At 41.6% G+C, this 57,671-nt stretch carries 44 protein-coding genes, 3 tRNA genes, 2 pseudogenes and 1 other annotated feature (1 of these 50 running past the window's edge); of the genes and pseudogenes, 44 read left to right on the forward strand and 5 right to left on the reverse strand.

Annotation, left to right across the window (positions count from 1 at the left end; genetic code table 11):
* Positions 1-151: 151 nt before the first annotated feature.
* Positions 152-222: transfer RNA gene (locus ACTNB8_RS09495), tRNA-Trp, on the forward strand.
* A gap of 172 nt (positions 223-394) precedes the next feature.
* Positions 395-1,321 (forward strand): calcium/sodium antiporter, encoded by a 927-nt coding sequence (locus tag ACTNB8_RS09500; protein WP_441054145.1) that lies wholly within the window; start codon positions 395-397, stop codon positions 1,319-1,321.
* A 6-nt stretch (positions 1,322-1,327) separates the two neighbouring features.
* On the opposite strand, the gene ACTNB8_RS09505 is transcribed toward ACTNB8_RS09500, so the two are convergent.
* Both ACTNB8_RS09505 and ACTNB8_RS09510 read right to left on the reverse strand, forming a co-directional pair.
* The gene (locus ACTNB8_RS09505; protein WP_441054147.1) at positions 1,328-2,194 is read right to left on the reverse strand and encodes a LysR family transcriptional regulator; all 867 of its coding nucleotides are present in this window, start codon (positions 2,192-2,194) and stop codon (positions 1,328-1,330) included.
* A gap of 54 nt (positions 2,195-2,248) precedes the next feature.
* Positions 2,249-2,431: a hypothetical protein gene (locus tag ACTNB8_RS09510; RefSeq protein WP_441054149.1), complete on the reverse strand. Its 183-nt coding sequence runs from the start codon at positions 2,429-2,431 to the stop codon at positions 2,249-2,251.
* 89 nt (positions 2,432-2,520) lie between these two features.
* Between ACTNB8_RS09510 and ACTNB8_RS09515 the strand changes: the two are divergent.
* The 3 genes and pseudogenes from ACTNB8_RS09515 to ACTNB8_RS09525 form a co-directional block, all read left to right on the forward strand.
* A pseudogene (locus tag ACTNB8_RS09515) lies at positions 2,521-2,853 on the forward strand (fumarate hydratase); the annotation flags it as partial.
* On the forward strand, positions 2,853-3,479 hold the full coding sequence (gene ttdB, locus ACTNB8_RS09520) for a L(+)-tartrate dehydratase subunit beta (RefSeq protein ID WP_441054151.1): 627 nt from the start codon (positions 2,853-2,855) through the stop codon (positions 3,477-3,479). The pseudogene ACTNB8_RS09515 and the gene ttdB, both read left to right, overlap by 1 nt.
* A 277-nt stretch (positions 3,480-3,756) precedes the next feature.
* A complete protein-coding gene (locus ACTNB8_RS09525) occupies positions 3,757-4,410 on the forward strand; it encodes a trimeric intracellular cation channel family protein (RefSeq protein ID WP_296158034.1) in 654 nt (217 codons plus the stop codon).
* A 93-nt stretch (positions 4,411-4,503) separates the two neighbouring features.
* Here the strand turns inward: ACTNB8_RS09525 and ACTNB8_RS09530 are convergent, their stop codons facing one another.
* A complete protein-coding gene (locus ACTNB8_RS09530) occupies positions 4,504-6,246 on the reverse strand; it encodes an ammonium transporter (protein ID WP_441054153.1) in 1,743 nt (580 codons plus the stop codon).
* Between the two features lie 237 nt (positions 6,247-6,483).
* Complete coding sequence (locus ACTNB8_RS09535; RefSeq protein WP_441054155.1) at positions 6,484-8,595, reverse strand: glutamine synthetase III family protein; 2,112 nt, start codon at positions 8,593-8,595, stop codon at positions 6,484-6,486.
* Between the two features lie 270 nt (positions 8,596-8,865).
* Here ACTNB8_RS09535 and purF point away from each other — a divergent pair, with 270 nt between their 5' ends.
* The 30 genes from purF to ACTNB8_RS09685 all read left to right on the forward strand — a co-directional run bounded on the left by purF (position 8,866) and on the right by ACTNB8_RS09685 (position 45,927).
* Entirely contained in the window at positions 8,866-10,251 is a 1,386-nt protein-coding gene (purF, locus tag ACTNB8_RS09540) for an amidophosphoribosyltransferase (RefSeq protein ID WP_441054157.1), read from the forward strand.
* A 216-nt stretch (positions 10,252-10,467) separates the two neighbouring features.
* Positions 10,468-12,105 carry a CTP synthase gene (locus ACTNB8_RS09545; protein ID WP_296158027.1) on the forward strand — a complete coding sequence of 546 codons (1,638 nt, stop codon included), beginning with the start codon at positions 10,468-10,470 and terminating at the stop codon, positions 12,103-12,105.
* Positions 12,106-12,137: 32 nt separating this feature from the next.
* Positions 12,138-16,700 carry a glutamate synthase large subunit gene (gene gltB / locus ACTNB8_RS09550; protein ID WP_441054159.1) on the forward strand — a complete coding sequence of 1,521 codons (4,563 nt, stop codon included), beginning with the start codon at positions 12,138-12,140 and terminating at the stop codon, positions 16,698-16,700.
* Between the two features lie 15 nt (positions 16,701-16,715).
* A complete protein-coding gene (locus ACTNB8_RS09555; protein WP_441054161.1) occupies positions 16,716-18,200 on the forward strand; it encodes a glutamate synthase subunit beta in 1,485 nt (494 codons plus the stop codon).
* Between the two features lie 137 nt (positions 18,201-18,337).
* Positions 18,338-19,645: a type I glutamate--ammonia ligase gene (gene glnA, locus ACTNB8_RS09560; RefSeq protein WP_441054163.1), complete on the forward strand. Its 1,308-nt coding sequence runs from the start codon at positions 18,338-18,340 to the stop codon at positions 19,643-19,645.
* A gap of 59 nt (positions 19,646-19,704) precedes the next feature.
* A complete protein-coding gene (locus ACTNB8_RS09565) occupies positions 19,705-20,253 on the forward strand; it encodes an ANTAR domain-containing response regulator (RefSeq protein WP_441054165.1) in 549 nt (182 codons plus the stop codon).
* A 58-nt stretch (positions 20,254-20,311) separates the two neighbouring features.
* Positions 20,312-21,643 carry an aspartate--tRNA(Asn) ligase gene (gene aspS, locus ACTNB8_RS09570; protein WP_441054167.1) on the forward strand — a complete coding sequence of 444 codons (1,332 nt, stop codon included), beginning with the start codon at positions 20,312-20,314 and terminating at the stop codon, positions 21,641-21,643.
* A gap of 27 nt (positions 21,644-21,670) precedes the next feature.
* On the forward strand, positions 21,671-21,964 hold the full coding sequence (gene gatC / locus ACTNB8_RS09575; protein ID WP_441054169.1) for an Asp-tRNA(Asn)/Glu-tRNA(Gln) amidotransferase subunit GatC: 294 nt from the start codon (positions 21,671-21,673) through the stop codon (positions 21,962-21,964).
* 11 nt (positions 21,965-21,975) lie between these two features.
* Positions 21,976-23,451, forward strand: coding sequence for an Asp-tRNA(Asn)/Glu-tRNA(Gln) amidotransferase subunit GatA (gene gatA, locus ACTNB8_RS09580; RefSeq protein ID WP_441054170.1), 1,476 nt, complete (start codon positions 21,976-21,978; stop codon positions 23,449-23,451).
* On the forward strand, positions 23,448-24,887 hold the full coding sequence (gene gatB / locus ACTNB8_RS09585) for an Asp-tRNA(Asn)/Glu-tRNA(Gln) amidotransferase subunit GatB (RefSeq protein WP_441054172.1): 1,440 nt from the start codon (positions 23,448-23,450) through the stop codon (positions 24,885-24,887). Before gatA ends, gatB begins: the two co-directional genes overlap by 4 nt.
* A gap of 34 nt (positions 24,888-24,921) precedes the next feature.
* Complete coding sequence (locus ACTNB8_RS09590; protein WP_441054174.1) at positions 24,922-26,136, forward strand: LL-diaminopimelate aminotransferase; 1,215 nt, start codon at positions 24,922-24,924, stop codon at positions 26,134-26,136.
* Between the two features lie 137 nt (positions 26,137-26,273).
* Entirely contained in the window at positions 26,274-27,542 is a 1,269-nt protein-coding gene (locus ACTNB8_RS09595; protein WP_441054176.1) for a M18 family aminopeptidase, read from the forward strand.
* Between the two features lie 10 nt (positions 27,543-27,552).
* The gene (locus tag ACTNB8_RS09600; RefSeq protein WP_441054178.1) at positions 27,553-28,359 is read left to right on the forward strand and encodes an HAD-IIB family hydrolase; all 807 of its coding nucleotides are present in this window, start codon (positions 27,553-27,555) and stop codon (positions 28,357-28,359) included.
* 14 nt (positions 28,360-28,373) lie between these two features.
* Entirely contained in the window at positions 28,374-29,426 is a 1,053-nt protein-coding gene (locus ACTNB8_RS09605; protein WP_441054180.1) for a tyrosine-protein phosphatase, read from the forward strand.
* Between the two features lie 140 nt (positions 29,427-29,566).
* Entirely contained in the window at positions 29,567-30,064 is a 498-nt protein-coding gene (gene ilvN / locus ACTNB8_RS09610) for an acetolactate synthase small subunit (RefSeq protein WP_296158003.1), read from the forward strand.
* Positions 30,065-30,145: 81 nt separating this feature from the next.
* Positions 30,146-31,165, forward strand: a complete 1,020-nt coding sequence (ilvC, locus tag ACTNB8_RS09615) for a ketol-acid reductoisomerase (protein ID WP_178414886.1) — start codon at positions 30,146-30,148, stop codon at positions 31,163-31,165.
* 384 nt (positions 31,166-31,549) lie between these two features.
* Positions 31,550-32,035, forward strand: coding sequence for a signal peptidase I (locus ACTNB8_RS09620; RefSeq protein WP_441054183.1), 486 nt, complete (start codon positions 31,550-31,552; stop codon positions 32,033-32,035).
* Entirely contained in the window at positions 32,032-32,673 is a 642-nt protein-coding gene (locus ACTNB8_RS09625; RefSeq protein ID WP_441054185.1) for a TasA family protein, read from the forward strand. Before ACTNB8_RS09620 ends, ACTNB8_RS09625 begins: the two co-directional genes overlap by 4 nt.
* Before the next feature lie 21 nt (positions 32,674-32,694).
* Positions 32,695-33,252, forward strand: a complete 558-nt coding sequence (locus tag ACTNB8_RS09630) for a hypothetical protein (protein WP_441054187.1) — start codon at positions 32,695-32,697, stop codon at positions 33,250-33,252.
* 15 nt (positions 33,253-33,267) lie between these two features.
* On the forward strand, positions 33,268-34,485 hold the full coding sequence (locus ACTNB8_RS09635) for a hypothetical protein (RefSeq protein ID WP_441054189.1): 1,218 nt from the start codon (positions 33,268-33,270) through the stop codon (positions 34,483-34,485).
* Positions 34,482-36,935, forward strand: a complete 2,454-nt coding sequence (locus tag ACTNB8_RS09640; protein WP_441054191.1) for a SpaA isopeptide-forming pilin-related protein — start codon at positions 34,482-34,484, stop codon at positions 36,933-36,935. The genes ACTNB8_RS09635 and ACTNB8_RS09640 overlap by 4 nt, the downstream gene beginning before the upstream one ends.
* A 39-nt stretch (positions 36,936-36,974) precedes the next feature.
* Positions 36,975-37,048, forward strand: a tRNA-Pro gene (locus ACTNB8_RS09645).
* A gap of 27 nt (positions 37,049-37,075) precedes the next feature.
* Positions 37,076-37,333: a binding site (T-box leader), on the forward strand.
* A gap of 68 nt (positions 37,334-37,401) precedes the next feature.
* Positions 37,402-39,057: a 2-isopropylmalate synthase gene (locus tag ACTNB8_RS09650; protein ID WP_441054193.1), complete on the forward strand. Its 1,656-nt coding sequence runs from the start codon at positions 37,402-37,404 to the stop codon at positions 39,055-39,057.
* Between the two features lie 264 nt (positions 39,058-39,321).
* Positions 39,322-40,140: an FAD binding domain-containing protein gene (locus tag ACTNB8_RS09655; RefSeq protein WP_441054195.1), complete on the forward strand. Its 819-nt coding sequence runs from the start codon at positions 39,322-39,324 to the stop codon at positions 40,138-40,140.
* Positions 40,130-40,597, forward strand: coding sequence for a (2Fe-2S)-binding protein (locus ACTNB8_RS09660; protein WP_441054197.1), 468 nt, complete (start codon positions 40,130-40,132; stop codon positions 40,595-40,597). Before ACTNB8_RS09655 ends, ACTNB8_RS09660 begins: the two co-directional genes overlap by 11 nt.
* Position 40,598: 1 nt before the next feature.
* Positions 40,599-42,896, forward strand: coding sequence for a xanthine dehydrogenase family protein molybdopterin-binding subunit (locus ACTNB8_RS09665; RefSeq protein WP_441054198.1), 2,298 nt, complete (start codon positions 40,599-40,601; stop codon positions 42,894-42,896).
* Between the two features lies 1 nt (position 42,897).
* Positions 42,898-43,935: a DUF6077 domain-containing protein gene (locus tag ACTNB8_RS09670; protein ID WP_441054200.1), complete on the forward strand. Its 1,038-nt coding sequence runs from the start codon at positions 42,898-42,900 to the stop codon at positions 43,933-43,935.
* Positions 43,936-43,946: 11 nt separating this feature from the next.
* Positions 43,947-44,723: a hypothetical protein gene (locus ACTNB8_RS09675; RefSeq protein WP_441054202.1), complete on the forward strand. Its 777-nt coding sequence runs from the start codon at positions 43,947-43,949 to the stop codon at positions 44,721-44,723.
* A gap of 127 nt (positions 44,724-44,850) precedes the next feature.
* Positions 44,851-44,922 (forward strand) — tRNA-Arg (locus tag ACTNB8_RS09680).
* A gap of 87 nt (positions 44,923-45,009) precedes the next feature.
* Complete coding sequence (locus ACTNB8_RS09685; RefSeq protein WP_441054204.1) at positions 45,010-45,927, forward strand: SH3 domain-containing protein; 918 nt, start codon at positions 45,010-45,012, stop codon at positions 45,925-45,927.
* Positions 45,928-45,979: 52 nt separating this feature from the next.
* Here the strand turns inward: ACTNB8_RS09685 and ACTNB8_RS09690 are convergent, their stop codons facing one another.
* Positions 45,980-47,197 (reverse strand): polysaccharide deacetylase family protein, encoded by a 1,218-nt coding sequence (locus ACTNB8_RS09690; protein WP_441054206.1) that lies wholly within the window; start codon positions 47,195-47,197, stop codon positions 45,980-45,982.
* Positions 47,198-47,362: 165 nt separating this feature from the next.
* Here ACTNB8_RS09690 and ACTNB8_RS09695 point away from each other — a divergent pair.
* The 9 genes and pseudogenes from ACTNB8_RS09695 to ACTNB8_RS09735 form a co-directional block, all read left to right on the forward strand.
* A pseudogene (locus ACTNB8_RS09695) lies at positions 47,363-48,040 on the forward strand (pseudouridine synthase); the annotation flags it as partial.
* A gap of 88 nt (positions 48,041-48,128) precedes the next feature.
* Positions 48,129-50,087 (forward strand): NAD-dependent DNA ligase LigA, encoded by a 1,959-nt coding sequence (ligA, locus tag ACTNB8_RS09700; RefSeq protein WP_441054208.1) that lies wholly within the window; start codon positions 48,129-48,131, stop codon positions 50,085-50,087.
* The gene (locus tag ACTNB8_RS09705) at positions 50,084-51,667 is read left to right on the forward strand and encodes an NAD(P)/FAD-dependent oxidoreductase (RefSeq protein ID WP_441054210.1); all 1,584 of its coding nucleotides are present in this window, start codon (positions 50,084-50,086) and stop codon (positions 51,665-51,667) included. The genes ligA and ACTNB8_RS09705 overlap by 4 nt, the downstream gene beginning before the upstream one ends.
* Positions 51,657-52,598 carry a homoserine O-acetyltransferase MetA gene (gene metA, locus ACTNB8_RS09710; protein ID WP_441054212.1) on the forward strand — a complete coding sequence of 314 codons (942 nt, stop codon included), beginning with the start codon at positions 51,657-51,659 and terminating at the stop codon, positions 52,596-52,598. The genes ACTNB8_RS09705 and metA overlap by 11 nt, the downstream gene beginning before the upstream one ends.
* A 229-nt stretch (positions 52,599-52,827) precedes the next feature.
* Positions 52,828-53,133, forward strand: coding sequence for a hypothetical protein (locus ACTNB8_RS09715; RefSeq protein ID WP_441054214.1), 306 nt, complete (start codon positions 52,828-52,830; stop codon positions 53,131-53,133).
* Positions 53,134-53,258: 125 nt separating this feature from the next.
* Positions 53,259-54,788 carry a Na+/H+ antiporter NhaC family protein gene (locus ACTNB8_RS09720; RefSeq protein WP_441054216.1) on the forward strand — a complete coding sequence of 510 codons (1,530 nt, stop codon included), beginning with the start codon at positions 53,259-53,261 and terminating at the stop codon, positions 54,786-54,788.
* Positions 54,785-55,426: a C39 family peptidase gene (locus tag ACTNB8_RS09725; RefSeq protein ID WP_441054218.1), complete on the forward strand. Its 642-nt coding sequence runs from the start codon at positions 54,785-54,787 to the stop codon at positions 55,424-55,426. The genes ACTNB8_RS09720 and ACTNB8_RS09725 overlap by 4 nt, the downstream gene beginning before the upstream one ends.
* Before the next feature lie 99 nt (positions 55,427-55,525).
* A complete protein-coding gene (locus ACTNB8_RS09730) occupies positions 55,526-56,122 on the forward strand; it encodes a zinc dependent phospholipase C family protein (RefSeq protein ID WP_441054230.1) in 597 nt (198 codons plus the stop codon).
* A 209-nt stretch (positions 56,123-56,331) separates the two neighbouring features.
* A protein-coding gene (locus tag ACTNB8_RS09735) for a C40 family peptidase (RefSeq protein WP_441054220.1) crosses the window boundary here: on the forward strand, positions 56,332-57,671 show its 5' portion. It continues 670 nt past the right edge of the window; 1,340 of the gene's 2,010 nt are visible here — the first part of the coding sequence; the start codon lies at positions 56,332-56,334; its stop codon lies off the right edge, out of view.

Consider the following 57,671-nt stretch of genomic DNA (forward strand, 5'->3'; position numbering starts at 1 on the left):
AAGCAAAGGACATCGAATGACGGAGTCATGAGATGACTGGGCTCGACGAAGCGTAAGCATGGTTTAAGATTGAGTTGTTTAGTCAACATGTATGTAGTTTTGAAGTTATGAAGAGATTAGTGACTAGAAATAGTCACATTTTCTCATATATAGGGGATTGGTCAAATGGTATGATAGGGGTCTCCAAAACCTTTGGTGGGAGTTCGATTCTCTCATCCCCTGTTTTTAATAATATATATAGCCTGAAAGGGAGTAGCTGACCATAGTGGTTTGTTTTCCGTCATTACGATTATTTTTATAATCCGGGAAATGATTAAATAGCGAGACTTTTACTGTATACTAGTTTATACGGTAAAAATCTCGTTTTTTTTAATATAAAAAGGAGGAAAAGAAAATGATTTTGAATTTGTTTTTGCTTATAGCAGGCTTCATTATCCTTGTAAAAGGAGCAGACTGGTTTGTTGAGGGAGCATCAGGGATAGCCTGTCGTCTTGGTATCCCGCAGCTGATCATAGGACTTACAATTGTAGCAATGGGAACAAGCCTCCCAGAGGCCGCCGTAAGCATTACATCAGCATTAAAGGGAAATGCGGGAATAACTGTTGGAAATATTGTTGGAAGTAATATAATGAATATATTTATTATATTGGGCCTTACTGCAGTAATTACAACTGTTACTGTTCAGAAATCAACAATATATTATGAAATTCCCTTTGTATTTCTGATCACGATTCTTTTAATGATATTTGGTTATACAGGTAACACTGTTTCTTTTTATGAAGGCGTTATATTCTGGATATTATTTATCGGATTTCTTATTTATCTTTTTCAGTCAGCGAAGAAAAATAAAGATTCTGTGGAACAGGAAGAAACTGTCCCTCCTGTATGGAAATGTATTCTTATGTTGATTGCAGGTGGAATAATGGTTGTAGTTGGAAGTGATTTCGCAGTAGATGGAGCTTCTGGAATCGCATCTGCATTTGGAATGAGTGACCGTTTGATAGGACTTACGATTGTTGCATTTGGAACAAGCCTTCCGGAACTGGTTACATCAGTAACAGCCGCACGGAAGGGAAAAGCAGATATTGCAGTCGGAAATATCGTTGGAAGTAATATTTTTAATATTTTGTTTGTTATAGGAACTACAGCATTGATCTGCAAAGTACCATTCGAAAGCAAATTTATTATTGACAGTATTTTTGCAGCGGCAGCATGCGTGATCCTTTGGCTTGGCACGATCAGGCATAAAGAGCTGCGCAGAAGCTGCGGAGTGGTTATGCTGTTGTCCTATGCCGTGTATTTCGTATATCTCTGTATGTAAGTATGATTAAAAATTTTCAATATATTTAATGACTTTTTCTGTTGTGGCATTCTGATATTTGCCTTTTTTCCATATAACACTGATCCGTTGTTCTATAGAAGGAAGAACAGGAATTCCTATAATATCCGGCTGTGCATTTACAATAGAACGATATAGAAAAGTTCCAATATGGTCCGATTTTATCATATTGATCAGAGTAGTAATCTGGCTGGTATTCAGAAGAATATGAGGATTTATGCCAACGGCTTTGAACTGACGGGTAAGAGTCATTACCTGAACCGAGTCAGTATTGAACAGAATCAGGGGTTCTTTGGCAAGCATGGTAAGCAGAATCTGCTGCTGGTTTGCCAGAGGATGCTCAGGTGAAACACAGAAAAGCAGATCTTCTGTATCAATAATACGAGAATTACATTTGTCGATGGCGGGTTGTTCAGCATTAACAATTGCGATATCAAGTTTTTCTTCAAGTACCAGTTCACAGGCCCTGATAGAACCAAATTCAAAAAGCCGGAAATCAACTTCCGGGAAATTTTCCTTTAAAGATAAATAAAGTTCAGGCAGATAGATCGTTCCTAGCATTGGCGGAAGACCAATGCGAATAGGAGTGATCTTTTTTCTTAATTCATGGAATTCTGATTCGACAGAATCTGCGTGTGCAAGAAGTTCTTCTGCACTTTTATAAAAGAGCTCACCTTCTGGGGTCAGGGTGAGTTTATTATTGTTTCGAAAAAAAAGATTTACTCCAAATTCTTCTTCCAGAGCTTTGATGGCATTGGAGATAGAAGGTTGAGTTACAAATAATTCTCTGGCGGCCTTTGTAATGTTATGATATCTTGCTGCCACACAAAAATATTCAAGCTGAGTCAGTTTCATATCATTTGCTCTCCTTTATGGATGAAAAAGCTCTGCGTGAAGCAGAGCAGAAAATTAAATAATTGGAAGATTTTTTAAACGCGGTACTGAAGTTTCCAATTTTTTAATTAAAATTTTGTGATATTTTATATCAGTCTTTACTGAAGATGATGATTCAGCAGTTTCAAGTTTGTCCAGATCTTTTTTCAACAGTCCATAAAGATAGACGATTTCTTTACCAGTTAATTCCAGAGTCACAAATATTCCCCTTTCTTTTGCATTTACATAGTCATCTGTATCTACAGAATAGGCTTGTTAACAAAAAAAGTCAATAATTATATCAATTTCTTGTAGGTGTAGGTGTTGCAACGTCTGTTGAAACAGCTGCATTACTTTCCAAAAAGGCTCTTATGAGACCACTGGGAAGTCACAATGAGAATGAAAGAGCAGCTTCCATGGAAAAACTTCTGGAAGACGGTATCAATGCAATTGGCCTTGGACCCCAGGGAATGGGCGGAAAATATTCAGTAATGGGTGTTCATATCGAAAATACAGCAAGACATCCATCTACAATCGGTGTAGCTGTAAATGTTGGATGCTGGTCACACAGACGTGGACATATTGTTTTTGATAAAGACCTTAACTACACAATCACAACACATTCGGGGGTGACTTTATAATGCTGGAAATTAAAGATGGAAAGAAAATTTTAACAACACCGATCTCAGCAGAAGATCTCAAAGATATCCATATTGGAGATATCATTTATTTAAACGGAAGTATGACAACTTGTCGTGATGTTGCACACAGACGTCTGGTAGAAGAAGGACGTGAACTTCCTGTAGATGTAAAAGATGCAGCAATTTTTCATGCAGGACCGATTATCCGTCCGCTGGAAAATGACAAATTTGAAATGGTATCTGTCGGACCAACAACAAGTATGCGTATGGAAAAATTCGAATATGAATTTGTAAAAGAAACAGGCGTTCGTGTGATCATCGGAAAAGGTGGTATGAAAGAAAATACAGAACGTGCATGTAAAGAATTTGGTGCAATCCACTGTGTATTTCCGGCCGGAAATGCAGTTGTAGCAGCAACAGAAGTTGAAGAAATCGTAGATGCTCAGTGGAGAGACCTGGGAATGCCGGAAACACTGTGGCATTGCAGAGTAAAAGAATTTGGTCCGCTGATCGTGTCTATTGATACAGAAGGACGTAATCTCTTTGAAGAAAATAAAGTAATCTTCAATGAAAGAAAAGACAAAGCAGTTGAAGAAATCTGCAAACATGTAAGTTTCATTAAGTAAAATAATTCTACACATATATTTAATTCAGTAAATAGAAATCAAAATTTTTGCCAAACATTGCCATAATAAAAAGCCATGCTGAGGAAGGTCTGCCATGCTTCCACGGTATGGCTTTTTGGCTGAAAAAAACAGTACCATTTGAAAACTGAAAAAAAGGCAAAAGAGTTGGCGGTGCAGATAGCCAAAATACTTCCCAAATAACAACATATCATTGCAAGAGAAGAAAAGAACATATATAATTAATATTCAGTATAAAGGGGAATGGAGAAGGTAGATTATGGATTATCAGCAGTTGATTACGTTTATTATGGAAATGATTGGAACGATCGCATTTGCAGCTTCAGGTGCAATGGTGGCTGTAGACCGGGCAATGGATATTTTCGGTGTGATCGTACTTGGAGTAACAACGGCAGTAGGGGGTGGAGCTGTCAGGGATGTTATTCTTGGTATTGTACCTCCGGCAATGTTTCAGCGTCCGGTATATACTGTTGTGGCAACAGTTACAGCCTGTGTTGTATTTATGATATTGTATCTGAAAAAAGAACTTTTGCAGGGACATAACAGGGAGACATATGATAAGATCATGCTTGTAATGGACTCTGTAGGTTTGGGGATTTTTACTGTTGTGGGGGTAAATACAGGAATTGCTCACGGTTATGTGGATTATACATTTCTGCTTGTTTTTCTTGGAACGATAACAGGTGTAGGAGGTGGACTGCTGAGAGATATTATGGCAGGTGTTCCACCCTACATTCTTGTAAAACATATATATGCCTGTGCATCTATTGTGGGAGCGATTGTATGTGTGATACTTTACCGTTATTATGGAGCTGTAGTTTCCATGGTTGGTGCATCAGCAGTTGTAGTGCTGATCCGTTATCTGGCAGCACATTACAGATGGAATCTTCCGAAACTGAAGAGAGAAGAATAAATAAGAGGTTACTGTTTTAGGTAACAATAAAAAAGTGGAATCCCCATAAACAGGAATTCCACTTTTTTATTATAATTTAAGAAACAGGAAACCTTAATTAAGTGGCTGTGTGTCCTGCAGAGCCTGGAATCCTTCCTCGCCTGTACGTATCTTGACAACGTTTTCGATATCATAAACGAAGACCTTGCCGTCACCATACTGACCTGTATGAAGAACTTTTTTGGCTGTGTCAATAACTTTTTTGACAGGTACAAGACTTACAACAATTTCAATCTTAATCTTAGGAAGAAGATTCATATCCATTTCGACACCACGGTAGTAGGAGCGGGCTCCCTTCTGTACGCCACAGCCCATAACGTTTGTAATAGTGATACCGGTGACACCGATCTCGTTCATGGCATGCATGAACTCTTCCAGTTTGCTCTGACGGGTGATAATGACAACCTTTGTAAGTTTGTGAATGCCTTCTTTCGGCAGTTCAGGAATTGTGTCAGCTACTTCAGCAGGAGCAACATTTGCAGAGGTATTTGCAGAAGGAATCTCTTTTGTTACACCCATAGGAGTAGGAACTGTAGTCATTGTGTCATGTACAACAAATCCATCATATGCACTTGTAAGACCATGTTCTTTGGAATCCAGACCTTCGATTTCTTCTTCAGCGGAAACACGAAGACCAACAGTATGTTTGAGTGCCTGGAATACGATTGTCATAGTAACAGCAACCCATGCGATAGTGATGATCATTCCGATAAACTGAACACCGAATCCATGGAAACCGCCACCTGTGAGAAGGCCTTTCCAGCCTGTGCCTGAGCCATCAGAGAAAAGACCGACAGCAAGAGTACCGAATGCTCCGTTCAGTCCGTGAACGCCGACAGCGCCGACAGGGTCATCAACTTTAAGGACTTTGTCAATAAATTCAATACCAAATACTACGATGAAACCGGAAAGGATACCGATAATTGCAGCAGATGTGGGAGATACTGTATCACAGCCTGCTGTAATGGCAACAAGACCAGCAAGAGATCCATTCAGTGACATGGAAACATCTGGCTTTTTGTATCTAACCCATGTGATGATAAGTACTGTTACAGTAGCAACAGCTGCTGCAAGGTTAGTTGTAACAAAGATTTTACCTGCACTTACGATCGCATCACCTTCCATACTTACAGTGGAAGCACCGTTGAATCCGAACCAGCAGAACCAGAGGATAAACACACCAAGTGCACCGATTGTAAGGTTATGTCCCGGAATAGCTTTAGATTTGCCGCTCTTGGAATATTTACCGATACGTGGTCCAAGTACAATAGCTCCGATGAAAGCTGCAACACCACCTACCATATGTACTGCACAGGAGCCAGCGAAATCATGGAAGCCCATCTGGCTGATGAATCCACCGCCCCAGATCCAGTGACCGGATACAGGATATACAATAAGACTGATGATGAAACTGTAAATACAATAGGAAGAAAACTTGGTTCTTTCAGCCATTGCACCAGATACGATAGTAGCACTTGTTGCGCAGAAGACGGTCTGGAAGATAAGAAATGCCCAGAACGGAACACCGTCAGGAAGCATTGCAGATCCATAATTGGCTTCTGTTGCGATGCCGCCGATTTTTCCAAAGAATCCGTTTCCGGCACCAAACATGATACCAAAACCGACAATCCAGAATGTAGGAGTACCTATACAGAAGTCCATAAGGTTTTTCATGATAATGTTACCGGCATTTTTGGCTCTGGTGAAACCTGTTTCAACCATTGCAAAACCGGCCTGCATAAAGAATACCAGTGCTGCGCCAAACAGCACCCAGATGGTGTTTACTGAAGAATACATATTGTTACCTCTCTTTCCCCTAAAAAAGTTTATCTGTTAACGTGTTCCGAAAATAAAAAAGCGCAGGAATGAATTTTCTATCATTCTCCGCGCCTTTACGAATCAAATATATATGTAAAACAGGGGATACCGTATCGTGTGATTAATGGATGAGGAAATCGATAATGAATTATGAAGTATCATGTTCATAAAAAAGATATCCCCTGATTTTACCATTGTGAAATTGTGACGTTATCCTCAGTCAGAGATAGAGAATAACAGTTTGCCATAGGTCGGATATGGAAGAATTGAATCCGGGATAAGTGCTTCAGCTGCATCAGCAGAAGTACGGACTTTTTCCATATCACTGAGAACAACGCTCTGATAAAGTTTGGCACTCTTGAGAAGATCTTTATCAACTTCATATTCTGCCATTGCAGTATCGGTCTTAAGAGTTTCAAGATCTTTTGTCATTGTCTCGGCAAGTTCAGTCAGTTTTGTAAGAAGAGCTGCTTCTGCGGATACAGAGATATCCGGAACAACAGATTTCTTAAGAGCTGCTGTCTGAGCAAGTTTTTCCATATATGTAGTAATACTTGGAAGAAGGTCTTTCTGAATAATTTCAACCATAGTATTTGCTTCAATATGAAGTGTCTTTACATAATTCTCAAGCTTGATCTCATAACGAGAGTGAAGCTCTGCATCTGTAAAGATGTGATGGCTTGTAAGAAGTTTTTTATTCTTTTCATCAACGAAATGTGGAAGGGCATCCGGTGTGGAAACCAGGTTGTAAAGTCCACGTTTTTCAGCTTCTTCAATCCATTCGTCTGTATAACCGTTGCCGTTAAAGATTACACGTTTGTGATCGGTAATAGTCTGTTTCAGCAATTCATGCACTGCTTTGTCCATTTCACCAGCAGGAACATCTTTCAGTTTCTCATAGAACTGACGCAGAGATTCTGCAACAGCTGTATTGAGAATGATGTTCGGGTTTGCAACAGAAGAGGAGGAGCCAAGCATACGGAATTCAAATTTGTTTCCTGTAAATGCAAACGGTGAAGTACGGTTTCTGTCAGTGTTGTCTTTTACAAAATGAGGAAGTACTTTTGCACCGATGTCCATCTGTACTGCACCATGACCGGTAAAGAATTCATCTTTTTCGATGGATTTCAGTACTTCAGTCAGTTCATCACCGAGGAAGATAGATACAACTGCCGGCGGAGCTTCGTTTGCTCCAAGACGGTGGTCATTTCCTGCACTTGCAACAGAAATACGAAGCAGATCAGCGTAATCATCAACTGCTTTGATAACTGCAACGAGGAAAACAAGGAACTGAGTATTTTCAGCAGGTGTTTTTCCTGGATCAAGAAGGTTGACACCTGTATCTGTGCTCATGGACCAGTTGTTATGTTTTCCGCTTCCGTTGATTCCCTCAAACGGTTTTTCATGAAGAAGGCATACCATGTTGTGTTTGGCTGCAACTTTTTTCATGATTTCCATTGTCAGCTGGTTGTGGTCAACTGCAACATTTGTTGTGTCAAATACAGGAGCAAGCTCATGTTGTGCAGGAGCAACTTCATTATGTTTTGTTTTTGCCGGGATACCAAGCTTCCACAGTTCTTCATCAAGATCGTGCATATAAGCGGAAACACGAGGCTTCAGTGTTCCAAAGTAATGATCTTCCATTTCCTGTCCTTTAGGAGCAGGAGCACCGATCAGGGTACGTCCGCAGAAGATAAGGTCTTTTCTCTTATTATAAAGATCCTTATCTACAAGGAAGTATTCCTGTTCCGGACCAACTGTGGTGTTGATGTGTTTTACTTCTGTATTGCCAAGGAGACGGAGAATTTTTACCGCCTCTTTATTCAGTGTGTCCATAGAACGGAGAAGAGGTGTTTTTTTATCAAGTGCCTCTCCGCTGTATGAGCAGAATGCAGTAGGAATATAAAGTGTACGGTCTTTAATAAATGCCGGTGATGTCGGATCCCATGCTGTATATCCTCTTGCTTCAAATGTTGCACGAAGACCTCCTGACGGGAAGCTGGAAGCATCCGGTTCACCCTTAACAAGTTCTTTACCGGAGAAATCCATGATCACCTGTCCGTCTGTTGTAGGAGAAATGAAGCTGTCATGTTTTTCAGCAGTGAAGTTTGTCATTGGCTGGAACCAGTGAGTGTAATGAGTAGCACCATGCTCCAGAGCCCATTCTTTCATTGCAACAGCAACAGAGTTTGCAACATCAAGTTCCAGATGTGTACCGTTTTCAATAGTTTTTTTCAGAGCCTTGTACATATCTTTCGGTAATTTTTCACGCATGATCTTGTCATTAAATACAAGGCTGCCATAAATTTCAGGAATTCGCTGTTCCATAATAAATCTCCTTTCATGTCCATTAATCTGAATAATCACTTTATAAACAAAAAAGGCGCTCTGGAATTTAATCCAAAGCGCCGTTGCTTATGTGATGTAGTATACTCAAAAAAAAACGATTGTCAATAAGTTTTTTGAAAAAAATTCAAATTTTTTGTTTGACAGAATGAATTTATTTGTATGTGTTTTTGAAGGGACAGGGGTTGACAAATCCCTTTCTTCTATTATAATTTCAGTGTAATCAGATATCGAAAATGGGAGGAAATACGGATGGCAGAATTAAAAGAAGCCTGTGGTGTCTTCGGTATGTATGATCTGGATGGCGGGAATGTTGTTCCGTCTATTTATTATGGTCTTACATCATTACAGCACCGTGGTCAGGAATCCTGTGGACTTGCAGTTTCCCGCACAGATGGCGAGAGGGGAAATGTTCAGTTTCACAAAGATCTGGGTCTGGTAAGTGAGGTACTTCGTGAAAAAACCATACGCAGTATGGAGGGAAATCTTGGAATCGGTCATGTACGTTATTCTACAACGGGAGCATCTGTGGCAGAGAATGCCCAGCCGCTTGTATTGTCTTATGTAAAAGGTACTCTTGCACTTGCACATAACGGCAATCTGATCAATACACCGGAGCTGAAATGGGAACTGATCCAGAACGGAGCAATTTTCCATACAACGACAGACTCAGAGGTTATTGCATTTCATATTGCGAGAGAACGTGTACACTCTAAATCTGTAGAAGAAGCAATCCTGAAAACAGCCAGGAAACTGAAGGGTGCATATGCACTTGTGGTAATGAGCCCCCGCAAACTGGTCGGAATCCGTGATCCTCTTGGACTGAAGCCGTTATGTCTGGGAAAAAGAGGTAATACATATGTGCTGGCCTCCGAAAGCTGTGCTCTTACATCTGTAGGAGCTGAGTTTGTCAGGGACATTGAACCGGGAGAGATGATCACAATTTCCCGTAAAGGTATCGAAACAAATAAAGAACTTGCAGGCGGAAAACATGCGCATTGTGTCTTCGAATATATTTATTTTGCAAGACTGGACAGTGTTATGGATGGTGTCAGAATTTATGATGCACGAATCCGTGGAGGTAAGTCCCTGGCCAAGTCTTATCCTGTGGAGGCAGATATGGTTACCGGTGTACCGGAGTCAGGTATTCCGGCAGCAAAGGGATATTCAGAGGCTTCCGGAATTCCTTTCGGATTTGCCTTTTATAAAAACAGCTATATAGGGAGAACGTTTATCAAACCTACACAGGAGGAACGTGAATCCAGTGTACATCTGAAACTGAGTGTTCTCGAATCAGCAGTCAAAGGCAAAAGGATTGTTCTTGTAGATGACTCTATCGTAAGAGGAACTACGATGGCCAATATTATCCGTATGCTTAAGAATGCAGGAGCTCTGGAAGTACATGTAAGAATCAGTTCACCACCGTTCCTTCATCCATGCTATTTTGGTACAGACGTTCCGTCAAATGATCAGCTGATCGCTTCCCAGCACAGCACAGATGAAATCTGCGAGATGATCGGAGCAGATTCACTTGGATATATGCAGAGTGAATTCCTGGAGGGAATGGCAGGTGGTCTTCCATTATGTAAAGCATGTTTTGACGGAAAATACCCTATGGAAATAGAAGAAAATCAGTAAATTGCATATTTACAAACGCTGAAAAATAATGTATAGTAATGCACATATTTAGAATCATAAAGAATTTTTATGTCTGACAAAGGCGTCAGAAACAGAGACCAGAGTATTGGTTAAGGCTGTTTCTGACGCCTTTTTTTGACATAAAGTGGAATGTCAGAAAAAGACTTCCTATTATATATAATAGACAAGCAGATAAAAATGGAGGAGGAAATCGTAATGGCAGTAAAATATGTTTTTGTTACAGGTGGTGTTGTATCAGGTCTTGGAAAGGGAATCACCGCAGCATCACTGGGAAGACTTCTGAAAGCAAGAGGATATCAGGTAACCATGCAGAAGTTTGACCCGTACATCAATATTGACCCGGGAACTATGAACCCTATTCAGCATGGAGAAGTTTTTGTAACAGATGACGGTACGGAAACAGACCTGGATCTCGGACATTATGAACGTTTTATTGATGAAAGCCTGGACAAAAATTCAAACGTAACTACCGGAAAAGTTTACTGGTCTGTTCTTCAGAAAGAACGTCATGGAGATTTCGGCGGAGGAACTGTTCAGGTCATTCCACATATCACAAATGAGATTAAGGGCCGTTTCTACAAAGCAAAAACACCGGAAGAAGAGAGAATTGCCATTATCGAAGTCGGAGGAACCGTAGGTGATATTGAAAGTCAGCCGTTCCTGGAAGCAATCCGTCAGTTCCAGCATGATGTAGGCCATGACAATGCAGTACTGATCCATGTAACCCTGATTCCATATCTGAAAGCTTCTGAAGAACTGAAAACAAAACCTACACAGGCAAGTGTAAAAGAACTACAGGCAATGGGAATCCAGCCGGATGTCCTTGTATGCAGAAGTGAGCATGAACTGACTGATGAAATCAAAGCAAAGATCGCACTGTTCTGTAATGTGCCGGTAAGTCACGTACTGCAGAACCTGGATGTTGAATATCTGTATGAAGCGCCTCTTGCTATGGAAAGAGAAAAACTTGCAGATGTTGTTCTTGAGACATTGAGATTGGAAAACCGTAAACCGGATCTTACAGAGTGGATCCAGATGGTAAGTGACCTCCGTAATCCTGAATGTGAAGTTAACATTGCAATGGTAGGAAAATATACACAGCTTCATGATGCATACTTAAGTGTTGTTGAGGCATTGAAACATGGCGGTATTTCCTGTAAGGCGAAAGTAGATATCACATGGGTAGATTCAGAAGAATTAAATGAGAAGAATCTGGATCAGGTTCTTTATAAAGTAGATGGAATTCTTGTTCCGGGCGGCTTCGGAAACAGAGGAACCGAAGGTATGATCCTGGCAGCACAGTATGCGAGAACACACAGGATACCGTACCTTGGAATCTGCCTTGGTATGCAGATGGCAATTGTGGAATTTGCGAGACATGTACTTGGTTATGAAGATGCAAACAGTATTGAACTTGATCCTGTAACAAAACATCCGGTAATCGCACTGATGCCCGACCAGGAGAGTGTGGAAGACCTGGGAGGAACCCTCCGTCTTGGAAGTTATCCATGCGTACTTGCCGAAAATTCAAAAGCAAAAGAACTTTTCGGACAGAAAGAGATTCAGGAACGTCACAGACATCGTTATGAAGTAAACAATGCATTCAGAGAAGAACTTGCGGAAAATGGAATGACTATTGCAGGAACTTCACCGGACGGTCATATTGTTGAGATGATTGAGATTAAAGATCACCCGTTCTTTGAGGGAACACAGGGTCATCCTGAATTCAAATCAAGACCGAATCATGCGCATCCTCTTTTCCGTGGATTTGTAGGTGCAGCAGTCGAGTATCTGAAAGAAAAAAATGCAAAGAGTGAGTTAAATAAGGAATAAACAAAATGAAGCGGATAGAGAAATAAGAGAGGATGAGGAACATGCAAGAAGTGATGAGGGAAGACCAAGGTCTTTATCGCCAGGAATTTGAACATGATAACTGTGGTATCGGAGCAGTTGTCAATATCAAAGGAAAAAAGACTCATGATACAGTTGTCAATGCACTGCGTATTGTAGAGCATCTGGAGCATCGTGCTGGAAAAGATGCAGAAGGAAAAACCGGTGATGGAGTTGGTATTCTTCTGCAGATATCCCACAGATTTTTTAAGAAAACATGTAAAAAAGAGGGATTTGATATCGGTGAAGAAAGAGAATATGGTATTGCTCAGTTCTTCTTCCCGCAGCATGAGATCAAACGTGCACAGGCAAAAAAAATGTTTGAGATCATTGTGGAAAAAGAAGGCCTTGAACTTCTGGGCTGGAGAACTGTACCTGTAATCCCGGATGTACTTGGACATAAAGCCAGGGAATGTATGCCATATATTATGCAGGCATTTATCAAAAAACCTGAAGATGTGGAAAAGGGACTTCCGTTTGACCGTATGCTTTATATAGCGCGACGTGAATTTGAACAGAGTAATGACAATACCTACGTGGTATCCATGAGCAGCCGTACGATCGTATATAAAGGTATGTTCCTGGTTGGTCAGCTGCGCACATTTTTTGCGGATCTTCAGAATCCTGACTATGATTCCGCTATTGCAATGGTACACTCAAGATTCAGTACAAACACCAACCCAAGCTGGGAGAGAGCACATCCGAACAGATTTATTGTACACAATGGTGAAATCAACACGATCCGTGGAAATGCGGACAAGATGCTTGCAAGAGAAGAAAATATGGAATCTCCATATCTGAAAGGACAGCTTCATAAAGTCCTCCCTGTTGTAAACCGTAATGGTTCTGACTCTGCAATGCTGGATAATACACTGGAATTTCTTGTAATGAGTGGTATGGAACTTCCACTGGCAGTAATGATCACAATCCCTGAGCCATGGGCATATAATGATACAATTTCTCAGGAAAAGAGAGATTTTTATCAGTATTACGCAACTATGATGGAACCATGGGATGGACCTGCCTCTATTTTGTTCTCAGATGGAGATGTAATGGGTGCTGTGCTTGACCGTAACGGTCTCAGACCTTCCAGATATTATATTACATCTGATGGTTATATGATTCTGTCTTCAGAAGTCGGTGTTATGCCTATCCCGGAAGAAAAGATAGTCCTGAAAGAACGTCTTCATCCTGGAAAAATGCTTCTTGTTGATACTGTTCAGGGCAAGGTTATTGATGATAATGAGCTGAAAGAAAAATATGCAAAAATGCAGCCTTACGGAGAATGGCTGAACAGCAATCTGGTACAGCTGAAAGATATTAAGATTCCTAATATTCGTATGGAAGAATATACAGACGAACAGCGTGCACGTCTTCAGAAAGCATTTGGATATACGTATGAGCAGTATCGTACTTCTATCCGTAATATGGCACTGAACGGAGCAGAGAGTATTGGGGCAATGGGAGTTGATACGCCACTTGCCGTATTATCAAAAGAACATCGTCCGTTATTTGATTATTTCAAACAGCTTTTTGCGCAGGTAACAAACCCGCCTATTGACGCTATCCGTGAGGAAATTGTTACTTCTACAAGTGTGTATGCCGGTAAAGACGGAAACCTTCTGGTACAGCAGCCGGAAAACTGTCATGTGCTGAAGATCGTTCATCCGATCCTTACCAATACAGATATGCTGAAAATCAAAAATATGAAACATGAGGGATTCAAAGTAGCTGTTGTTTCTACTCTTTATTATAAGAGTACGAAGCTTGAAAGAGCAATTGACCGTCTGTTTGTAGAAGTTGACAAAGCATTCCGTGATGGTGCAAACATCCTCGTACTTTCAGACCGTGGCGTGGATGAAAACCATATGCCGATCCCGTCATTACTGGCTGTATCAGCAGTGCACCAGCATCTTGTAAAGACAAAGAAGAGTACTTCACTTGCGCTTATTGTTGAATCCGGTGAACCAAGAGAAGTACATCATTTTGCAACACTTCTGGGATATGGTGCAAGTGCGATCAACCCGTATCTGGCACTTGAAACTATCCGTGAACTGATTGACAATCATATGCTGGATAAGGACTACTATGCAGCAGTAGAAGATTACAATCATGCAGTTTTAAGCGGGATTGTCAAGATTGCTTCCAAAATGGGTATTTCGACAATTCAGTCTTATCAGGGATCTCAGATTTTTGAGGCAATCGGTATTTCAAATGAAGTTATTGATAAATATTTTACAGGAACAGTAAGCCGTGTAGGCGGTATTACACTGGAAGATATTGAGGACAATGTGGACAGACTGCATTCAGAAGCTTTTGATCCGCTGGGAATGAATACAGATCTTACACTGGACAGTGCAGGTGCACATAAGATGAGAAGTCAGGGCGAAGAACATAAATATAACCCGCAGACGATTCATCTTCTGCAGACGTCAACCAGAAACGGAAGTTATAAACAGTTTAAAGAATATACAAAACTGGTAGATGAAGAAAGCCATGGATCTTTACGTGGACTTCTTGAATTTAATTATCCGGAAAATTCGATTCCGATCGATGAGGTCGAAAGCGTAGATGAGATTGTTAAGAGATTTAAAACCGGTGCCATGTCCTATGGCTCCATTTCCCAGGAGGCACATGAAACACTTGCCATTGCAATGAATCATCTCCATGGAAAATCCAATACAGGTGAAGGTGGAGAGAGCGATGAACGTATTGCTTCTGCAGGAACTGACAATGACCGTTGTTCTGCAATCAAACAGGTTGCCAGCGGACGTTTTGGTGTAACAAGCAGTTACCTTGTATCAGCAAGAGAAATCCAGATTAAAATGGCACAGGGGGCAAAACCTGGTGAAGGCGGACATCTTCCTGCAAAGAAAGTATATCCGTGGATTGCAAAGACACGTCATTCAACACCTGGTGTATCACTGATTTCTCCGCCACCGCATCATGATATTTATTCAATTGAAGACCTTGCACAGCTGATCTACGACCTGAAAAATTCTAATATTTATGCTGATATTTCCGTAAAACTTGTGTCAGAAGCAGGTGTCGGTACAGTTGCAGCAGGTGTTGCCAAGGCTGGCGCACAGACAGTTCTGATTTCAGGTTATGACGGAGGAACAGGAGCTGCTCCGAGAAGTTCTATTCATAATGCAGGACTTCCATGGGAACTTGGACTTGCGGAAACACATCAGACGCTGATCATGAACGGACTGCGTAACCGTGTTCGTATCGAGACAGACGGTAAACTGATGAGCGGCCGTGACGTAGCTGTTGCTGCTCTGCTTGGCGCTGAGGAATTTGGTTTTGCAACAGCTCCTCTTGTAACAATGGGCTGTGTTATGATGAGAGTATGTAACCTGGATACATGTCCTGTTGGTATTGCAACACAGAATCCGGAACTCCGTAAGCGCTTCCGCGGAAAACCGGAATATGTAGAAAACTTTATGAGATTTATTGCGCAGGAACTGAGAGAATATATGGCACGTCTTGGTGTTCATACAGTAGATGAGATGGTTGGACGTACAGACCTTCTGAGACAGTCAAAAGAAGCTGTTACTGCTGAACCTCATAAAGGAAAACTGGACCTCAGTGCAATTCTCAATAATCCATATGCGGGAAATGGTCAGAAAGTTACTTTTGATCCAAAGGCAGCGTATAATTTTGAACTTGAAAAGACTCTGGATGAAAAAGTTCTTCTTAAAAAATGTGAAAAAGCCATAACAAAGGGACAGCATATGGAACTTGAGGTGGAAGTTACCAATACAGACCGTACATTCGGTACGATCCTTGGTGCGGAAATTACCCGAAAAACAGGTAAGGGCCTTGATGATGATACAATCGTGGTCAACTGTAAAGGATCCGGCGGACAGAGCTTTGGCGCTTTTATACCGAAAGGACTTACACTGAATCTGACAGGTGACAGTAATGACTACTTTGGAAAAGGTCTTTCCGGTGGTAAACTGATCGTGAAAGTTCCGGAGAAAGCATCTTATAAACCAGAAGAGAACATTATTATCGGCAATGTTGCACTCTATGGTGCAACCAGTGGTTATGCATTTATCAACGGTGTTGCAGGAGAACGTTTTGCAGTACGTAATTCAGGGGCCTATGCAGTTGTTGAAGGCGTTGGCGAACATGGCTGTGAATATATGACAGGCGGTCGTGTTGTAGTACTCGGAAGAACAGGTAAAAACTTTGCGGCTGGTATGAGCGGTGGTATTGCCTATGTACTGGACGTTGAGAACAAACTGTACAAAAACATCAACAAAGCAATGATTTCTATTGAAAAAGTAGAAAACAAATATGATAAGAAAGAACTTCGAGATCTGATCGAAGCCCATGTTGCTGCAACCGGTTCAGAACTGGGAGCAAAGGTGCTGGCTGATTTTGATGCATATCTGCCACACTTCAAGAAACTGATTCCGAATGAATATAAGAGAATGATCACACTCAGTGCAAAACTGGAAGAAAAGGGACTTACCAGTCAGCAGGCGCAGATGGAAGCATTCTATGAAAGCATCGGAGCAAAGCATTAAGGAGGATGAGGAAACATGGGAAAGCCAACAGGATTTTTAGAATATAAGAGAGAGACAGCCAAAGTGCTGCCTCCAAAGGTCCGGATAGCAAATTTCAATGAGTTCCGGATTCCGCTCAGCAAAGAAAAACAGAAATTACAGGGAGCACGCTGCATGGCCTGCGGTGTTCCGTTCTGTCAGTCAGGAATGATGCTCGGGGGTATGGCCTCCGGCTGTCCTCTTCACAATCTGGTTCCTGAGACAAATGACCTTGTATATACAGGAAACTGGAAACAGGCATATTTAAGATTATCAAAAACGCACAGTTTTCCGGAATTTACTTCCAGAGTATGCCCGGCACTCTGTGAGGCTGCATGTACCTGCAATCTTGACGGAGAGCCAGTTGCAACAAAAGAAAATGAGAGAGCAATCATAGAGACTGCATATAAAGAAGGCTGGGTACAGCCACAGAAACCGGCAGTTCGTACAGGAAAGACGGTGGCTGTTATCGGAAGCGGTCCTTCCGGTCTGGCAGCAGCTCAGCAGCTGAACAGAAGAGGCCATGAGGTTACTGTATATGAAAGAAGTGACAGAGCTGGTGGACTTCTTCGGTATGGAATTCCGAATATGAAACTTGAAAAATGGGTGATCGACAGAAGAATCAGTCTTATGGAAGAAGAGGGAGTAAAATTTGTTCTTAATACAAATGTAGGAACAGATATCACAGCAGAAGAACTTCTCAAGAAATATGACAGAGTGATCCTTGCCTGTGGTGCTTCCAATCCGAGAGATATTAAGGTTCCGGGAAGAGAATCAAAGGGAATTTATTTTGCAGTTGATTTTCTTGGAAAAGTGACAAAGACCCTTCTTGATTCTGATTTTGAAAAAGTTCCGTATGAACTTGCAAAAGGTAAAAATGTACTGGTTATTGGTGGTGGTGATACAGGAAATGACTGCGTTGGAACAAGCGTTCGTCTTGGCGCAAAATCCGTAACACAGCTGGAAATGATGCCGAAACCTCCGGTTGAACGTGCGGCAAACAATCCATGGCCACAGTGGCCGAGAGTCCTCAAGACAGATTATGGCCAGGAAGAAGCAATCGCCGTATTTGGCCATGATCCGCGTGTATATCAGACAACTGTTACAGAATTCATTCCTGATAAAAAAGGTAATGTCTGCAAGGCAAAGATTGTTAAACTTAAATCACAGAAAGATGAAAAGACAGGCAGAATGATGATGGTTCCGGTAGAAGGAACAGAGGAAGTGATTTCGGCTGATCTTGTACTTATTGCAGCTGGTTTCCTCGGAAGTCAGAAATATGTGACAGATGCATTTCATGTTGCTGTAAACGGCCGTACAAATGTTGAAACAAAACAGGAAGAATATGAAACATCTGTTAAGCGTGTATTTACTGCAGGCGACATGCACAGAGGACAGTCACTGGTAGTATGGGCGATTCGTGAGGGCAGAGAGGCTGCAAAGGCAGTCGATGAATCCCTTATGGGATATACAAATCTGTAAAAAAGAGAGTTGACAAAGAAAATGCCGGTTGCTATAATACCTGCATGGACAAAGGCGTTCTTTTGGAGGGTAGATCCTTTCAGAAGTGCGCCCTTTTTTTATGTAATATATTTTTTCATTGATAAGGAGAGAATGTGATGGGGAATTATTCCAGAGAGGAAATATTACAAATGGTGGAGGAAGAAGACGTAGAATTTATCCGTCTTCAGTTTACCGATATGTATGGGGCAATCAAAAATATTGCCGTGACCGCTCGGGAACTCCCCCGGGCACTGGATAATCAATGTATTGTAAACGGAGAGCAGATATCAGGTATGGCAGGAGACAAGGGAACAGATTTGTATTTGAGTCCTGTACGTGATACATTTTCAATTCTGCCGTGGCGTCCGCAGCAGGGAAAGGTTGCACGTTTGATTTGTGATCTTTACTGTCCGGATGGAACACCATATCAGAACAGCCCAAGATATATTCTCGAAAAAACAGCTGCAAAGGCAGAAGCAGAAGGCTATACCTGTTTTATTGATCCTGAATGTGAGTTTTTTCTGTTTCACACAGATGACAATGGAAAGCCGACTACAGTAACTCATGAGCAGGCAGGATACCTGGATATCAGTCCGCTTGATCTTGGCGAAAATGCCAGAAGAGATATGGTGCTTACACTTGAAGATATGGGAGTGGAAGTGGAATCTTCCCATCATGAGGCAGCACCTGCACAACATGAGATCGATTTTCATTATGGAGAGATCCGCAAGATAGCCGACTGTCTGATGACATTTAAGATGGCAGTGCGTATTGTTGCAAAACGTCACGGACTTCATGCTACTTTTATGCCGAAACCGAGATCAGAAGTGAATGGTTCAGGAATGCATATTCAGTTTTCACTTTTCAAAGATGGAAGAAATGTTTTTGAAAATCAGAATAATCCTGAAAAACTCAGTGAAGAGGCATATTATTTTATTGGAGGTCTTCTTGCACACAGCAAGGAAATGGCTCTGATCACAAATCCACTGGTGAATTCCTACAAACGTCTTGTTCCGGGGTACGATGCACCGACAGAACTTACATGGACGGAAAATAACCAGAATTCTCTTGTCAGAATTCCGGTTACCAGAAGGGATGGAATCAGAGTGGAACTGAGAAGTCCTGATGCATCTGCAAATCCATATCTGGTGCTGGCAGTATGCCTGGCGGCAGGCCTGGATGGAGTAAAAAATAAAATATATCCTACAAAATCATCTAATATTGCAACACAGGATGGAAATACAGAGCATCTTCCGGAGACACTGAAAGATGCAATCGAGCTGTTTGAACAGAGCAGCTGGATAAAGAATGTACTTGGAGAGGACTTTTGTCAGGAGTATATAAAAGAAAAGAAAAATGAATGGCTGCGTTATGTAAGACAGGTTACAGACTGGGAAGTAGAAGAATATCTGTACCGTTTGTAACAGAAATCTGAATAAAAGCAGCAAAAGCGTGTTACAAAGGGAAGAGGAGAGACACATGGATGAGCAGCATTGTGATAGTCTTACCAAAAATTGAAGATGCTAAGAAAATCCGGTCTGTTCTGGAACGACATGGGCTTTCGGTGGCTTCAGTATGTAATACGGCATCCAGCGCACTTGCAAGTGCATCAGAATTGGGCAGTGGTGTAATGATCAGTGGTTATCGCCTGCCTGATATGAATTATTATGATCTTGCGGAATGTCTGCCGAAAGACTTTGAACTTCTTCTTCTGGCTTCAGCCAGAGTGATCTGTGAAGTTCCTTCTTTTATTCTTTCAGTAGAGATGCCGATGAAGGCAGGAGATCTTGTCAATACGGTAAATATGATTCTGACGCAGCAGGAGCGGCGAAGGAGAAAAGAAAAGAATAAACCCAAAACAAGGTCTTGGAAAGAACAGAATTATATTTCTAATGCAAAGATGATGCTGATGCAGAGAAATCATCTGAGTGAAGAGGATGCGTACAGATATATTCAGAAATCCAGTATGGATTCGGGTACAAATATGGTTGAAACAGCACAGATGCTGTTGATGCTGTTTTATGAAGAATGATCGGTGGCGTGAATGAGATATTCATGGCAGTAGATAATAGATAATGGAGGATGAGGAAATGGAGTTTTTGGATGGTACATGTAAAAAAGAAGTATGCCAGTGGGAAGATCTGTTAGGTAATTCTCTTTTAAATCAGGAAGTCGTTCTGGAGGGAGCTGTTCACAGTATCCGTAATATGGGAGATGTGGCATTTGTGATAATCAGAAGACGGGAAGGACTTTTTCAGACTGTATTTGAAGAAGAAAAAGCAAACCTTTCCATTCATGATCTAAAAGAAGCCATGACACTCAGAATCAGAGGAGTACTTAACGAAGAAGAAAGAGCACCTCATGGAAGAGAAATCCGTATTCGTGAGATTACAGTTCTTTCACGGCCGGCAGAACCAATGCCGCTTGCTATTGACAAATGGAAATTAAATACATCACTGGAAGCAAAACTGAACTTACGTCCAATTGCTCTTCGTAATATTCAGGAACGCTCTAAATTCAAAATTCAGGAAGCACTCACAAGAGCTTTCCGTGATTTCCTTTATGGACAGGGATTTACAGAAATCCATACACCAAAGATAGGCGCAAGAGGTGCTGAAGGTGGAGCCAACCTGTTTAAATTCAGCTATTTCCATAAACCTGCTGTTCTTGCACAGAGCCCTCAGTTTTATAAACAGATGATGGTAGGTGTATTCGATCGTGTATTTGAGACAGGTCCTGTTTTCAGGGCGGAAAAACATAACACAAAGCGTCATCTGAATGAATATACGAGTCTTGATTTTGAGATGGGATATATTGACGGATTTGAAGATATTATGGAAATGGAAACAGGATTCCTTCAGTATGCAGTGGAACTTCTGAAGAAAGATTATGCAAAAGAACTGGCAATCCTGAAAGTAGAACTTCCGAAGGTAGACAAGATTCCGACAGTTCGTTTTGATAAAGCAAAAGAACTGGTTTCCGAAAAATACAACCGTAAGATCCGCAACCCGTTTGACCTTGAGCCTGAAGAAGAAGCGCTGATCGGTAAATACTTCAAAGAAGAATTTGATGCTGACTTTGTATTCGTAACACATTATCCGTCAAAGAAACGTCCGTTCTATGCGATGGATGATCCGGAAGATTCCAGATTTACACTGAGTTTTGATCTTCTGTTCCACGGACTTGAAGTGACAACAGGCGGTCAGAGAATCCATGATTACAGACAGCTGAAAGAAAAAATCGCAGCACGTGGAATGGAAGAAGAAGGTATGGAACAGTACCTGGATACATTTAAACATGGAATGCCGCCTCACGGAGGGCTTGGAATCGGACTGGAACGTCTGACCATGCAGCTCCTGGGAGAGGAAAATGTACGTGAAGCATGTTTGTTCCCGAGAGATCTGAACAGACTGGAGCCGTAAACAGTTACGAGGGAGGCACAGAATACAATGGCGAAAATTATAGATGACGAAACAATTGAAAATGTTTGCATTCTTGCGAAACTTTCTCTTACAGAAGAAGCAAAAGAAAAAGCAAAACAAGATATGCAGAAAATGCTGGATTATGTAGAAAAACTGGACGAACTGGATACAGATGGTGTGGAACCACTGTCACATATTTTCGGTGACAAAAATGTTTTCCGTGATGATATTGTCACAAACGGCGACAACAGTGAGAAAATGCTTGCCAATGCACCGAAGAAGAAAGAAGGACAGTATCAGGTACCGAAGACCATAGGATAGGAGACAAAAACATGGAACTGGAAACGATGACAGCTTTAGAGCTGGCAGAAAAAATAAAACAGCATCAGATCAGTGTCCAGGATGGTGTGAAATCTGTATTTGATCAGATTGAGAAAAAAGATGGAAAAGTACACGCATATCTGGAGACTTACAAAAAAGAAGCTTACGCAAGAGCAAAAGAAGTGGAAAAAGGAATTGAAGACGGCACTTATGCAGGTCCTCTTGCAGGCGTTCCTGTAGCAGTGAAGGATAATATCTGTGTCAAAGGCAAAAAGACAACTTGTGCATCGAAGATTCTGGAGAACTTTGTACCACAGTATAATGCAGAGGTTATTGATCGTCTGGAAAAAGCGGGAATGATCATTATTGGAAAGACGAACATGGATGAATTTGCCATGGGAAGTACAACGGAAACTTCTGCATATGGCGTGACAAGAAATCCATGGAACCTTGAACATGTCCCGGGAGGTTCTTCCGGTGGTTCCTGTGCTGCAGTGGCAGCAGGAGAAACTTATCTTGCACTTGGTTCAGACACAGGTGGATCTATCCGCCAGCCAAGTTCTTTCTGTGGTGTTACAGGAATCAAGCCAACCTATGGAACTGTATCACGTTATGGCCTGGTTGCATATGCATCTTCACTGGATCAGATCGGACCGGTGGGCAAAAATGTCGCAGACTGTACCGCACTTCTGGAAGTGATCGCCGGCCATGATCCGAAAGATGCAACATCTCTTCAGAGAGCTGATCTGGACTTCAGTAGAAGTCTTGAAGACAGAAAACTGCTGGGAATAAAATTTGGCATTCCAAAAGAATTTCTTGCAAAAGGACTGAATCCGGAAGTAAAAGATGCATTTATGAATACCCTTAAAGTTCTTACAGAGCAGGGAGCCATTGTGGAATTTTTCTCAGTAGAGACTATGGAATATATGATTCCTGCATATTATATAATCGCAAGTGCAGAGGCAAGTTCCAACCTGGAACGATTTGATGGAGTAAAATATGGATATCGTGCAGCCGAATATGAAGGCCTTCACGATATGTACAAAAAGACAAGAACAGAAGCATTTGGTGAAGAAGTAAAACGTCGTATCATGCTGGGATCTTTTGTATTAAGTTCTGGATATTATGATGCATATTATCTGAAAGCGCTGAAAACAAAAGCGCTTATCAAACAGGAATTTGACAGGGCATTTGAAAAATATGATGTAATTCTTGCTCCGGCAGCTCCATATACAGCACCAAAGATCGGTGAAAGTCTGAAAGATCCGCTTGCCATGTATCTGGGCGATATTTATACAGTTGCGGTCAATTTATGTGGTCTGCCTGGAATTACAGTACCGTGTGGTATGGACAAAGCCGGAATGCCGATTGGTATTCAGATGATCGGCAACTGTTTCGGAGAGCATAAGATTCTTCGTGCAGCATCTGCTTATGAGGCAGAAAGAGGAGCATTTCCTGTTCCGGAAAAAGGAGGCCAGGAAGCATGAAACAGTATGAAACAGTCATCGGACTTGAAGTCCATGTAGAATTAGCAACAAAGACAAAGATTTTCTGTGGTTGCTCCACTGAATTCGGCGGAGCGCCTAATACACATACCTGTCCTGTGTGTACAGGTATGCCAGGTTCACTGCCCGTATTAAATAAAAAAGTGGTTGAATTTGCACTGAAGGCAGGAATTGCAGCAAACTGTCAGATCAATCAGTACTGTAAATTTGACAGAAAGAATTATTTCTATCCGGATAATCCACAGAATTACCAGATTTCACAGCTGTATCTGCCAATCTGCCATGATGGTTTTGTTGAGATCGAGACATCAGCAGGAAAGAAAAAAATCCGTATCCATGAAATGCATATGGAGGAAGATGCAGGAAAACTGATTCATGATGAATGGGAAGACTGTTCCCTGGTTGACTACAACCGAAGCGGTGTGCCTCTGATCGAGATTGTTTCTGAACCGGATATGAGAAGTTCGGAAGAAGTTATCGCCTATCTGGAAAAACTCCGTTGTATGATGCAGTACCTGGGAGTTTCTGACTGTAAACTTCAGGAAGGTTCCATGCGAGCTGACGTAAACCTTTCTGTAAGAGAAGTGGGAAGCGAGACCTTTGGTACAAGAACAGAGATGAAAAACCTGAACTCTTTTAAGGCTATTGCAAGGGCTATTGAAGGGGAAAGAGAACGTCAGATTGAACTGATCGAAGAGGGAAGAGCTGTTGTTCAGGAAACACGCCGCTGGGATGACAATAAAGAATCTTCTCATGCAATGCGTTCCAAGGAAGATGCAAAAGATTATCGCTATTTTCCAGATCCGGATCTTCCACCAATCCATATTTCTGATGAATGGATCGAGGAACTTCGCCAGAATCAGCCGGAACTGAGAGAGGAAAAACAGCTGCGTTATCAGAATGATTATGAACTTCCGGCTTATGATGCCGGTATCCTGACAGAATCCAGGCATCTTTCAGAGCTTTTTGAAGAAGTTGCATCTCTGTGTGGAAGTCCGAAAAAAGCGGCTAACTGGTTTATGGGTGAAGTACTTCGCCTCACCAAGGACAAAGGTCTGGAAGCAGAAAAAGTAGAATTTACACCGAAACATCTTGCTGATCTTATCCAGATGGTAGAGAAAAAGGAAGTAAGTGCACAGAATGCCAAGAAAGTATTTGAAAAAGTATTTGATGAAGATATTGAACCGGCAGCATATATTGAAGAACATGGACTGAAGATCGTAGAAGATACAGGACTTCTCAATGACACTCTGCAGAAGATTCTGGCAGCCAATCCAGGACCGCTTTCTGAACTTCTTGGCGGCAAAGAAAAAGTTTTCGGCTTTTTTGTAGGACAGATGATGCGTGAACTGAAGGGCAAGGCAAGTCCGGATGCAGTAAGGGAAGCTTTGCAGAAAGAAATTGAAAAGCGAAAATAATACAGAAGCGAATATAGAATTCAGGAGAAAAATTATGGTTACAGTAAATAAAAATTATTTAAAACTTCCGGGAAGTTATCTTTTTTCTACAATTGCAAAAAAGGTTGCTGCCTATCAGCAGGCAAACCCGGATGTGCAGATCGTACGTCTTGGAATTGGTGATGTTACCCAGCCACTTGCACCGGCAATTATTGATTCTCTTCATAAGTCAGTAGATGAAATGGCGCATGCGGAGACTTTTCATGGATATGCACCGGATCTTGGATATGAATTTCTGCGTACTGCCATTGCAAAAAATGATTATGCTGACAGAGGCTGTGATATTTCAGCGGATGAAATTTTTGTTTCAGACGGTGCTAAAAGTGACTCCGGAAACATTCAGGAAATTTTCGGACTGAACAACAAAGTAGCTGTATGTGATCCGGTATATCCGGTTTACGTTGACACAAATGTAATGGCAGGTCGAACCGGAGAGTACAATAATGAAAGAGGAAATTTCGATGGTGTGATCTACATGCCATGCCTTGAAGAAAATGGATTTCTTCCTGAACTTCCGACAGAGACACCGGATCTTATTTATCTCTGCTTCCCGAACAACCCGAGTGGTGCTGCCATCACAAAGGACAAACTTCAGGAGTGGGTTGATTATGCAAATAAAAATGGTGCAGTGATCATTTATGATGCTGCTTATGAAGCATATATTACCGAAAAAGATGTTCCTCACAGCATTTATGAATGCGAAGGAGCAAGAACCTGCGCGATCGAACTGAGAAGCTTTTCAAAGAATGCAGGATTTACAGGTGTACGTCTTGGATTTACTGTAGTGCCGAAAGATCTTATCTGTGAGGGTGTTGAACTGCACAGTCTCTGGGCAAGACGCCATGGAACGAAATTTAACGGAGCACCTTATATTGTGCAGCGTGCAGGTGAAGCTGTTTATTCACCAGAAGGAAAAGCACAGCTGAAAGAGCAGGTTGCTTATTATATGCGTAATGCACATTATATTTATAATGGACTGAAAGAAGCTGGATATTCTGTTTCAGGTGGTGTGAATGCACCGTATATCTGGCTGAAAACACCGGACAAAATGACTTCCTGGGAATTCTTCGACTATCTTCTTGAAAATGCCCATGTAGTAGGAACTCCTGGTTCAGGATTTGGAGCACATGGTGAGGGATTTTTCCGCCTTACAGCTTTTGGAAGTTACGAAAATACGCAGGAAGCAATCCGCAGAATCAGAGAATTATAATAAAAATTTCAGAATGGAACAGGGGTGCCGGGAGAAACGGTATCCCTGTTTTTAGTTGCCATCCGTAAAGTTTTAACGTATAATCGTTGTGTAAAAAGTGATAGATGATATTCAGAATTTTATAGAGGGAACAGAAGATGTATTATGAGATAACAGAAAAACTGCTTGATTTTATCAGAAAAAGTCCGGTATCTTTTCAGGCAGCAGAAGAAATGAAAAAGAGGTTTGAAGAGAATGGATACCAGTATCTTTCCGAGAAAGAACACTGGAATCTGGAAAAGGGTGGAAAATATGTGGTCATGAGAAATCATTCCGCATTGATTGCTTTTTCTGTTCCGGAAAAAGATACAATGCGTTTTCATATCATGGCAAGCCACAGTGATTCACCATTTTTTAAAATAAAGGAAAATCCGGAAATAAGAGTTGAAAATACATATACGAAACTGAATGTGGAAGGCTATGGCGGAATGCTCATGGCACCCTGGTTTGACAGGCCGCTGTCCGTTGCAGGAAGAGTGATTCTGCGAAATGACGGAAAACTGGAAGAAAGGCTGGTGAATGTAGACAGAGATCTGGTGATGATACCCAGCCTTGCCATTCACATGAACAGGGAGGCAAATAAGGGGCTGTCTTATAATCCACAGAAAGATCTTCTTCCGCTGTTAGGCTGTGGCAGTGAAAAAAAGGCGCTTATGGATATTATCGCAGAAGAACTGAACGTTGAAAGAGAAGATATACTGACTCATGACCTGTTCCTTTATAACAGGATGCCAGGCACCATATGGGGAGCTGACAGAGAATTTGTGTCCAGTGCAAGACTTGATGATCTGCAGTGTGCATTTGCTTCCATGGAAGGAATGCTTCGAGGTCTAAAACAGGATTCTATCGCAGTCCATTGTGTACTTGATAATGAAGAAGTAGGAAGTGCCACAAAACAGGGAGCTGCGTCAACATTTCTGAAAGATACGCTTCGCAGGATAAATGACGGACTTGGAAGATCATATGAAGAATATCTTATGACTCTTGCGGACAGTTTCATGATTTCTGCAGACAATGCACATGCGCTTCATCCGAACTATGCAGATAAGGCAGATCCGGTAAATCATCCGGTGATCAATGGCGGTATTGTGATCAAATATAATGCAAACCAGAAATACTGTACGGATGCAGTGTCGGCTGCCATGTTAAGAGGTATCTGTGAGAGGGCAGGAGTGAACTGTCAGATTTTTGTGAACCGTTCAGATATTCCGGGAGGCTCGACGCTGGGAAATATTTCAAACACGCAGGTACCGATGAACACAGTTGACATAGGACTTCCACAGCTTGCCATGCACTCACCATATGAAACAGCCGGTGTAAAAGATACATGGAGTCTTATAAAGGCAGCAGAAGAGTTTTTCAGTTAAGGAGCAGATAATGGATAAAAAAGCAGTTTTTTTTGATGCGGACGGAACTGTCTGCGATATAGAAAAAGGTGTGCCGGACAGTGCACTGGAAGCAATTACGAGACTGGTAAATAATGGACATCAGGCATGGCTGTGTACGGGGAGAAGCCGTGCATTTGTACCTGGTTGTCTGGAACAGATACCTTTTACCGGAATGATTACTGCATGTGGAGCGACCATAGAAAAAGACGGAAAGCGCCTGTATAATAATGAAATGCCTGTGGAGGTAGCCAGATTTTCCACAGAGACTCTGCGAAAATATGGTCTTGTGCCTGTAATGGAAGGTGCAGACTATATGTATTACGACAAAGATGAATATACAACTGAAGTAAACTGGTATGCAGATCTGATCACAGAGGCACTTGGTGACAAATGGAAACCGATCAGGGGAAATGAAGACGATATGCATATTAACAAAATCAGCGCTAAAATGCAGGAAGGCTGTGATGATGAAGCAGCCTGTCGGGAACTTTCTGCATGGTATGATGTAATACGCCATGAAAATAATGCATTTGTGGGAACAACGATCGAACTTGTACCCAAAGGTTGCAATAAGGCTGTCGGGATTGCGGCTGTCTGCAGATGCTTTGATATTCCATGGGAGTCAACGGTAGTGTTTGGAGACAGTAATAATGATCTTTCCATGTTTGAGTATGCATGCACAAAAGTTGCAATGGGAAATGGATCAAAGAAAATCCGGGAGCTGGCAGATTATGTGACAACAGATATGTTCCATTACGGAATCCGTAACGGACTTACAAAACTGGGATTGATTTAAAACGGAGAATGGCAATGAGATTTGGAAAAATACGAATAGAAGACGGAAATCTGATCTTTTCCAAGCATATGATGCTGAACAGTCTTCCGTGCAAAGATATTATCTGGGCGTATATGCGTAGAGAAGGCGTTGAGGGCGGACAGCAGAAGCAGTTTACAACAAGTTCTCTTGTACTTATTACAAAAAGGCGCAAAAGATATCAGTTTGATATGGCTGACAGAGAAATACAGGAATGTATTCAGATTCTGAAAGCACTGAATCCGGATATTGCGACCGGATTTCCAAAAGGTGGCAGAATTCACCTGCAGAGCCTTCCGAATACAAGAGATCTGGGAGCAATTGCAACTTCTGACGGAAGACACATTCTGCCGAAACGACTGATCAGAAGCGGAGCATTGTATCACGTATCACTGGCTGATCAGGATACGCTGCTTGAAAATTATCATCTCACAACAGTGATAGATTTCAGAACAGAAGCAGAACGTGAACAGAAGCCGGATACAGTTATGAAAGGTGTGAAATATTACAGGAGTCCGGTTTTGGATGAAGAAACTATAGGAATTACCTGCGCAGGAAATCTCATGGATATGCTGACAGGATTTGATGAGATACCGGACGAATTTATCAGAAAACAATATGAAACCATGGTCAGGGATCAGATCTGCATAAAACAGTATGCGAATTTCCTTGATGTGATACTTCATCAGAAAAAGGGTGCGGTTCTGTGGCACTGCAATGCAGGCAAGGACAGAGCAGGTGTTGGAACTGCACTTCTTCTGTATGCACTTGGTGTTCCACGCAAAACCATAAAAGAAGATTTTCTGAAGTCAAATGTCTATCTGGATACAGAAATGCAGCACATGATAAGGTTTCTGGAAACAAAAATGATTGTAGATACAGATATCATGGATAAAATCAGACTCCTTTACAAAGTGAAAGGTGAATATCTGGATACTGTATTCCGGACAATCGAAAAAGACTATAGATCTGTAGAACTTTTTATGAAAAAAGCTCTTTATATGACACCGAAAACAATAGAAGCCCTGAGAAATAAATATCTTGTATAAGTATGCATATATTAATAATTTTGTGATTCAAAATAGAATTTGACATTGACAAAAAATGTAATGTTGCTATAATAATAAACATGCAAACAATTTCACAATGGAATTGTTTAATAGATTAAAGTGGCGAAAGCAGGTATATTATGCAAAAGAGAATTCTGTCCCTGTTAGTTGATAACACAGCAGGTGTACTTAGCCGGATATCCGGTTTGTTCAGCCGCAGAGGTTATAATATTGACAGTCTCACCGTTGGTGTTACTGCAGACGAGCGTTTTTCCAGAATGACTGTTGTATGCAGTGGGGATTCTATGATTCTGGAACAGATTACCAAACAGCTTGCCAAGCTGGTGGATGTAAGAGATATCAAGGTACTGGAACCGGATAACAGTGTGAGCAGAGAACTTGTTCTTGCAAAAGTTGCTGCGAAACCGGAGCAGAGAGAGGGAATTATTTCCATAGCCAATATATTCCGTGCCAATGTTATTGATGTCGGAAGAGATTCACTGGTCATTGAGATGACAGGAAGTAAGAGTAAGCTGGCCGCATTTATCGATCTGCTGGGAGAATATGAGATTCTTGAACTGGCAAGAACAGGTATCACAGGACTTTCAAGAGGCTCAAGTGATGTAAGATTCCTGTAGGAGGAGTCAGAACATGGTTTGCTAAGGGAGACTAACCCTTAACGATATATTATTTTACGAATAGCTTAGGAGGAAACAAAGATGGCAAACAGGATTTTTTACCAGGAAGACTGTAATTTAGGATTACTGGACGGTAAGACCATTGCGATTATCGGTTATGGCAGCCAGGGACATGCACATGCACTGAACTTAAAGGAATCAGGATGCAATGTCATTATTGGTCTGTATGAAGGAAGCAAGTCCTGGAAGAAAGCTGAAGAACAGGGCTTTAAAGTATATACTTCTGCTGAAGCAGCAAAAATGGCTGATATCATTATGATTCTGATCAATGATGAAAAACAGGCAGCTCTTTACAAAAAAGACATCGAACCAAACCTTGAAGAAGGAAACATGCTGATGTTTGCTCATGGTTTCAACATTCATTTCGGATGCATCGTTCCACCAAAGAACGTAGATGTTACTATGATTGCACCAAAAGCACCAGGACATACAGTAAGAAGCGAATATCAGGCTGGAAAAGGAACTCCTTGTCTGGTTGCTGTTGAACAGGACTACACAGGTAAAGCACTTGACAAAGCACTTGCTTATGGTCTTGCAATCGGTGGAGCAAGAGCTGGTCTTCTGGAAACTACATTCCGTACAGAAACAGAAACAGACCTGTTTGGTGAGCAGGCAGTTCTCTGCGGTGGTGTTGTTGCCCTTATGCAGGCTGGTTTTGAAACACTTTGCGAAGCTGGATATGACCCGAGAAATGCATACTTCGAATGTATCCATGAAATGAAACTGATCGTTGACCTGATCTATCAGTCAGGATTTGCAGGAATGAGATATTCTATCTCCAACACTGCTGAATATGGCGATTACATCACAGGACCGAAGATTGTTACAGCTGAAACAAAGAAAGCAATGAAACAGATCCTGACAGATATCCAGGACGGTACATTTGCAAAAGAATTCCTGCTTGATATGTCTGATGCAGGAAAACAGGTTCACTTCAAAGCAATGAGAAAACTTGCTTCTGAACATCCATCAGAAAAAGTTGGTGAAGAGATCCGTAAACTGTACAGCTGGAATGGCGAAGACAAACTTATCAACAACTAAGAAAAATCATGAGGCACATCCCCTTTATGGGGTGTGTCTTTTTTGCTTTATAGGAAATTACTCCGTAATGTTCCAATAAAGCAAAAAACGCTCCGCGAGGATGCGTGTGCAAAAAATGCAAGAATTTGACGAACGAATTTCGTTGACTTTTACTGTCGGTAAAGGTAAGATTAAACCATCTTAAGACGCAGGAATCATAACCTGCAGGACGCCCTTCTTCTGAAGGGATTCGGAATTATTCCACAAATAATATGACAACAGAATATGCTGATGCAGATACAGTGGAAAGCTCTGTCTTTTTGCTGTACAGAAAGAGAGATGCCTATGAAAAAATTTCAGCGGGGCAGGCCTCCGCCATATGAAAAAAGAAAGAAGGGTGTGTATATGAAGACAGCAGAAAAAGCTTGCAGGATCCTGTTTGTCCTGCTGGCAGTGACAGGAGCTTTGTTACTGTTTTTACCATACAGAGGAATCCGGGTAGAAGCTGTGTTATCCGGTTCTATGGAACCGGATCTTAAAACAGGAGGAGTTATTTTTACAGACGTATCCAGACGTGATCCGGAACCGGGAGATATTATTACCTATCGCATTGGCGATACAGATGTCACTCATCGTGTAGTAAGAAAAGAGAAAGAAAATTATATCACAAAAGGTGACGCAAATGACAAAGAAGATATGATTCCGGTGAAAAGGAGTCAGATTACAGGAACTGTGATAGGAACAATTCCTGCGCTGGGTTATCTGGCAGTATTTCTGAGACAGAAAACAATTTTTACGATACTGGCAATTATGATGATACAGGAAACAATATTTGGATTGATAAGATGGAAAGGAGAGCGCAGAGAAAAGCTGCGCAGAAAATTAATATGAGAAAAAATATATCAAAAGCACTTTTACTTACCGGAGTTCTTTGCCTTGCAGGGATTGGAGGAGTTTCTGCATATCTGACTGATTACGATCAGGCTTCAAACCAGTTTACAGTGGGAAAAGTTGATATCTCTCTGGAAGAAAAAAACTGGAAGCCAGAGGATCATACAAAGCTGGAACCGGGGGAAGACATTAAAAAGGATCCGCAGATCAGGAATACAGGAACAAACGATGCTTTTGTGTATCTTGAAGTTTCTGTGCCAATGGCTACTGTTACGGCTGCCGGAGATGATGGATTCAGACAGAATGAAAAACTGCAGGAACTGTTCAGCTTTCAGGCAAAAGAAGACTGGACCAGGCTGGATGCCAGAACTTCCGGAAATTCGCAGGTGTATGTTTATACATATAACAAAATTCTGAAGCCGGATGAGATTACGGAATCCCTTTTTGACAAGGTGACATTTCTGAATATTATAGAGGGGCAGCTTGACGGAGAAGCTCTGGAGATTCCGGTCAGAGCTTATGCAATCCAGACTACAGGTACAGGCGGAGACAATTCCAATGTTTTAAATCAGGCAAAATCTGCTTATGAAAAATATGTAAATCAGAACAGAGATCAGGAAGGAAAGGTTACTGCATAATGAAGAAAGCAGGTAAAAATAATGACAAAAAGGAAAAAATTGCTCGTCCTTCTTGCAACTGTAACAGGAATAAGCCTGTGGGCAAAGGGTGCTGCTGCTTATCAGACTGCATTCGATCTGAAAAAAAATCAGCTGAGAGTGGGTTATAATCATACGGAGATAGGGGAAGAATTTCCTTCCCCGACTCCTTTTCCTGGAGACAGGGACGAAGACATAAAAAAGAAAGTGTGGGTCACAAACAGGTCAGTGGACGGCAAAGAAGGCAGTACAGACTGTTATGTGAGAGTGGCACTTGTATATTCAAACAGTGATATTGGAAAAGCAGTTATATTGAAGAATCTGGATGAAGCTAACTGGAAAAATGGCGGTGACGGTTTTTATTATTACAAAACTGTATTGAAAGACGGACAATCAACAACACCACTTTTTGACGGAATGACGATAAATGCATCACAGGTGCAAAAAGAATATCTTGATGATATAGAACAATTTGAAGTACAGGTTTACGAAGAATCTGTAAGCGCTGAAGGTTATGACGATTACAAAAGTGCCTGGGAACATTATACGGAACGGAGCTGAAAGGACTGGTGAGATATGAAGAATAAAAAGAAGGTGGCAGCCCTTGCTGCGGCCGGAATCCTTGGAGTGGCCGGAGTACTTTATGGAGCTTCCTATCAGAAACTTTCTGTAGTCAGCCACATTATGGTAGGGGATGTAAATATAAGCCTTAAAGAATATGAAAAACAGGGGAATAAAGAAATCCTTTACAGAAATGCCAGAACTGTCCTTCCGGGTACTGAGGTCTCAAAAATTCCAAGAATTATCAATCAGGCAATGCCCTGTTGGATACGGGCCAGGGTGTTTTTTGAAAATGATAAAAAGAATCTGGAAGGACTGAGTGATGAAAATCTGGAAGGAATAACTGAAAAGTGGGTAAAACGTGGAGACTATTATTATTACACACAGGTCCTGAAAGAAGGAGAAAGTGCAGATCTTTTTCAGAAAGTTAAGATTCCGTTTGAATGGGAGGAAGAACATGTAGAGCAGAAACTGAAAATAGAGATTCAGGCAGAAGCAATCCAGGCAGCGAATTTTACCCCGAATTTCAGAGCAATGTCGCCCTGGGAAAATCAGAAAATACAGAAATGTGTGCATGAGAAAAATGGAAATCTGGTAAAACCGAAGGATAAGGCAAAGCTGGCAGTAGAATTTAGAGGAAAAGCACATGAACTGATTTCAGTACCAGGAGATTTTTTTGAAAATTTTGGAGAAGTGATGCCAGGTGACCGGCTGGAAGATGTAATTACAGTGTCTAATACAACAGACAGAGATTCTGAAATCTGGTTTCAGACAGATACGAACGGAAGAAACAAAGAAAAACTGAGTCTCCTGAAAGAAATTAAACTGAAAATATATCTGGAAGGCAGGCTGATGTATAAAGGAACGCTGAATTCTTCACAGTTGGGTAAGAAGAAACATTCTCTTGGAGTTTATAAGAAAGGGCAGAAAAGAAAACTGAAATTTGTCCTTGAAATACCGAAAGAATGGGATAACAGTAAGGCGCTGAAACAGACAGATATAACATGGATCTTTGCAGTGGAGGAGGAGCAGGAAACAGATGGCATCGGCGGCGGATCTGCACGGGATGGACAGACACACAGAGCAGCTGCAGAAAAAACTGCAGGTTTCACAAAAAAGGACAGCGTGAAAACAGGAGATACTTCACCTGTTGAAATCTTTCTTGTACTTCTTCTTGTTTCTGGTGGAATGATCTGGATGATCCGAATGAAAGAAGGAGGAACAAAGAAATGAAAAAAAGAATTGCTTCCCTTATTCTGGCAGTTGTCCTGAGCAGTACAGTGGCAGTGTACGGAAGTACGGATATACCGGAGATTACGGCAGAACAGACAGAAGCGGAATCTTCTGCCAATGAAACAGGAGAAACGGAAGAAACAGAAGAAACAGAAGAAACGGAAGAAACAGATAAGAGTTCTGAAAAAGAACAGGAAGGTAACGGAACAGATGCAGAAGTTGCAGCAGATTCAGATGAAAACAGTACAGAAATAAGTGAAAATCTGAATACAGAGACTGCAGATGATGATGAAATCAGGATAGACGAAGAAACAGGAGAAGATCAGAACGAAGAGCAGCAGGAAGATCTTGTTTTGCAGGATGAAAATGAACAGTCAGAAGAGGAGGACTTCCTGTCAGAAGAAACAGAACTTCAGGCAGCAGGTACGAGTGATATTTATGTAAACAGGATCAGTTCTGGTTTTGTGCTGGACAAAAACTATGGCTTTGCATACGGATACAGAAAAGGAAAAACAAAACTCTCGGTGCAGAATGGAAGTTCAGCTCTTCTGACAAAACTTGACAGTCAGTATGGTATTACAAGTCCAAGAAGCGGACTTGCCTGTGATCTGAGAGGAACTCCTGAGGCTGGCAAATATATTGCAAGATATACAAATGTCGGAGATTATCAGGGGAAAAGTATAGACTTGAGAATCAGCGTCACCAACTGGGCAGACCCGTACACAAAGAAAAAGGGAAAAGACGGAACTTATATTATTCCGAGTATCGTGTTCTATAACAACAGAATTGGTGCAAACATCATTGCTGTAAAAAGAGTCTATTTTAAATTTGATTTTCTGGAAACAGGAACAGATAATGTAGTGAATCTCAAATGTCATATGACCATGCAGGATATAGATAATGCGCAGGAAGTGCGTTTTTATGATAAAGGTATCGGAGCAGGAGAGCCGACCCATGTATATCTGACAGCGGATCAGTATCTTTCATATTCCAGAGGCAGTGATTATACAGACATCAAATCGTCAGATGGAGAGACAGAAAATAATGATATGAAGGCATGGATTCAGATCGATTTTGAAAAACAGCTGCGTTTTTCATACTATATGGGCAACAGTTATGGCAGTGGTGGTCAGAATTCGATTATTTTTCTTGCAACGCCGAAAGTTCTGGGAACGTATGAGATACTGAAACCGGAAAAACGTGTGGGTAACAGAAATCAGTCTTTTGACCAGATGCAAAGACATAATGTGGATTCGATAACGTGGAATGGAGATGTATGTGAAGCGCCTTATGAAACAAAAGCCGGCGGTGAATTCGATTATATTATTTCACAGAGAGTTCTGCCCGGTACATACAGTACATTTCAGATAGTGGATTATCTGGATTCCTGCCTTACACTTCAGAAAGCACAGGTGACTACAGCATCTGGTTATGATGTGACAAAAAATTTTCAGATAAGCAGAAATGAAAAAGGCTGGGTATATTTTACTGCCTTGTCTGATTATTTAACCAGGGAGGAAGCTTTTAATGATGTAACTTATTATTTCCGATTGCAGGTAAAACTAAAGGACAACAGGACAGTCACAGATGATGGACATTTTGACACAAAAGATTATTGGGTCATTAAAAACAACGGAGACAGAACTCTGGGAAGTTCAGTTGAATATATTGAACCCAGTTATATCATGGGATATATGAAAGGCAGTTATCAGATAAAGAAAGTGGATAAAACAGATCCTGAAAAAATACTGGAAGGAGCAGTATTCAGACTGGATGAATGGGATAACACAAAGGGAAAGTATACGACCTTGAATAAAAAACTGGCTTATAATGCAGAAAGTAAAATGTATGAGACGGGAGAACTGAAAAGAACCAGAACAAATGAAGGAAAATTTAAAGTTGTGGAAACAAAAACACCCAGTGGTTATGAAGGAAAGAAAGGCAAAGTATTTAATATTACGGATCTGTCAGATGGCACTGTTTTTATAATCACAAATACACCGATAGAGATTCCGGAGGACGAAGAACTGACAGGAGAAATTCTGGTAAAAAAGAAAATCCGGGAAAAAGATATTACCTGGGCGCATGGAAATCCGACGTTTCTTATCACTGTGTCAGGGAAGGATTCAAAAGGAATGATACATACGTACAGTAACTACATGGAATTTACAGCTGATAATTACAGGGTAGAGGGTGACTATGCAGTAGTAAGCCATATTTTTTCAGGAATACCGGCAGGAACATACCAGATCGAAGAAGGAATAACACTGAGATACCGGCTGGCTGGTATTTATGCAGAAAGTTCCGGAGTGACTGTAAGCGGAAAAAAAGTGCAGGCAGTGGTAAGCGGAGGAAAGAAGGAAGTGGTGGCTTTTGAAAATGAAAAGACCTGTTATAACGGATACTGCCATACAGATGTTCTGAAAAACATAATCCCCCTGAAAAAATAGGTTGCAAAATAGTCCTTCAATTGTTATAATAATTCTCACCGGGGTATGGCGTAGCTTGGTAGCGCGCACGGCTGGGGGCCGTGAGGTCGCAGGTTCAAATCCTGTTGCCCCGACTGAGATATAAAAATAATTAAAATATGCGAAATGCGTTGATAAGGAATAGTACATGAGGAACCGGAGCACAGAGAGCTGTCGCAGGGTGCGAGACAGCGGAAGGAATTCATGGAACTCGCCTTTGAGCATCTGCCCGAACTTCTAACTGGAACAGTAGACGCAGACGGCTTCCACCGTTATATGGAGAGGATATAAGAATTTTTTTAAATTCCGTATCCCGTGAGTGTATGAGTAGTTCATAAACAAGAGTGGTACCGCGAAGGCAGAGGTCTTTCGTCTCTTACAGTTGTCTGTAGAGATGGAAGATTTTTTTTGCGCAGTCGCAACTTACAGAAATGGAGGAAAAATAATTATGAAAAACGTAAGCAAGTATCAGAGACAGTACTATATGCCGCCTGTAAAATGCATGAAATGGGCGGAAAAGGAATATGTGAACAAAGCCCCGATCTGGTGCAGTGTTGATCTGCGTGACGGAAATCAGGCGCTTGTCATTCCGATGAGTCTGGAGCAAAAAGTGGAATTTTTTAAACTGCTCGTTGAAATCGGTTTCAAAGAAATCGAAGTAGGATTTCCGGCTGCATCAGAAACAGAGTATACATTTATCCGTACACTGATCGAACAGAATCTGATCCCGGATGATGTTACCATACAGGTACTGACACAGGCAAGAGAGCATATTATCCGCAAAACATTTGAGGCAGTAAAAGGAGCTCCGAAGGCAATTGTGCATGTTTATAATTCTACTTCTGTAGCACAGCGTGAACAGGTGTTTAAAAAATCAAAAGAAGAAATCCTTAAGATTGCAGTAGACGGAGCGACACTACTGAAAGAACTTGCTGATCAGACAGAAGGAAACTTCCAGTTTGAATACAGTCCTGAGAGCTTTACAGGAACTGAACCTGAATATGCTCTGGAGGTCTGCAACGCAGTACTTGATGTATGGAAACCGACAGCTGATAATAAAGCTATCATCAATCTGCCTGTTACAGTTCAGCATTCCATGCCTCATGTATATGCAAGTCAGATTGAATATATGTGCGAGAACCTGAAATACCGTGAAAACGTTATTGTTTCTCTGCATCCGCATAATGACAGAGGATGTGGTGTAGCAGATTCTGAAATGGGACTGCTTGCAGGCGCTGACAGAATCGAGGGAACACTGTTTGGAAACGGAGAGCGTACAGGTAATGTTGATATTGTTACTCTTGCAATGAACATGTTTTCACAGGGGGTTGATCCTGAACTTGATTTTTCAAACATGCCGCATGTATGTGAAGTTTATGAAGAATGTACAGGAATGAATGTAGATGAGAGAAGTCCGTACAGTGGTGCTCTTGTATTTGCTGCATTCTCCGGATCTCATCAGGATGCCATTGCAAAAGGTATGCACTGGAGAGAAGAAAAAGACCCAAGCCGCTGGACAGTTCCATATCTGCCGATCGATCCTACTGATGTCGGAAGAAACTATGATGCAGATGTTATCCGTATCAATAGCCAGTCTGGTAAGGGTGGTGTAGGTTATATTCTGGAGACAAAATACGGCCTGAATCTGCCGCCTAAGATGCGTGAGGCAATGGGCTATGCTACAAAAGCGGTATCTGACCACAAACACAAAGAACTTCATCCGGACGAAATCTTCAACCTGTTCAAGAAAACATTTGAGAACGTTGTGGAACCGTACAGTATCAATGAAGTTCATTTCCAGCAGAAAGACGGTGGAATCACCACACAGGTTACTTCTACATTTAACGGAAAAACAATTACTACAGAAGCAACAGGAAACGGACGTCTGGATGCAGTAAGTAATGCTCTGAAGAAAGCATATGAGCTGAAGTTCACACTTATTACCTATCAGGAGCATGCGCTGGAAAAGAGCACAAGTTCCAAAGCTATTGCCTATGTCGGAATCCAGAAACCAGATGGAACTCTTTCATGGGGAGCAGGCGTTGATCCGGACATTATCAGAGCCTCCATTGATGCGCTTGTAACTGCTATCAATAACAGATAATATATGGTTTTATCTATCCTTCCGGGATGCAGATAAATAACAAATCTGCATCTGCGGAGGGATTTTTTTATATCAGATGCGCAGAAGAAGTATGTCATGCATTGCATGACGCGCATCTCGCAGCAAGAATGCAGCGGCATTCTTGAAAAAAATGCACAGAAATTGGTTTCTGTCTGGAATTCTGGTAAAATATCTGGTAAACTTAAATAAGGTATGCCTGTTCAGGATGAAAAACAGTATAAGGTAGGAGGATAAGATATTCGGATGCTAAAGATTAAGAACTATGTGAAAGTAAAAAGCATTGCAGAAGCCTATGAGTTAAATCAGAAAAAAACAGCCTGTGTTCTTGGCGGTATGGTCTGGCTGAAAATGGGAAACAGAAATATTTCCACAGCCATTGATCTGTCAGGACTGGGTCTGGATACGATACAGGAATTTGATGATGAATTTGTGATCGGCTGTATGACATCACTTCGTACACTGGAAACAGATGAACGACTTCAGGAATATACTCATGGAGCCATAAAAGAAAGTCTCCGTCATATTGTAGGTGTTCAGTTCAGAAACTGTGCAACGGTCGGAGGAAGCATTTACGGCCGTTATGGATTTTCAGATGTTCTGACAATGTTTCTGGCTATGGATACATGGGTGGAACTTTATGATGCGGGAAGAATTCCGCTGTCAGAATTTGTGAATATTAAGAAAAATAATGATATTCTGGTGAACATCATTATAAAAAAAGAATCTCTTTTTACCTGTTACTTAAGTCAGAGAAACACAAAGACAGATTTTCCTGTGCTGACCTGTGCAGTGTCTCTGATCGGTGAAGAGGCAAGAACAGTGATTGGTGCAAGACCGGGAAGAGCCATGATCGTGGAAGACACGAAAGGGATTCTGAAAAATTTCAAAAAAATGACCAGAAAACAGAGAGAACAGGCAATCCGTGATTTTGCGGAATTTGCCGGTCAGATGGTGCCTGTCAGTGGAAATATGAGAGGTTCTGCGGAATACAGGGCACTCCTGGCCAGGGTTCTGACAAAGAGAGCATGGGAAACAGTAGGAGGAATGAAAAATGAATATTAGTTTCTGGTTGAATGGTGTTAACTGCCATGAAGAAGTGGAGCCGGATACACTGCTGATCGATCTTCTGAGAAAAAAAGGCTGTCTCAGCGTAAAGCGTGGATGTGAAACTGCAAATTGCGGATTATGTACTGTCCTGATGGATGACAGAGCAGTGCTTTCATGTTCGACTCTGGCAGCACGTATAGAAGGAAAGAAGATTGTTACACTGGAAGGAATGCAGAGAGAGGCAAAGGAGTTTGGAAGCTTTATTGCAAATGAAGGTGCAGAACAGTGCGGATTCTGTAATCCGGGATTTATTATGAATGTTTTTGCCATGCTCAAAGAAATCAAGGAACCGACAGAAGAACAGATCAAAGAATATCTGGCAGGAAATCTCTGCAGATGTTCAGGTTTTGTTTCGCAGACATCTGCTATTCTTAAATTCCTGAAATACAAAAAAGCACAGGAGGAAGCATAAAATGAAGTATGTAAATCAACCTGTACGAAAAACAGACGCAATGGCACTGGTTACAGGAAAACCTGTTTATACAGATGACCTGGCACCGGCAGACTGTCTTATTGTAAAAATCCTGAGAAGTCCGCATGCAAATGCATGGGTGGAAGACATAAAAACAGGAACAGCTGAAAAAGTAGCCGGAATTGCCTGCATTCTTACTTACAAAGATGTTCCTCAGAAACGATTTACACTTGCGGGACAGACCTCACCGGAAATGAGTCCGGATGACCGTCTGATACTTGACAGACATGTCCGTTTTGTGGGAGATGCTGTGGCGATCATTGCAGGCGAGACAGAAGAAGCAGTAGACAAAGCCATGAAGCGCATACGTGTGGAATATCGTGTGGAGGCGCCGGTGCTGGATATGCATAAGGCAAAGGACAACCCTATACTGGTGCATCCGGAAGAAAACTGGAAACTGAAGATCCCGCTGGGCGGAGATAATAAAAGAAATCTCTGCGCAACAGCAGTGGAAGAGCAGGGAGATGTAGACGAAGTTCTCAGAAACTGCAAATATACGGTAGAAGAGACATATCATACAAAAGCAAATCAGCAGACAATGATGGAAACATTCCGTACTGCCTGTTATCTGGATCATTTTGGACGTCTTGTTGTACTCTCATCCACGCAGATACCTTTCCATGTAAGACGTATTGTGGGTAGAGCACTGGATATACCAGCATCAAAAGTCAGAGTTATTAAACCAAGGATCGGAGGCGGTTTTGGCGCCAAACAGACATCGGTAAGTGAAATATATCCGGCAATTGTCACCTGGAAAACAGGACGGCCCTCCAAGATGATTTTTTCCAGATATGAATCCATGATCTGTTCTTCGCCGCGACATGAAATGGAGATTACAGTCCGTGCAGGCGCAGATGAAAACGGAATTATCAGGGCAATTGATGTATATACGCTGTCAAATACAGGTGCCTACGGGGAACACAGCTCTACAACTGTCGGACTGAGCGGACATAAATCCATTGCATTGTACCGCCATACTGAAGCATACAGATTTGCATTTGATGTTGTGTATACGAATAAACAGGCAGCTGGTGCCTATCGAGGTTATGGAGCAACGCAGGGGATTTTTGCAGTAGAATCTGCAGTGAATGAGCTGGCACATAAGATGGGAATGGATCCTGTAAAAATCAAAGAACTGAATATGCCTGTGGAGGGTGGCCCGCTTCCTGGATATCATGATGTTCCAGTGGCTCAGAGTTGTACGATGGACAGATGCATGGCAAGAGCAAAAGAAATGATGGACTGGGATTCAAAATATCCGTGCAGGGATATGGGAAATGGCAAAGTACGCGGTGTAGGTGTGGCTATGGCGATGCAGGGCTCTTCAATTGCAGGTGTTGATGTCGGTGGCGCGGATATTAAGCTGAATGAAGATGGTTCGTATACTCTTGCACTGGGCTGTACAGATATGGGAACCGGCTGTGATACAATACTTGCGCAGATCGCGGCGGACTGTCTTGATACACCGATGGAAAACATTGTTGTGTTCAGTGTGGATACAGATATTTCCCCATATGACTCAGGGTCTTATGCTTCTTCAACGACCTATACAACAGGTGTTGCCGTTATGAAGGCCTGTGAAGAACTGAAAAAGAAAATATGTGAACTTGGAGCACAGATGCTGGAAACAGATGTGGATAAAGTCGATTTTGACGGTTCTTATGTATTCAGTACAGAAGGCGAAGAAGAGAAAAAGGTTTCTCTGGAAGATGTAGCTCTTAAGGGAACATTCTTCAATAATATTGAACTCCAGGTTGTAAAACAGCATTCTTCTCCAATCTCTCCGCCACCATTTATGGTGGGTATGGCAGAAGTAGAAGTGGATACGGAGACAGGAAATATTGATGTTCTGGATTATGTGGCAGTGGTTGACTGTGGAACACCGATTAATCCGAACCTTGCGAGAGTACAGACAGAAGGTGGTATTGCACAGGGTATCGGAATGGCGCTTTTTGAAGACGTGCAGTACACTGATAAGGGAAAAATCCGCAATAATTCATTTATGCAGTACAAAATTCCAACACGTGAAGATATTGGAAAAATACGTGTGGATTTTGAGAGCAGTTACGAAGAGAGTGGTCCTTTTGGAGCAAAATCTATCGGGGAACTTGTAATTGATACTCCATGTCCTGCACTTGCAGAAGCTGTATACAATGCAACAGGAATCCGTGTAAGGGAGTTACCGATCACACCGGAAAAGGTTGCGATGGGAATCCTTAAGAAAAAACTGGAGAAATAATATGGGAATTATGATAAAAGGAGTGCTGGCGTTGTTCTGGCTGGTCCTGATTCCGATGGGTGCAGGCATACCGATGCTTGGAAAAAAACAGGACAGAGGGTTTGGAGAATATATCCTGTCAGGATATCTGGTCCTGTTCAGCATAACAGAAATTTTCATACTTGCAGCGACCTGGTTTCACCTTCCATTGCATGTACTCAGTACGGCATATGGTATAACAGGTGTCGGGCTTTCACTGTGGGGATTTTTCTGCCTGTACAAAAAGAAACAGCCACTTTCCCTGAGAAAAAGATTTGCGGATATTTCCATATATATGTGGCTGGCCGTTATTCTTATACTGGCACAGGTCGTTATGTGTTCTGTCATGGCACATATGGATGCGGATGATTGTTTTTATGTTGCAACAGCGACTACAAGTGTGCAGACAGACAGTGTTTTTAAGGTAAATGCTTATACGGGAGGAATTTACAAGAAACTTCCCAAAAGATATATACTTTCACCGTTTCCGATTTTTCTGGCTGTAGTGAGCCAGCTCAGTGGAGGACTTCATCCGGCAATTATGGCACATATGGTATTTCCGGCGGTTTTTGTGCCGATATCCTATCTTGTGCAGAGTTTCATTGGGAAGAAACTTTTGGGTGAAAATAAAGATGCACGTGGAATCTATATGCTGATGGTCGTCCTTATGACCGGCTTTTCGGCGTATTCCGTATTTAATACAGGTTCCTTCCAGATAGTGAGAATCTGGCAGGGAAAGGCACTTTTTGCATCAATGCTTCTGCCGCTGGTGTTTTATCTGTGCTTTTGTCTGTTCATGGAAAAGAAACCACGATATCCCTGGTATTTTCTGGCAATGGCAGATTTAAGCTGCTGCCTTCTGACGTCAATGGGAATTGTACTGACACCGGTAATGATTGGCTGTTTCCTTATGGTCAGCCTGATCTGTAACCGGAATATCAAACACCTCTGGAAAGCAGTGTTGTGCTGTCTGCCGTCGCTTTTGCTGGGGATTCTTTATCTTGGCCTTTTTGGAATGTGAGAGGAGTTTAAATGAAGGAAATCGTGAAACAGACACTGGTTTTCTGGCAGAATTACTGGGGAGAAGGATATTTCCAGTATCTATTGCTGGCTGCAGTGCTCTATCTTCTGATATTTAGAAGAAAAAATAAAAAAACCGGATATATACTTCTTTATCTTGTGATTTCCCTTGCTGTCTTTTTCTGTCCGATAACAGCGAAGATTATTCAGAAATTTATAGGCGAACTGGTTTACTGGAGAGTTCTGTGGATCGTCCCTTCGGTTCCGGTAATTGCGTTTGCAATGACAGAGTTCCTGAAAGAACGAAAGGGAATCGTAAGGTTTATATCAGTTATAATCTGTGCGGTTGTTATCATGTTCAGTGGAAAAGAATTCTGTCATGAGGGATATTTCCATATGGTAAATAATTATCAGCAGGTTCCGGACGAAATTCCTGGAATCTGTGAGATAATAAAGGCAGATGCAGTTGGAAAAGAAAGATATTTCGTGGCAGGGAATAATTACATTTCTTCATATCTGCGGGTTTATGATTCTTCAATTCTTCAGATGTGGGGACGTGAAGGTCGCGGAATGAGAAAAAAAGAAAGAAATATCACCAGGCGTCTGTACTGGGAAATGGAATCTCCGGCACCGGATTACAACAAAATCGGCAAATATGCAAGTCATAAGGAATGTGATTATCTGGTGCTGGCTGTACTGAATGAAGATCAGAAAAATGAGGTCGGAAAGTATGGCTATTCCGAACTTGGAACAGTAGGTAATTACAGTGTTTATCGTCTGGAAAAATAATCATACCGGACAGTAAATACTGAAGCATAAAGAATTCTTTTGTTTTTGTTCATAAAAAATGAATAATTCAAAAACTTTACAAACGAAGAAATATGTGCTATATTTATGAAAAGATTTTTTTATGCGTGCACCTGTAGCTCAGTGGATAGAGCAGTGGTTTCCGGTACCATGTGCGGGGGTTCGATTCCCTTCAGGTGTGTTGCACGGAACGATGATAAGAGCAGAACTGTTATTGTTTACAGCAGCATGAGTTCCGGTGCGTTGTTAATTTAAGGAGGACAAGAACTTGGATAATTTCAGGGAATGGTTATCTGATAACCTTCGCTATTTTATGCTTGGCGGAGCGATTCTGATAATCGTAGCTGTATTGTTCTTTAGCGTTCGCGCTTGTACCAGAAGTGGGAAGGGTACTTCGGAGGAAGGACAGACTACAGCACAGGACAACAGCCAGGGAAATGATCCTTCTTCTCCGGAAGATGATGGGGAGACAAACGACGGGAAGAAAGAAGAAGACACGAATCCCTTGGAGGATGCCAGCGCAGACGTGACTGCACTTATGCAGAACTATTACAAAGCTTTAGGGGAAAAAGATCTTACCACATTAAGAACACTGGTCAATAATCTGACACCTTCAGATGAATCAAGGATTACGAATGCCAAAGATTATATAGAGGGATATCAGGTTGACAAAGTCTATATGAAGAAAGGCCTTGATGATAATTCTTATGTAGTATATACAAGGGGAAGTTTTATCTGCAAAGGTATTGATACAGCAGCACCTTCATTATGGAGTTCTTATGTAGTAAAAGACAGTGATGGTAATTATAAAATATTAGGGGATCTGGAACAGAATACAAAAGTATCCGAATGTATGGATTCTTTGAAATCTGATGCAGATGTTCAGAAGCTTACATCTGAAGTACAGACAGCTTACGAACAGGCTCAGAAAGATGACAGTGCACTTGCCGCATTTCTTAACGGACTGGGCGAAGAAGCAGATGATTCGTCAACAACAGGCAGCGGAACAACGATGACTGTCACAGAGGGTTGCAATGTACGTGCGGAACCAAACAGTGAAGACGATAATATCATCGGCGGACTGGAAGCAGGCACGGAGATCGAAAAACTTGGACAGGAAGGCGACTGGGTTCAGATTGAATATGAAGGCCAGACCGGATATGTCTACAGCGGATTACTTGAATAAAAAGAAAAGAGAGATGCCATAATGGTATCTCTCTTTTTGAGTATATGATGAATTATTGTGTGTCCGCATTTGTAAAATCACCATAGGCAACTCCGGTTTTCAGCTCTGTGTTATGAAGTTCGGCAAGTTCATGAACGGTTACAAGCTGGTAACCCTGCTCGATCAGTTTGGGAACAAGAAGTTCGGCAGCATCCACGGAAGTACTGAAAATATCATGCATAAGTATGATCGATCCGTCCTGCACCTGAGAAAGTGCTGTATCAACAGTTGCTTGGGCATCCTGTGTTTCCCAGTCCAGGGTATCAATAGACCAGAGTATCATTGGAGTTCCGACTGTTGAGCGGACAGAGTCGTTGATAGCTCCATACGGTGGCCTGAGAACTGTGGCACCATGACCTGTAAGTGAGAGCAGTTCTTCGTCTACTCCTGCAATCTGGGCGGACATATCTTCCGGTGAAAGAGAAGTGAGGTCTGTATGGTCATAGGTATGGTTGCCAAGTTCGCAGCCAAGTTTTTCCATGCGTTTTACTTCGTCCGGAAAGCTTGCTATTTCTTTTCCGACCATGAAAAAAGTGGCTTTTGCATTGTTGGCCTCCAGACAGTCAAGAAGACGGTCTGTGAATGAACTGGGGCCATCATCAAATGTTAAAGCCACATATTTGGGAGTCTGATCTGCAGCAGAAGCTGTGGGAGTCAGTTCAGCTGTGGGTGAAGTCTCAGGTGTCGGTGTTGGTGTATCTGGTACATATCCATCCAGAGAACCATCATCAAGCAGTAAATACTCTTCACCGTCAACTGTGATCTTTCCGGTCTGCATGATTCCGTCAAGATCCAGATAATAACGTTTGCCATTATCATCAAGCCAACCGGTCTGCATGATCCCATCGCTGTTAAAGAAATAGCGTTTGCCGTCGGTATCGGTGAGCCAGCCGGTGTATGGACTGCCGTTTACCATAAAAAGCCAGTCACTTCCGCTGGAAGTCCAGATTCCTGACGGGGCTTCAGGAGAAACTTCATACTGAGCCGGAGCCGCAGTCGGAGTAACAACAGGTTCAGCTGTTGGCTCCGGAGTTGGAGTGGGATCTGGAACAGTGGATTCTTCGGAAGCCTCCTTTTTGTTGGCTTTTACGGTTTTTTTGTCAGTAGTATTTTCACTGCGGACCCTCTCCGGATCAGCAGATGATTGCGTAAGGACAGTTCCCAGAAAGAGACACATGACAATAAGGATCAGAAGCAGAAACGGATTTGTCCGTCTTTGATCTCCGGGCATGTTGAATCCTCCTTATATTATGTTTCAGGCAATAAAAATGTTACTGTGAACAGTTACATAAAAATATCACATGAATAATAACATCATACAACAACCGACAAAAAATTACAAGTCTTGACTAAAACTGCGGTTGCAGACAGATTGAAAAAAATATATAATAAAATAATGAGCGGAAAAGATCAAACAGAAAATTCAAAAACAATTCGAATAAATAAATATCTTAGCAGTGCCGGAGTATGTTCCAGGCGGGAAGCGGACAGACTTACTGACAGTGGCAGAGTTACAGTAAACGGTCATAAAATAGGAACAGGAGAAAAAATTGAACCGGATGCAGTAGTATGTCTGGATGGAGTACCTGTAAAGAAGACAGAAGAACAGGTACTTCTTCTCTTTTATAAACCAAGAGGAATCGTATGCAGTACCAGAAGGCAGTTCAACGAAACCACAGTGACAGAATATATAAATTATCCTGTAAGAATTTATCCGGTAGGAAGACTTGACAGAGAATCCGAGGGACTTCTTCTGCTTACAAATCAGGGTGATCTTGTAAACAGGATCATGCGGGCAGGAAATTACCATGAAAAAGAATACCAGGTTACTGTAGACAGAGAGATTACAGCTGATTTTGTCAGAAAAATGTCTGAAGGAATTCCGATTCTGGATACAGTTACGAGGCCCTGCACTGTTGAGAAGACCGGCAGAAAAAGTTTCCGGATCATTCTTACACAAGGGTTGAATCGTCAGATCAGACGGATGTGCGAATATCTGGGGTATGAAGTAGAAAGCCTGAAAAGAGTCAGAATCATGAATCTTACACTGAATGGTCTGGGAGCAGGAGAATACCGCAGTATAAATAAAGAAGAATGGCAGGAACTGAACCGCAGACTTGAGGGTTCATACAGTCAGCCGGGAACAGAGACAGGAGGAAAACATGGAAACAGCCGTAAATCAGATAAAAGAACTGGTTCAGAAGCTGAATCGCGCGGCAAAGGCATATTATCAGGAAGACAGAGAAATAATGAGCAACAGGGAGTACGATGCTCTGTACGATCAGCTGGAAAAACTGGAAAAAGAAACAGGAATCGTTCTGGCAGACAGTCCAACCGTTAATGTCGGTTATGAAGCTGTAGATGCACTGCCAAAAGAAACACATGAATCACCGATGCTTTCCCTGGACAAGACGAAAGACAGAGAAGTGCTTCGGGAATTTATAGGCAGTCATCCCACACTTTTGTCATGGAAGATGGATGGTCTTACGATTGTCCTTACCTACGAAAACGGAGAACTTCAGAAAGCAGTTACAAGAGGAAACGGTGTTGTCGGAGAAGTTATTACCAACAATGCAAGAGTATTCAGAAACATACCTCTGAAGATTGCATTTCAGGGAAGACTGGTATTGCGTGGAGAGGCAATCATCACCTATACTGATTTTAAAAGAATAAATGAAACAATAGAAGATGTTGATGCAAAATATAAAAATCCGAGAAATCTCTGCAGCGGTTCAGTGCGTCAGCTGAATAATCATATAACAGCAGAAAGAAATGTCCGTTTTTATGCTTTCGCCCTTGTATCTGCGCAGGATCTGGATATGCACAATTCGAGGGCATGGCAGATGGAATGGCTGAAAGGCCAGGGATTTGAAACTGTGGAATACCACATGGTGACCGGCGCATCACTTGATGAGGCGATGGATTATTTTGCACAGGCTGTTCGACAGAATGATTTCCCGTCAGATGGACTGGTTGCGTTGTATGATGATATTGCATATGGTGATTCCCTTGGATCAACTGCGAAATTTCCAAGAAATGCATTTGCATTTAAATGGGCAGATGAAGTTCGTGAGACAACTCTTAAGGATGTGGAATGGAGTCCGTCAAGAACCGGTCTTATTAATCCAATTGCTGTGTTTGAGCCGGTAGAACTCGAGGGAACTACTGTCAGCAGGGCAAGCGTTCATAATGTGAGTATCGTTAAAGAACTTCAGCTGGGAATTGGTGATACCATTCAGGTATACAAGGCAAATATGATCATTCCACAGATCGCTGAGAACCTTACACGAAGTGGGAACCTTGTGATACCGGATATCTGTCCTGTCTGTGGAAAAGAAGCCAGAGTGATCAGCGAAAACGAAGTGGAAGCGCTCTATTGCATGAATCCTGACTGTGTGGCGAAGAAGATCAAGGCATTTACGCTTTTTGTAAGCAGAGATGCAATGAATATTGATGGTTTGTCAGAAGCAACTCTGGAAAAATTTATTGCCAGAGGTTTTATCCATGATTTTGGCGATATTTTTGAGATAGGACGTTACAGAGAAGAAATCATAACAATGGATGGTTTTGGCGAGAAATCTTTTGATAATCTGATGAACAGCATTGAAAAAGCAAAAGAAACAACGCCTGCAAAAGTAATCTACAGTCTTGGAATTGCAAATATAGGCCTTTCCAATGCAAGGGTGATATGCCGGCATTTTGATGACGATCTGGATAAAATCTGCCAGGCAGATGAAGAAGAAATCAGTGCAATTGACGGAATTGGACCTGTGATCGCCAGAAGTCTGACGGATTATTTTGGGAATCCTGAGAACAATCGCAAGTTGGATCATATGTTGTCACATCTTCATATTCAAAAAGAAGAAATTACGGAAGAACAGATTTTTAAAGGGATGAATTTTGTTATTACAGGAAGTCTGGAACATTTTGGGAACAGGAGTGAAGCAAAGAGGCTGATAGAATCTCTTGGCGGGAAAGTTACAGGTTCAGTCACAGGTAAAACCAATTATCTTATAAATAATGATGTGACTTCCAATTCCTCCAAAAACAAAAAGGCCAGAGAACTGGGAATACCAATTCTTTCTGAAGATGATTTTTTGAAAAAAGTTGATGAAAAATGAAAAATATTCTTATAATAGGAGCGGGACCGGCAGGTCTGACTGCTGCATATGAACTTCTGACGCAGTCAGAAGAAGAGATACAGGTAACAATTTTTGAAGAGAGTGACTGTTTTGGCGGGATATCCAGAACAGTCAACTACAAAGGTAACCGCATGGATATGGGCGGTCACCGCTTTTTCTCAAAAATTCCGGAAGTAAATGAATGGTGGCAGAAGATGCTTCCGGCGCAGGGAGCCCCGTCCATAGATGACAGACTTCTGGACAGAACAGTTTCGCTTGAAAAAGATGGTCCGGATCCTGAAAAGACAGACCATGTTATGCTGAAAAGACGCAGGGTATCGAGAATCCTTTTTGATGATAAGTTTTATGATTACCTGGTTACGTTGAAACTGGATACACTGAAAAATATGGGATTTATCACAACTGTGCAGGTTGGTTTCAGCTATCTGGGAGCTGTACTTCACAAAAGACCTGAAGACAGTCTCGAAAATTTTTATATAAACAGATTTGGCAGAAAACTTTACTCATTGTTTTTTGAGTATTATACAGAAAATTTATGGGGAAGGCATCCGCGTGAGATAGATGCTTCCTGGGGAAAACAGAGAGTAAAAGGACTTTCCATAAAAGCAGTACTGAAAGATATGGCGTACAAAGTTTTTCATAAAGAAAACAAAGAAACAGAAACATCTCTGATCGGAGAATTTAAATACCCGAAACTCGGTCCGGGAGAACTGTGGGAAATAACTGCTGCAAAAATTCAGGAAGCAGGCGGAAATATTATAAAAAATGCAAAAGTTGTTAAAATTCATAAAAATGATAAAAATATAATCACAGGTCTTACGTATGTCAAAGACGGAAAAAAAGTGGAAATTAACGGAGACTGTGTGATCTCTTCTATGCCTGTGAAAGATCTTGTTACAGGCATGGATAATGTACCTGCAAATGAAAGAAGAATTGCAGAAGGGCTTCCTTACAGGGACTATATGACTCTTGGCGTGCTGGTGTCCGGGTTGAAGCTTAAGAATGAAACCAGACTCCGTACTGTTGGGAATATTGTACCGGACTGCTGGGTTTATGTACAGGATCGCAGGGTAAAGATGGGAAGATTTCAGATTTATAATAACTGGTCTCCATATATGGTCAGAGATCTGGAACATACCGTATGGCTTGGACTGGAATATTTTGTGGAAGAGGGGGATTCTCTCTGGAATATGACAGAAAAAGAGTTTGCAGACATGGGGATTTCAGAGATGCTGGAGATAGGACTGATCGAAAGCCGGGAAGATGTTCTGGATACACATATGGAAAAAGTCAAAAAAGCATATCCTGCATATTTTGATACATATGAAGAAATAGATACGCTGATCCGTTATCTGTCAGACATACCTAACCTATACTGTGTAGGACGAAACGGACAGCACAGATATAATAATATAGACCATTCTATGGTAACTTCATTTGAAGCAGTCAGAAATATCCTTACGGGAGAAAAAAACAAGCAGAATATCTGGAATGTAAATACAGAACAGTCTTATCATGAGGAAAGGCAAGTAAAAGGAGGAACAGAAAATGCCGATTAAAGTACAGGGAGATTTACCGGTAAAAGAAATTCTTGAAAGAGAAAATATATTTGTAATGGATGAAGGACGTGCCATGCATCAGGATATCCGTCCGATACAGATCCTGATCCTGAACCTGATGCCGCTGAAAGAAGAAACAGAATTACAGCTTTTGCGTTCTCTTTCAAATACACCTCTGCAGGTTGATGTGACTTTTATGGCAGTGCAGAGTCATGAGGCAAAGAATACATCTGTAAGTCACCTGAACAAATTTTATCAGACATTTTCAGAACTTAAAGATCAGCGATTTGACGGTATGATCATTACGGGTGCGCCTGTGGAGCAGATGGAATTTGAGAAAGTAGATTACTGGAATGAACTTGAGGAGATCATGGACTGGACAGGCAGTCATGTAACTTCAACAATTTTCCTCTGCTGGGCTGCTCAGGCAAGTCTGTATCATTTTTACGGTCTGAAAAAACGTCAGCTGGATCACAAAATGTTCGGACTTTTCTGGCACAAAGTACTGAACCGCAAAATCCCGCTCGTGCGAGGATTTGATGATATGTTCCTTGCACCACATTCCAGACACACAGAAGTTCCGATCGATGATATCCGTGCATGCAAAGATATTACAATACTTGCGGAGTCTGAGGAAGCAGGTCTTTTTCTCGCAATGGCACAGGGTGGCCGCCGCATTTTTGTTATGGGTCATCCGGAATATGACCGCATTACCCTGGATGGTGAATATAAACGTGATATGAGTAAAGGACTGCCGATTGACATTCCGGAAAATTATTACAGAGATAATGACCCGGAAAATAAACCACTGCTGATGTGGAGAGCGCATGCAAATAATCTTTATACTAACTGGCTGAATTATTACGTATACCAGAGTACACCGTTCGACCTTATGGGAACCCCGGATTTTGACAGTATTACGTTCGATTGATACGAAATTACAGAAACCAAGGGCTGTGAACGGAGTAAACAGTAACATTGTCTGAGGAGAGGACCTTTGGGTCCTCTTTTTATGTGATCCGTTTATTGAGAGCAGAAAAGCGATAACTAATGTCGAATTTCCTCGAGTTATGTCATATGAATTTTGTTGACGAATTTTGCGGGAATTAATAGAATAATGACGAAGTAATAAGTGTGTTTATGGTGGAGGATATTATAAAATGGAAAAACTTCTTGTAAAAGTTTTGCTCAACAACAAGATTGAAAAAATGATGCAGGAAAGCAGAGAACGTATGAATACGGCGGATGAATATCTGCGTCAGGACAATGCAGATCTCGAAGAACTGGAGAGAAGGTATGAAAATCTGAATATACATTCAGGTATGAAACGGATCATTGAAGATTACATGGCATGCATGCGGTCACATGAAGAACGTGTATCTGAGTTGTCGTATTACTCCGGCATTGTAGATGATATTAAATTGATGAAGTCAATGGGAGTTCTCGTGGCGCCGCAGAAATTATAGAATCGGGATATTACCTGTGAACATTAATCATCGATAATTTTTCGGGTTTCTCACGCAAAATTCTGTAGCCAACAGGACTGTGAAATGTTATACTACATATAAAAAAATGCGTGGGGGATTTTATTATGGATGGATCAATGTTTATCGGAACATGGTGGTCACTCGTACCACCGCTTCTGGCAATCGTTCTGGCACTTGTAACGAAAGAAGTTTACAGTTCTCTGTTTATTGGTGTTGCAGCAGGCGCGCTTCTTTATACGGGATTTCATCCCTGGAATGCGTTTGTAGCTTTTTTTGACATCATGAAAAACAGTATGAATCTGAATATCCTGATTTTTGATGTACTTCTTGGTATGATTATTGTTCTTATGTCCAAGTCCGGAGGTTCAGCAGCATATGGAAAATGGGCCGGAAGCAAGATTAAGAACAAGAAATCAGCTATGCTTGCAACGACAGGACTTGGTGTGCTGATTTTTGTAGATGATTATTTTAATTGTCTTACTGTCGGTTCTGTAATGAGGCCGGTAACGGACCGTTACAAAGTTTCAAGAGCAAAACTGGCTTATATCATTGATGCAACAGCAGCGCCTGTATGTATCATTGCACCGATATCAAGCTGGGCAGCTGCAGTAAACTCCTATGTACCGGAAGATGCGGGAATTACAGGCTTCCAGTTGTTTCTGTCGACAATTCCGTACAATCTGTATGCCATTCTGACACTGACGATGATACTTTTTGTGATCATGGCAGGATTTGATTTTGGTCTGATGAAGATACATGAAAAAAATGCAGAAAAAGGAGACCTTTTTACATCAGGTGGAGAAGAATTTGATCAGGTGAAAGAAGAAGAAATTTCTTCAAAGGGTAAGGTTATTGACCTTGTACTTCCTGTTCTTGTACTGATCGTTTCGGCAATCGGAGCTATGATCTACACAGGATACCTTGGCGGAGCTACAGATATTGTTACTGCTTTTTCAGGATGTGATGCAGAAACAAGTCTGATATTTGCGACAATGATCACAGTATTCTTTATGCTGATTCTTTATCTTCCGAGAAAGGTTGTTACATTTAAAGGCTTTATGGACAGCTTTGTGGAAGGATTTAAGATGATGATTCCGGCAATTGCCATTCTTATCTTTGCATGGTCGTTGAAAGGAATGGGAGATGCACTGGAAATCAGTACTTTCGTTAAGAACATCGTAGGCAGCAATACATCTGCAAGTGTAATACTTCCGGCAATTCTTTTTGTTGTGGCAGTTTTTCTGTCATTTTCAACAGGAACAAGCTGGGGAACATTTGCAATTCTGGTTCCTATTGCAACAGCAATGTTTTCCGGAGCAGGCAACCTTCAGATGATGATCATTTCTGTATCAGCAGTTCTGGCAGGTGCGGTTTGCGGTGATCATATCTCACCGATTTCAGATACAACTGTTATGTCTTCGGCAGGTGCACAGTCAAATCACATTAATCATGTGACAACTCAGATGCAGTATGCACTGATAGTAGCGGTTATTTCTTTTATAGGATATGTTATTGCCGGTTTTGTCCATATCTGGTGGGTTGTTCTGGGCATCAGTCTGATCCTTCTGCTGGTAACACTGACTGTAATTAAAAGAATGTCAGCGGCACAGGACGCGAAGGAGCAGTCAAGATGAAATGTATAGGAGTACCATACATAGACCAGAGTGTGAAATATCCGACAGGCTGTGAGAGTGTTTCAGCAGTTATGCTTCTGCAGTATCTGGGATATGATATAACAGTGGAAGAATTCATTGACAGATATCTGGAATGCAGACCTATGGAAAACCGTCATGGGGAATTATATGGACCGGATCCATATCAGTATTTCTGTGGAAGTCCCTATGATTCGGAGTCTTTCGGTTGTTATCCACCGGTACTGATCCGTGCACTCAGTAAAGCTGCCGGTGACAGGTTTGAATTTATTAATGAAACAGGGACAGCAGTGGAAGAGTTGCTCAGAAATTATATAGACAGAGATATGCCTGTTATATTCTGGGCGTGTATCAACATGAGACAGGAAATTACAGGACCTTCGTGGAAACTGAACGATACAGGTGAAGAATTTACATGGATATCTAATGAACATTGCATGCTGCTTACAGGATACGATGAGGAAGGATACTGGTTCAATGATCCGTATGATAATAACGGGATTATAAAATATCCGTCAGAGCTGGTGTTTAAGAGACATAAAGCGCAGCGCGAAATGGCAATCGGAATAAGAAAGATACAGGATTTTGACCAGGTTACTGTGAACTGTAACACGATTTAAAATATTCCAAAAATTTCACGTATATTTCATTTGATAAAAAATGTGAACTCTGCTATAGTATATTTGGTTAAAGCAAACGGCATTTATTTAAAGAAAGAAGTGTTTATTTTGCGAAAAAAATCACATATACTGCTGGCAAGATATCTGGCAGACCAGATGCCGGCGAACGTAAGTCTGCAGTCGCACAGAAAGGCATTCTGTCTGGGAAACATTCTTCCGGATATTCAGCCGTCTTTTGTGACAAAGAGACATGAATATTTTGGTACTTACAATGAAGTTAGAAGTAAGATTACAGAACTGGTCGGTGAAGGTGCAGGGCATTGGAATGAGAGGGTGTTCTGGAGAAGAACCGGCGAAGTGATGCATTACATTGCAGATTATTTTACATTTCCGCATAACAGGACTTTTGATGGATCACTGATAGAACATAATTCCTATGAAAAAAATCTCAAAAACGAACTGAAAAGCTTTGTCAGAAGCGGGAAAGCTGATGTTTATGCAGAAAAGAATATCAGATTTGAGAATCTTTCTCAACTTCTGGCATATATCAGGATGCGTCACAGTGAATATCTGAACCGAAAAAGAAATATAGATGAAGATATTCATTATATTTTAAGTGTGTGTTATCAGGTATTTCAGGGACTTTTCCAGCTGTGCGTGGCAGTTGCGGCATCGATGCCGGCAGTCAGTGCCTGAAATATGAAGAAAATATGAAATCTGTCTTAAGACCGCCGGGGCCAGTGCTCCGGCGGTTGATTTTGAAAAAAAGTTGTGATACAATAACTGCAGTTGTTGTGTGAGTTGTAATATATGTTGTTGTGAAAAACAATAACAGTTTGTGTTTAGTAAGGAAACATACCTTTGCAGAGGGGGAGAAGATATGTCCTTGGAAGGGAGTTAAGAGAATGAAGAATAAGTTTGTGACTAGATTTTTATGCATTTCCATTTTATCAGCTATGGTTTTATCAGGACCGATGTCTGTTATGGCAGCGGCTGAAGATACAGTAATGGAACAGTCAGAAGAAGCAGAGGTACCGTCCCCAACAGAAGCACCGGCACCGACAGAGGCACCGGCACCGACAGAGGCACCGGCACCGACAGAAGCACCGGCACCGACAGAAGCACCGGCACCTACGGAAGCACCGGTACCAACAGAAGCACCGGCACCGACAGAGGCACCGGCACCGACGGATACACCAAACCCGGAACCGACTAAAACACCGGATTTTTCAGATGATATAACACCGACAGTTGTACCGGATCCGACTGAACCGGCAGTATCACAGGCAGTTCAGAACCTGATCAATAATATTAATATACTGGCACAGGAGAATATTACCCTGAAACAGGCTTCCAGAGTAAGTGAACTCAGTGCAGCATATGACAGTCTTTCAGAAACAGAAAAGGCACAGGTAACCAATTATCAGACTCTGGTTCAGATGGAAAGACAGATTTCTGCTCTTCAGAAAAAACAGGAAAATACTGATAACGGAAATGAAGAAATTGATATTACAGATGGAGAAAACAAAGGTAAAGAAGGGACACCGGTGTACTATTCCAGTATGGTGTCAAATCTTCATGCGGGTAAAGACTTTTATCTTGACAGCCTGAAAGAGAACTACCAACTGACTTTTGATGATGATTTTTCATCAGTGATGGACGAAATCGAGGAAGAATATAAAGAAAAAAACAAACTGACAGATGTAAGTGATACAAGTGATAACGGACTGACTACTTCAGCAGATTCTCTTCTTGTACGTAACTGGCAGGATGTTCTGGCTGTTTATGTTTATGAACAGAATCAGAAGGGTGTTAAAGAATTTAAACTGGACTCTTCCTGTAAAGATGAACTTGCAAAGATTTTTGAGGAACTGAATCCTGTTCAGAGAGACAAAGACAATATTACTCATGTTTCTTATGGAAACTATCATGTAAACTATTATATCAAAGAGAATAATATTTCCCAGGAAAACAGAACTGTCCTGAAAAAGTATACTGAGACAGACTGTAAACTTCTCTGTGCAATCGTTACAGATGCCAGGGGATTTGTACGCCAGAGCGTGGGTGATGATGTTTCTGAAGAGCGTGTAAATGTTATTACAGCAGCTTATTCACTTGTTGGTGAAGTGGGGTATTTCTGGGGTGGAAAGTCCACACAGATCGGGGAAGATCCGAGTTGGGGTACTGCCGAAAAAGTATCAGCAGACGGAAGCCCGAGTACAGGAACTACAAGAGCGTATGGCCT

This window comes from Blautia sp. HCP28S3_G10 (genome assembly GCF_052065235.1).
Taxonomy (GTDB): Bacteria; Bacillota; Clostridia; order Lachnospirales; family Lachnospiraceae; genus Blautia_A.

Coding starts and splice junctions, on each gene's coding strand:
- ACTNB8_RS09660 (WP_441054197.1), top strand. CDS start 40,130: ATGAATATTAGTTTCTGGTTGAATGGTGTTAACTGCCATGAAGAAGTG.
- ACTNB8_RS09500 (WP_441054145.1), top strand. CDS start 395: ATGATTTTGAATTTGTTTTTGCTTATAGCAGGCTTCATTATCCTTGTA.
- ACTNB8_RS09595 (WP_441054176.1), top strand. CDS start 26,274: ATGTATTATGAGATAACAGAAAAACTGCTTGATTTTATCAGAAAAAGT.
- ilvC (WP_178414886.1), top strand. CDS start 30,146: ATGGCAAACAGGATTTTTTACCAGGAAGACTGTAATTTAGGATTACTG.
- ligA (WP_441054208.1), top strand. CDS start 48,129: ATGGAAACAGCCGTAAATCAGATAAAAGAACTGGTTCAGAAGCTGAAT.
- ACTNB8_RS09535 (WP_441054155.1), bottom strand. CDS start 8,595: ATGGAACAGCGAATTCCTGAAATTTATGGCAGCCTTGTATTTAATGAC.
- ACTNB8_RS09590 (WP_441054174.1), top strand. CDS start 24,922: ATGGTTACAGTAAATAAAAATTATTTAAAACTTCCGGGAAGTTATCTT.
- ACTNB8_RS09625 (WP_441054185.1), top strand. CDS start 32,032: ATGAGAAAAAATATATCAAAAGCACTTTTACTTACCGGAGTTCTTTGC.
- purF (WP_441054157.1), top strand. CDS start 8,866: ATGGCAGAATTAAAAGAAGCCTGTGGTGTCTTCGGTATGTATGATCTG.
- ilvN (WP_296158003.1), top strand. CDS start 29,567: ATGCAAAAGAGAATTCTGTCCCTGTTAGTTGATAACACAGCAGGTGTA.
- gatC (WP_441054169.1), top strand. CDS start 21,671: ATGGCGAAAATTATAGATGACGAAACAATTGAAAATGTTTGCATTCTT.
- ACTNB8_RS09655 (WP_441054195.1), top strand. CDS start 39,322: ATGCTAAAGATTAAGAACTATGTGAAAGTAAAAAGCATTGCAGAAGCC.
- ACTNB8_RS09605 (WP_441054180.1), top strand. CDS start 28,374: ATGAGATTTGGAAAAATACGAATAGAAGACGGAAATCTGATCTTTTCC.
- gatA (WP_441054170.1), top strand. CDS start 21,976: ATGGAACTGGAAACGATGACAGCTTTAGAGCTGGCAGAAAAAATAAAA.
- ACTNB8_RS09690 (WP_441054206.1), bottom strand. CDS start 47,197: ATGCCCGGAGATCAAAGACGGACAAATCCGTTTCTGCTTCTGATCCTT.
- metA (WP_441054212.1), top strand. CDS start 51,657: ATGCCGATTAAAGTACAGGGAGATTTACCGGTAAAAGAAATTCTTGAA.
- ACTNB8_RS09635 (WP_441054189.1), top strand. CDS start 33,268: ATGAAGAATAAAAAGAAGGTGGCAGCCCTTGCTGCGGCCGGAATCCTT.
- ACTNB8_RS09725 (WP_441054218.1), top strand. CDS start 54,785: ATGAAATGTATAGGAGTACCATACATAGACCAGAGTGTGAAATATCCG.
- ACTNB8_RS09630 (WP_441054187.1), top strand. CDS start 32,695: ATGACAAAAAGGAAAAAATTGCTCGTCCTTCTTGCAACTGTAACAGGA.
- ACTNB8_RS09640 (WP_441054191.1), top strand. CDS start 34,482: ATGAAAAAAAGAATTGCTTCCCTTATTCTGGCAGTTGTCCTGAGCAGT.
- aspS (WP_441054167.1), top strand. CDS start 20,312: ATGGAGTTTTTGGATGGTACATGTAAAAAAGAAGTATGCCAGTGGGAA.
- ACTNB8_RS09525 (WP_296158034.1), top strand. CDS start 3,757: ATGGATTATCAGCAGTTGATTACGTTTATTATGGAAATGATTGGAACG.
- ACTNB8_RS09650 (WP_441054193.1), top strand. CDS start 37,402: ATGAAAAACGTAAGCAAGTATCAGAGACAGTACTATATGCCGCCTGTA.
- ACTNB8_RS09565 (WP_441054165.1), top strand. CDS start 19,705: ATGAGCAGCATTGTGATAGTCTTACCAAAAATTGAAGATGCTAAGAAA.
- glnA (WP_441054163.1), top strand. CDS start 18,338: ATGGGGAATTATTCCAGAGAGGAAATATTACAAATGGTGGAGGAAGAA.
- ACTNB8_RS09720 (WP_441054216.1), top strand. CDS start 53,259: ATGGATGGATCAATGTTTATCGGAACATGGTGGTCACTCGTACCACCG.
- ACTNB8_RS09715 (WP_441054214.1), top strand. CDS start 52,828: ATGGAAAAACTTCTTGTAAAAGTTTTGCTCAACAACAAGATTGAAAAA.
- ACTNB8_RS09555 (WP_441054161.1), top strand. CDS start 16,716: ATGGGAAAGCCAACAGGATTTTTAGAATATAAGAGAGAGACAGCCAAA.
- gatB (WP_441054172.1), top strand. CDS start 23,448: ATGAAACAGTATGAAACAGTCATCGGACTTGAAGTCCATGTAGAATTA.
- ACTNB8_RS09545 (WP_296158027.1), top strand. CDS start 10,468: ATGGCAGTAAAATATGTTTTTGTTACAGGTGGTGTTGTATCAGGTCTT.
- ACTNB8_RS09670 (WP_441054200.1), top strand. CDS start 42,898: ATGGGAATTATGATAAAAGGAGTGCTGGCGTTGTTCTGGCTGGTCCTG.
- ttdB (WP_441054151.1), top strand. CDS start 2,853: ATGCTGGAAATTAAAGATGGAAAGAAAATTTTAACAACACCGATCTCA.
- ACTNB8_RS09600 (WP_441054178.1), top strand. CDS start 27,553: ATGGATAAAAAAGCAGTTTTTTTTGATGCGGACGGAACTGTCTGCGAT.
- ACTNB8_RS09620 (WP_441054183.1), top strand. CDS start 31,550: ATGAAGACAGCAGAAAAAGCTTGCAGGATCCTGTTTGTCCTGCTGGCA.
- ACTNB8_RS09505 (WP_441054147.1), bottom strand. CDS start 2,194: ATGAAACTGACTCAGCTTGAATATTTTTGTGTGGCAGCAAGATATCAT.
- ACTNB8_RS09675 (WP_441054202.1), top strand. CDS start 43,947: ATGAAGGAAATCGTGAAACAGACACTGGTTTTCTGGCAGAATTACTGG.
- ACTNB8_RS09665 (WP_441054198.1), top strand. CDS start 40,599: ATGAAGTATGTAAATCAACCTGTACGAAAAACAGACGCAATGGCACTG.
- ACTNB8_RS09530 (WP_441054153.1), bottom strand. CDS start 6,246: ATGTATTCTTCAGTAAACACCATCTGGGTGCTGTTTGGCGCAGCACTG.
- gltB (WP_441054159.1), top strand. CDS start 12,138: ATGAGGAACATGCAAGAAGTGATGAGGGAAGACCAAGGTCTTTATCGC.
- ACTNB8_RS09705 (WP_441054210.1), top strand. CDS start 50,084: ATGAAAAATATTCTTATAATAGGAGCGGGACCGGCAGGTCTGACTGCT.